Origin of the sequence: Sporanaerobacter acetigenes DSM 13106, assembly GCF_900130025.1 — a bacterium.
In the GTDB taxonomy this organism is placed as follows: Bacteria; Bacillota; Clostridia; order Tissierellales; family Sporanaerobacteraceae; genus Sporanaerobacter; species Sporanaerobacter acetigenes.
This window is the reverse complement of sequence record NZ_FQXR01000019.1, coordinates 1-49106: the sequence shown is the minus strand read 5'-3', so window position 1 is coordinate 49106 and position 49106 is coordinate 1. Positions and strand designations below refer to the sequence as shown.

At 31.4% G+C, this 49106-nt stretch carries 43 protein-coding genes and 1 riboswitch; of the genes, 12 read left to right on the top strand and 31 right to left on the bottom strand.

Annotated features, from left to right (window positions below):
* Nucleotides 1–251 precede the first annotated feature (251 nt).
* Nucleotides 252–1502, bottom strand: coding sequence for a DUF4830 domain-containing protein (locus BUA21_RS13130; RefSeq protein WP_072745294.1), 1251 nt, complete (start codon nt 1500–1502; stop codon nt 252–254).
* 199 nt (nt 1503–1701) lie between these two features.
* Between BUA21_RS13130 and BUA21_RS13125 the strand changes: the two genes are divergently transcribed.
* Together BUA21_RS13125 and BUA21_RS13120 are read left to right on the top strand one after the other, a co-directional pair.
* Nucleotides 1702–1881 carry an H-type small acid-soluble spore protein gene (locus BUA21_RS13125; RefSeq protein WP_072745293.1) on the top strand — a complete coding sequence of 60 codons (180 nt, stop codon included), beginning with the start codon at nt 1702–1704 and terminating at the stop codon, nt 1879–1881.
* A 75-nt stretch (nt 1882–1956) separates the two neighbouring features.
* A riboswitch (THF riboswitch) is annotated at nt 1957–2050 on the top strand.
* Between the two features lie 66 nt (nt 2051–2116).
* Nucleotides 2117–2635, top strand: coding sequence for a folate family ECF transporter S component (locus BUA21_RS13120; RefSeq protein ID WP_072745292.1), 519 nt, complete (start codon nt 2117–2119; stop codon nt 2633–2635).
* A gap of 68 nt (nt 2636–2703) precedes the next feature.
* Here the strand turns inward: BUA21_RS13120 and BUA21_RS13115 are convergent, their stop codons facing one another.
* The 11 genes from BUA21_RS13115 to whiA form a co-directional block, all read right to left on the bottom strand.
* Nucleotides 2704–4125: an IS1182 family transposase gene (locus tag BUA21_RS13115; RefSeq protein WP_072745291.1), complete on the bottom strand. Its 1422-nt coding sequence runs from the start codon at nt 4123–4125 to the stop codon at nt 2704–2706.
* Nucleotides 4126–4238: 113 nt separating this feature from the next.
* On the bottom strand, nt 4239–5600 hold the full coding sequence (gene rlmD / locus BUA21_RS13110) for a 23S rRNA (uracil(1939)-C(5))-methyltransferase RlmD (RefSeq protein WP_072745290.1): 1362 nt from the start codon (nt 5598–5600) through the stop codon (nt 4239–4241).
* Between the two features lie 138 nt (nt 5601–5738).
* On the bottom strand, nt 5739–6131 hold the full coding sequence (locus BUA21_RS13105; RefSeq protein WP_072745289.1) for an FxsA family protein: 393 nt from the start codon (nt 6129–6131) through the stop codon (nt 5739–5741).
* A gap of 2 nt (nt 6132–6133) precedes the next feature.
* Nucleotides 6134–6556, bottom strand: a complete 423-nt coding sequence (locus BUA21_RS13100) for an acyl-CoA thioesterase (RefSeq protein ID WP_072745288.1) — start codon at nt 6554–6556, stop codon at nt 6134–6136.
* Nucleotides 6557–6567: 11 nt separating this feature from the next.
* Entirely contained in the window at nt 6568–8325 is a 1758-nt protein-coding gene (gene pyk / locus BUA21_RS13095) for a pyruvate kinase (RefSeq protein WP_072745287.1), read from the bottom strand.
* A 17-nt stretch (nt 8326–8342) separates the two neighbouring features.
* Nucleotides 8343–9302, bottom strand: a complete 960-nt coding sequence (pfkA, locus tag BUA21_RS13090; RefSeq protein WP_072745286.1) for a 6-phosphofructokinase — start codon at nt 9300–9302, stop codon at nt 8343–8345.
* Between the two features lie 23 nt (nt 9303–9325).
* Nucleotides 9326–9520, bottom strand: a complete 195-nt coding sequence (locus BUA21_RS13085) for a hypothetical protein (RefSeq protein WP_072745285.1) — start codon at nt 9518–9520, stop codon at nt 9326–9328.
* Nucleotides 9521–9601: 81 nt separating this feature from the next.
* A complete protein-coding gene (locus BUA21_RS13080; protein ID WP_072745284.1) occupies nt 9602–13081 on the bottom strand; it encodes a DNA polymerase III subunit alpha in 3480 nt (1159 codons plus the stop codon).
* Nucleotides 13082–13160: 79 nt separating this feature from the next.
* Nucleotides 13161–14219: an HD-GYP domain-containing protein gene (locus BUA21_RS13075; RefSeq protein ID WP_084604306.1), complete on the bottom strand. Its 1059-nt coding sequence runs from the start codon at nt 14217–14219 to the stop codon at nt 13161–13163.
* A 137-nt stretch (nt 14220–14356) separates the two neighbouring features.
* Nucleotides 14357–14623 carry an HPr family phosphocarrier protein gene (locus BUA21_RS13070; RefSeq protein ID WP_072745283.1) on the bottom strand — a complete coding sequence of 89 codons (267 nt, stop codon included), beginning with the start codon at nt 14621–14623 and terminating at the stop codon, nt 14357–14359.
* Nucleotide 14624: 1 nt separating this feature from the next.
* Nucleotides 14625–15584 (bottom strand): DNA-binding protein WhiA, encoded by a 960-nt coding sequence (whiA, locus tag BUA21_RS13065; protein ID WP_072745282.1) that lies wholly within the window; start codon nt 15582–15584, stop codon nt 14625–14627.
* A 139-nt stretch (nt 15585–15723) separates the two neighbouring features.
* Between whiA and BUA21_RS13060 the strand changes: the two genes are divergently transcribed.
* Entirely contained in the window at nt 15724–16761 is a 1038-nt protein-coding gene (locus BUA21_RS13060) for a M42 family metallopeptidase (RefSeq protein WP_072745281.1), read from the top strand.
* Between the two features lie 25 nt (nt 16762–16786).
* Here BUA21_RS13060 and BUA21_RS13055 read toward each other — a convergent pair whose 3' ends face one another.
* A complete protein-coding gene (locus BUA21_RS13055) occupies nt 16787–17332 on the bottom strand; it encodes a DUF2284 domain-containing protein (protein ID WP_072745280.1) in 546 nt (181 codons plus the stop codon).
* A 74-nt stretch (nt 17333–17406) separates the two neighbouring features.
* On the opposite strand from BUA21_RS13055, the gene BUA21_RS13050 reads away from it, so the two are divergent.
* Nucleotides 17407–17934, top strand: coding sequence for a hypothetical protein (locus BUA21_RS13050; RefSeq protein ID WP_072745279.1), 528 nt, complete (start codon nt 17407–17409; stop codon nt 17932–17934).
* An 11-nt stretch (nt 17935–17945) separates the two neighbouring features.
* Here BUA21_RS13050 and BUA21_RS13045 read toward each other — a convergent pair whose 3' ends face one another.
* The 5 genes from BUA21_RS13045 to BUA21_RS13025 are packed head-to-tail and all read right to left on the bottom strand — an operon-like array spanning nt 17946 to nt 23137.
* Nucleotides 17946–19223: a gluconeogenesis factor YvcK family protein gene (locus tag BUA21_RS13045; protein WP_072745278.1), complete on the bottom strand. Its 1278-nt coding sequence runs from the start codon at nt 19221–19223 to the stop codon at nt 17946–17948.
* A gap of 13 nt (nt 19224–19236) precedes the next feature.
* On the bottom strand, nt 19237–20094 hold the full coding sequence (gene rapZ, locus BUA21_RS13040; RefSeq protein ID WP_072745296.1) for an RNase adapter RapZ: 858 nt from the start codon (nt 20092–20094) through the stop codon (nt 19237–19239).
* Nucleotides 20095–20117: 23 nt separating this feature from the next.
* Nucleotides 20118–20855, bottom strand: coding sequence for a PHP domain-containing protein (locus BUA21_RS13035; RefSeq protein WP_072745277.1), 738 nt, complete (start codon nt 20853–20855; stop codon nt 20118–20120).
* 12 nt (nt 20856–20867) lie between these two features.
* The gene (gene murB, locus BUA21_RS13030) at nt 20868–21779 is read right to left on the bottom strand and encodes a UDP-N-acetylmuramate dehydrogenase (RefSeq protein WP_268801919.1); all 912 of its coding nucleotides are present in this window, start codon (nt 21777–21779) and stop codon (nt 20868–20870) included.
* A 41-nt stretch (nt 21780–21820) separates the two neighbouring features.
* Nucleotides 21821–23137: an ABC transporter substrate-binding protein gene (locus BUA21_RS13025; RefSeq protein WP_072745275.1), complete on the bottom strand. Its 1317-nt coding sequence runs from the start codon at nt 23135–23137 to the stop codon at nt 21821–21823.
* Between the two features lie 185 nt (nt 23138–23322).
* On the opposite strand from BUA21_RS13025, the gene prxU reads away from it, so the two are divergent.
* A complete protein-coding gene (gene prxU / locus BUA21_RS14985; RefSeq protein ID WP_084604305.1) occupies nt 23323–24042 on the top strand; it encodes a thioredoxin-dependent peroxiredoxin in 720 nt (239 codons plus the stop codon).
* Between the two features lie 43 nt (nt 24043–24085).
* On the opposite strand, the gene BUA21_RS13015 is transcribed toward prxU, so the two are convergent.
* The 6 genes from BUA21_RS13015 to uvrC form a co-directional block, all read right to left on the bottom strand.
* Nucleotides 24086–24991 (bottom strand): D-alanyl-D-alanine carboxypeptidase family protein, encoded by a 906-nt coding sequence (locus BUA21_RS13015; RefSeq protein ID WP_233242553.1) that lies wholly within the window; start codon nt 24989–24991, stop codon nt 24086–24088.
* Nucleotides 24992–25122: 131 nt separating this feature from the next.
* On the bottom strand, nt 25123–25944 hold the full coding sequence (locus tag BUA21_RS13010) for a sensor histidine kinase (protein WP_159429112.1): 822 nt from the start codon (nt 25942–25944) through the stop codon (nt 25123–25125).
* Between the two features lie 250 nt (nt 25945–26194).
* Nucleotides 26195–26875, bottom strand: coding sequence for a VanR-ABDEGLN family response regulator transcription factor (vanR, locus tag BUA21_RS13005; RefSeq protein ID WP_072745272.1), 681 nt, complete (start codon nt 26873–26875; stop codon nt 26195–26197).
* A 154-nt stretch (nt 26876–27029) separates the two neighbouring features.
* Nucleotides 27030–30554 carry a pyruvate:ferredoxin (flavodoxin) oxidoreductase gene (gene nifJ / locus BUA21_RS13000; protein ID WP_072745271.1) on the bottom strand — a complete coding sequence of 1175 codons (3525 nt, stop codon included), beginning with the start codon at nt 30552–30554 and terminating at the stop codon, nt 27030–27032.
* 203 nt (nt 30555–30757) lie between these two features.
* Nucleotides 30758–31702: an HPr(Ser) kinase/phosphatase gene (gene hprK, locus BUA21_RS12995; protein ID WP_072745270.1), complete on the bottom strand. Its 945-nt coding sequence runs from the start codon at nt 31700–31702 to the stop codon at nt 30758–30760.
* An 18-nt stretch (nt 31703–31720) separates the two neighbouring features.
* Nucleotides 31721–33553, bottom strand: a complete 1833-nt coding sequence (gene uvrC, locus BUA21_RS12990) for an excinuclease ABC subunit UvrC (protein ID WP_072745269.1) — start codon at nt 33551–33553, stop codon at nt 31721–31723.
* Nucleotides 33554–33662: 109 nt separating this feature from the next.
* Between uvrC and BUA21_RS12985 the strand changes: the two genes are divergently transcribed.
* The gene (locus BUA21_RS12985) at nt 33663–34340 is read left to right on the top strand and encodes a hypothetical protein (RefSeq protein WP_072745268.1); all 678 of its coding nucleotides are present in this window, start codon (nt 33663–33665) and stop codon (nt 34338–34340) included.
* Nucleotides 34341–34361: 21 nt separating this feature from the next.
* Here BUA21_RS12985 and BUA21_RS12980 read toward each other — a convergent pair whose 3' ends face one another.
* The gene (locus BUA21_RS12980; RefSeq protein WP_234973721.1) at nt 34362–34976 is read right to left on the bottom strand and encodes a DUF881 domain-containing protein; all 615 of its coding nucleotides are present in this window, start codon (nt 34974–34976) and stop codon (nt 34362–34364) included.
* A 308-nt stretch (nt 34977–35284) separates the two neighbouring features.
* On the opposite strand from BUA21_RS12980, the gene BUA21_RS12975 reads away from it, so the two are divergent.
* The 5 genes from BUA21_RS12975 to BUA21_RS12955 all read left to right on the top strand — a co-directional run bounded on the left by BUA21_RS12975 (nt 35285) and on the right by BUA21_RS12955 (nt 38697).
* The gene (locus tag BUA21_RS12975; RefSeq protein ID WP_072745267.1) at nt 35285–35533 is read left to right on the top strand and encodes a hypothetical protein; all 249 of its coding nucleotides are present in this window, start codon (nt 35285–35287) and stop codon (nt 35531–35533) included.
* Nucleotides 35534–35624: 91 nt separating this feature from the next.
* Nucleotides 35625–36239 carry a RecX family transcriptional regulator gene (locus tag BUA21_RS12970; RefSeq protein WP_072745266.1) on the top strand — a complete coding sequence of 205 codons (615 nt, stop codon included), beginning with the start codon at nt 35625–35627 and terminating at the stop codon, nt 36237–36239.
* A 250-nt stretch (nt 36240–36489) separates the two neighbouring features.
* Nucleotides 36490–37317: an ABC transporter substrate-binding protein gene (locus BUA21_RS12965; protein ID WP_072745265.1), complete on the top strand. Its 828-nt coding sequence runs from the start codon at nt 36490–36492 to the stop codon at nt 37315–37317.
* Nucleotides 37318–37328: 11 nt separating this feature from the next.
* A complete protein-coding gene (locus BUA21_RS12960) occupies nt 37329–37979 on the top strand; it encodes an amino acid ABC transporter permease (protein WP_072745264.1) in 651 nt (216 codons plus the stop codon).
* A complete protein-coding gene (locus BUA21_RS12955; protein WP_072745263.1) occupies nt 37972–38697 on the top strand; it encodes an amino acid ABC transporter ATP-binding protein in 726 nt (241 codons plus the stop codon). Before BUA21_RS12960 ends, BUA21_RS12955 begins: the two co-directional genes overlap by 8 nt.
* Before the next feature lie 32 nt (nt 38698–38729).
* On the opposite strand, the gene BUA21_RS12950 is transcribed toward BUA21_RS12955, so the two are convergent.
* The 5 genes from BUA21_RS12950 to uvrB all read right to left on the bottom strand — a co-directional run bounded on the left by BUA21_RS12950 (nt 38730) and on the right by uvrB (nt 47127).
* Nucleotides 38730–40511 (bottom strand): aminopeptidase P family protein, encoded by a 1782-nt coding sequence (locus BUA21_RS12950; protein ID WP_072745262.1) that lies wholly within the window; start codon nt 40509–40511, stop codon nt 38730–38732.
* A 36-nt stretch (nt 40512–40547) separates the two neighbouring features.
* Complete coding sequence (gene eutH, locus BUA21_RS12945) at nt 40548–41639, bottom strand: ethanolamine utilization protein EutH (RefSeq protein ID WP_072745261.1); 1092 nt, start codon at nt 41637–41639, stop codon at nt 40548–40550.
* 84 nt (nt 41640–41723) lie between these two features.
* Complete coding sequence (locus BUA21_RS12940; RefSeq protein WP_072745260.1) at nt 41724–42272, bottom strand: hypothetical protein; 549 nt, start codon at nt 42270–42272, stop codon at nt 41724–41726.
* Nucleotides 42273–42326: 54 nt separating this feature from the next.
* The gene (gene uvrA / locus BUA21_RS12935; RefSeq protein WP_072745259.1) at nt 42327–45146 is read right to left on the bottom strand and encodes an excinuclease ABC subunit UvrA; all 2820 of its coding nucleotides are present in this window, start codon (nt 45144–45146) and stop codon (nt 42327–42329) included.
* A 16-nt stretch (nt 45147–45162) separates the two neighbouring features.
* Nucleotides 45163–47127 (bottom strand): excinuclease ABC subunit UvrB, encoded by a 1965-nt coding sequence (gene uvrB, locus BUA21_RS12930; RefSeq protein ID WP_072745258.1) that lies wholly within the window; start codon nt 47125–47127, stop codon nt 45163–45165.
* Nucleotides 47128–47301: 174 nt separating this feature from the next.
* On the opposite strand from uvrB, the gene BUA21_RS12925 reads away from it, so the two are divergent.
* Nucleotides 47302–48882 (top strand): TolB family protein, encoded by a 1581-nt coding sequence (locus tag BUA21_RS12925; RefSeq protein ID WP_072745257.1) that lies wholly within the window; start codon nt 47302–47304, stop codon nt 48880–48882.
* Between the two features lie 5 nt (nt 48883–48887).
* Here the strand turns inward: BUA21_RS12925 and BUA21_RS14775 are convergent.
* On the bottom strand, nt 48888–49106 hold a 219-nt coding region (locus BUA21_RS14775; RefSeq protein ID WP_200796565.1), incomplete at its 5' end, for a hypothetical protein.

The following is a 49106-nucleotide window of genomic DNA, read 5'->3' as shown; positions in this document are numbered from 1 at the left end:
TGAGTTTCAATTCCTTATAGGTAGTCTAGAATCCAATTACACACCTTGATATTACTATATTCTTTCATTTTTGTCAATGTCATAAAATCAGTCTTGTTTGTTACATAGTTTTAATGTTTTTCACTATAACCATTGCAATTCCTAGATTTAAACAAAAAATAATTTGTCGTCGATCTCCAGAGGTTTTTGCACTACTATAGGTCGACGACAAATATCTTCACATGAGCTTAGGTAAAATTAAGGGAAAATTTTTAAGGTCCAGTACCTATATCATCAATTCTCCAACCGCTCTTTTCAGTTTCTTTTCTCATAATAACAAATCTAGGAAAAACTCCATTCTCTGATGTAATAGGTTCAATAAATTTAAAATCAGCTAAGACTTCGTATTCCAGTGCTTCTCCACCATTATCCATATCTCCAAATTCATTTATCTCTAACAACTCTGCACTTCTTATATTTTGATTAGCTACATCTTTTTCCTTATTAAATAGATATTGATTGTTCATATTAGATGACAAATATCTGCATAAATTCTTTCTTGTTATAGTTGCCCAAGCCATTTTAATATCATGATTATTCAATGCTTTGAAATGTTCTTTGATTATATCTTCTGGTTTCATTTTAGATAACTTTATCTCTAATTCATCATCATAATCAATATAATCTTCAATCCATTGATCCCAATCCTTGCTTGTAATGTTTTCTAATTTTTTCCTATTGAGAGAACAAGCAAAGGACTCATGTCTCCCAGCATCTATATATGCACCAATAATTTCATTATTATATTTCAAAATAATACCTCTTGCATCTCTCCTTGGTTCCATAAAATCTGGCAAAGGTTCTCTCAATCTATAAATTTCCACCACTATATTCTTTCCGAGATAGTCAGTAAAATCAGATCCAATTTCTTTAGAAAGTTCATTGTTATAGGCCCAATATATCTTAATTGGATATTCCCCAGCCTTATGTTTAAGATTGTCTGGCAATTTCTCTTTTAGAGTATTTATCCTGTAGTCAACAGTCCAGTTATATTTGTTAAATAAGTCTACCACTTGACTTTCCACATTTGTATCATACTTTGTGTATTCTTCCAAATCTTCTACATATCTAAAAAAATCATAATTAGGTACTAAGATTTTTCCTTCTACTTCTATGTATCCAAACTCATAAAGGCTGTCATATGAAAATGTAATCTCTTCTTTATTGCCATTTGCTTTAGTCAAAATCAGTTTATTATCTTTACGAGCCATTCCACTCATATCATTTGTATTTGCTCCATTTCCCAAAAACTCACTATTTTCCAACATAGATACAATATCATTGATTATCTTTTCATCTTTAATTGATACTTTATTTACTTCGCCAAAATTAGTGTTAAAAATAAGTTCAAGAGAAACTTTTCCCTTACTTTCTTTGCTGGGTAAAGTTATCAACATTATCAGAGCTATTAATACCATGCTAAATAATATAATCCAGATATTTTTGACTCTTGAAATTTTCATCACCTCCATTTTAATTTAGTAAAAATAATTAGTTATTATCCTACTTCTAATTATACCAAAAACACCCGCATTTTTTATACTATTCAGCATATCTAAGTTCTATTAATTTTTCTTATAATCTATTCTTTTTGAAAAAAGAATAAATCTTGATTTAAATACGTACAATAGAATTGTTTATATTACTAAGGAGGTATTTAGAATGGATAATCAACGTGCAAAAGATATTGTTTCTTGTCCAGTTATGGTTGATGTAACTTACAATGATATGCCAATTTATATTGAATCTGTTAACGAAAATAACAATACAGCAAAAATCCACTTTCTAGACCAGCCAGAAAATAAACAAGAAATATCTTTAAATAACTTAGTAGAACATTAAAATTAATTGAATTAGCAAATGAAATTTGATATACTATTTCTGCAAGTACAAATATGTTTTTTAAAAATTTAAAATGACAGAGTAGATAATATGCGTTAAGTGTCAAGGGATGGGACGTAGCCTTTGAACGAAAAGCAAATGCTTGCGGTATATTATCGCGTTCGCTGACACTATCAGTAATATCTTCTTTCTGATGTGGCGGACTGTCATATCTTATATGAAAGGAGGTATTTTTTTGAAAAAATTAAGTACAAGACTTATCACTATTTCAGGTTTTTTGATTGCACTCAATGTGGTATTGTCTAGATTCATCACTATTCCTGGCATTATCAATTTTGGAGGATTTCCAATTATCTTTGCCGGTATAGTATTTGGACCTATTGTTGGTGGAATTGTAGGAGCAGTAGGAGATGTAGTTAGTTTTCTAGTCAGACCAACAGGACCATTTATGCCACATTTTGTTTTGACTTCAGCGCTTACTGGGATTATCCCTGGAATACTTATGAAAGTTCTAAAAGGTGATGTAGATGAACTTCCATTTTGGAAAATATTTTTGTCCATACTTGTTGGACAAGTAATTACGTCCGTTTTGATGGTTCCTTACTTTAGAAATATTCTATTTGGACATCCACTAATTGTAACTATGACAAAAGCAGCAACTAAACAAGCTATAAACATTCCTGTTTATTCTGTATTGATAAAAGGATTAGTGGAATCACTAGCTAAAGCAGGAGTTATTAAAAAAGAATACTAAAAATATGAACACAGTGGGACGGCAGACTGCGTAGAAATGGATAACCATTCCAAGTCAATCTTTTAGTCCTATGCCGCATATAGTATAATATTGCCAAGTTGCATGGCATATTTAGGAAGTGAGGAGGTTAAATATACTCTTTTTGCTTTAAGCCTCCTCATTATTTCTTTAATTCCTAGTATATTTATTGCCCTTTTTACTGTCCCGAAGGGATGTTCTACAATCATTTGCCTTTGTTTATATAATTCTTTATTTTCTGTAGTTCTTTTATCGACCTTATCTAAAAAGTCTTGATGGATTGACCTCCTTATTCGTCTTCCCTTCTTATTTTTGGTACATTTATCTTTAAATTCACACTTGCCGCAGGCTTCAAAATTTCTGTATACTATTTCCTTTGTATTTTCATCTATAGGTTTTTGTCTTCTAGAATAGAGTTTTTGTCCTTTAGGACATATATACACGTTTTGTTCTTTATCATATTTAAATTTGTCTATATAAAATTCTGCTTCACCCGTAGCGTTTGAAAATGCCTGTTTTGAAACATATGTTATAATATTTTTCTTTTCACATTCTATTAAATCATCTACATTGTAATATCCTTTATCAGCTAAAGCTTTAAGTTCTTCTACTTCAAATGTTTCTTTTGCACTTTTTGCCATCTTGCTTAGCATTCCATGATCAGTTGGATTATTTATTACATCACAATCTACGATTAGCTTATGTTTACTATCAACTACAGTTTGGACATTGTAACATACGTTAATTCCATTATTGTTTGTAGCCATTAATCTTGTATCAGGATCGGTTGTTGATATTTCTGTTGTTTCCCCTTTTTCTATTTTCTCTTTATATCTCTCATACTTTTCTTTTCGTTCTTCAAGTTCTTTTATTCTAGATTTGATTTCTTCTTTACTTGGCTCACGATCAATAGATTCTTCAATATCATTTTCTTCAATTTCCTGCATGTATTTTTCTACCTTTTCTTCTAAATATTCAATTTTACGATCTAAACTTTTGTCATTAAAGTTATTTTTCTTAGAGTTAGAGGCTCTAAATTTAGAACCATCAACCGCTACTATTTCTTTGCCAAAAAGGTCCCACCCTTTGCAAAGGGCAACAAATTCCTTAAACACTGTGTTTATAGCATCCTTATTATCTTTTCTAAAGTCAGATATTGATTTATTATATGGTGTTAATCTTCTTAATAGCCACATTACCTCTATATTTGTTTTGGTAGCTTTTTCTAATTTTCTTGATGATGTAATTTTATTCATGTATCCATAAATATATAGTTTAAGCAAATCCTTAGGATTGTATGGAGGCCTTCCCTTATCATTTGGTTTGGAATTTTTAAATCCTAATTCATCCATATCTAACGATTTCACGAAAACATCTATTACCCTTACGGGATTATCTTCTTCAATATAATCATCTATATATTCTGGGAATGCAATTTTGCTTTTTCTATTGATACCTTCTATATATTGCATGCTACCATATCACCACTCTTTCTAATTGTATAGGTGAATTATAGCATAATTTATCAATGTTATGTCAACCAATTGTTGGATTTTCTACGCAACCTGCCGTCCCCAATGCATCGTTATGCACGTTCAATCCTCACAACACATTCTGTATGAATACTGCCAGGAAACATGTCTAGTAGTTGAATTTCTTTGACTTTGTATACACTTTCTGAAAGGTGTTTTAAATCTCTCGCTAAGGTTGATGGATTGCAAGATACATATACTATCCTTTCTGGATTCATTTCTATTATGGTATCTAGTACTTGTTTTTCACAGCCTTTTCTTGGGGGATCCACTACTATTTTATCTACCTTGATACCTTTTTCTTTTAATTCAGGCAATATTTTTTCACTGCTTCCACAGATAAATTCTACATTTTCTATATTGTTTAAATGGGCATTTTCTCTTGCATCTTTTATAGCTTCCTCTACTATTTCAACTCCATATACCTTTTTAGCTTGTCTTGCCATATAAAGGGATATGGTTCCGATACCACAGTATAAATCAAATATTATGTCCTCACTTTTCAAATCCATATATTCTTTAACTTTGTCATAAAGTATCTTTGTCTGTACTCTATTTACTTGAAAAAAGGAATTTGGAGAGATGCTAAATTTTAAATCTCCTATACAATCTACTATCTTATCTTCTCCATATAGTTTTTTGAACTTTTTCCCATATACTACTGGCCCATTTCCACTATTTATATTTTGGTATATGCTTATTATATCTTTGAAGTTTTCAGTTAGTATTCTTATGAGTTCTTTAGAATATGGAAGATTCCTTGAACCAGTGACTATTATCACCATGGCCTTGTTGTTCTCATTTGTCCTAATCCCAATATGGCGTATATTCCCAGTTTTATTTTTCCTGTCATAAGGTTTTAAATTGTATTCTTTCATGAAATTTTTTATTGTTTTTATTATTTCATTTGAGATTTCTGTTTGAATAACACAATTGCTCATGTTTGCAATATTGTAGCTTCCACTTTCATAAAATCCTATAGCAATTTCTCCATCCTTAAAACCAACAGGAATTTGAACATTGTTTCTATATCTATAGGGCTCTTCCATGCCTATGATATGTTTGACTATATTTGCATCTAATCTCCCAATTTTTTCTATATCTTTTTTTACTTTTTCTTCTTTCCATTTCAACTGATTTGTATATTTGAAAAATTGAAATGGACATCCTCCACATTCCTCTGATGTATTGCAAATAGAAGGAATTCTATGATCTGAAGGTTTTATGATATCCAATAGTTTTCCTATTCCATAGGTCTTTTTGACTTTGACTACTCTATATTTTACTATATCTCCGATTAGACCTTTATCTAAAAATATGGTGAAATTGTCTTTCTTAACTACTCCTCCGCCTTCATAATTTATATCTATCACTTCTCCTTCTAATATATCTCCAATTTTAACTGAAATATCCATAAAAAGTCCTCCTATATTTAAATATAGTATAAGTGCAAAGCGAGCCAAAGGACCATCCCTTGACTCACTTCACTAGAATCAGTATGCCTGTATTATTTATTTTATTTTGATTATTGACTAAAAAAAACTTTTTATACATTACCATTTTAAAAACAAGCTGGCACTTCCCCTTCGAATTTTATCTTCTAATCTTTTCTTTATATAATTTTTATATATTTCTCTAGTTCCAGGAAGTATCATTGTGATTCCAATTATATCTGTAACGATTCCTGGTACTATTAAAAATATTCCACCTATTATGATACTTAAACCTGTCAGCAAATCATCACCAGGTATTCTGCCTTGAGACAATTCTCTATTTATACTTGATATGACAACTTTTCCTTCACTTCTTGCCAAATAATATCCAGCTATGCCTGTAGCTATTATGAGCATAACAGTAGTCCAAAATCCCATGTTTTGAGATGCTTTAATTAAAATATATAAATCTATTATTGGCATGGCTATTATGAATGTCAATATCTTCCACATATTTATTCTCCTTTTCCCAATAAATCTTCTAATACTCTCCATTCGTCTTTGAATCTTCTTCTGAAATTTATGGGTTTCATTTCTTTATCTACAAAAGCATGTTTAGTAAAGCCTTCTACAAGTAAAGTATTGTCGATCTTTCTAAAAATTTTATAGTCCAGTTTAAGTCTTACACCTTTTAGCTCTGACAATTTCGTCTTTATAATGACCTCATCATCAAATTTTGCTGAATCTATATATTTGCAACCAGTTTCTATAACTGGAAGTAATACTCCCCTTTCTTCTAATTCTCCGCAGGGAAATCCTAATTTTCTAAAAAATTCATTTCTCCCAACTTCAAACCAAGTGAAGTAATTTCCATAATATACTACACCCATTTGATCTGTTTCTTTGTATCTAACTCTGATAGTAGTTTCATATTCCATGTTCTAACCCCCTATAATACTTTAGCTTCTCCTCTATATATAGAACCAGTGATACTGTCCACGGTTATAATATCTCCATCTTTTAAAATTTCAGTAGCTTCAGATACACCTACAATAGTTGGTATATTTAAATTGAGTCCTATTATTGCCGCATGAGAAGTAAGTCCTCCTTGTTCAGTTATGAGTGCAGAAGCTGTTCCTATATAATCCATCATATCTCTGTCTGTAGATGTACATACCAATATATCCTTTTCTTCAAACTTTTCCTTTAATTCATCTTTTGTATTTCCTACAACTACTTTTCCAGTAATAGCTTTGTTTCCTATTCCTGTACCTTTAAGCACTACTTCACTTACAGTGTGAACTTTAATTAAGTTTGTAGTGCCAGATACTCCCACTGGTATCCCTGCTGTGATGACTATTAAATCTCCTTGTTTTATGTATCCTTTTTCCAATGCACTGTGAATAGATAATTCTATTACCTCATCAGTTGAAGTACTCTTTGCTGAAAGTACTGGATAAACTCCCCATACTATAGATAATCTTCTCATTACATATGGAGATGTAGTAGCAGCTATAATAGGTGATTTTGGTCTGAATTTTGATACTGCATTTGCAGTATAGCCTGATGATGTAGCAGTGATTATAGCACTAACACCTAAATCTTGAGCCGTAGTACAAGTTGCCTTGCTTATGGCATTGGTTGTTGAAATTCCATTGGACTTAGATTTCATTTGAAGAATTTGTTTATAATCAAGAGCTTCTTCTGCTTTTATTGCTATATTGTACATAGTTTTAACCGCTTCTACAGGATATTTACCTGCTGCAGTTTCTCCTGAAAGCATGATAGCATCTGCACCATCAAATATTGCATTCGCCACATCTGTAGCTTCTGCTCTTGTAGGTCTAGGATTTCTTATCATAGAATCAAGCATTTGAGTTGCAATAATTACAGGTTTTCCTGCTTCATTGCATTTTTTAATAATTTGCTTTTGAATGATTGGAATTTCTTCAGTTTGTATTTCTACTCCTAAATCTCCCCTTGCCACCATGATGGCATCAGATACATTCAATATCTCATCTAAATTTTCTACTCCTTCTTGATTTTCAATCTTTGATATTATTTGAATATAGTCTCCATTGTTTTCTTCCAATATCCTTCTTATTTCTAATACATCCTCTGCTTTTCTTATAAAAGAAGCAGCAATAAAATCTATACCATTTTCTATCCCAAACAATATATCATTTACATCCTTTTGAGTGACAGCTGGTAGATTGATTTTTACACCTGGTACATTTATACCCTTATGGTCGCTTAATGACCCACCATTTTTAACGATACATTCAATATCAGTATCATTAGCAATCTCCTTTACTTCTAGTGCTATAAGTCCATCATCAATCAGTACTCTATCTCCTACTTTTAAATCTTTTGGTAGATTCTTATAACTCACTCCTACTATAGTAGAATCTCCAATTATGTCTCTTGTAGTCAATGTAAATATTTGACCATCTTCTAATATTACATCACTATCTTTAAACTTGCCAGTTCTTATCTCTGGCCCTTTTGTGTCAAGTATTATACCAATAGGTAAATCCATTTCAGTTCTAACTTTTTTTATAGTATCTATTCTCTTTTTGTGTTCTTTATAATCTCCATGAGAAAAATTAAGTCTTGTGACATTAAGTCCAGATGATATAAGTTGTCTTAAAATTTTTTCATCTTCTGAAGTAGGCCCTATTGTACAAATTATTTTTGTCTTCTTCATATTTTCACCTCACTATATTATATAGATAGTATTCTTGCTATCTCATACATATCCTTTCTAAAAACTCTTTTTTGAGAAAGAGCCTCATCAAAATCTAAATCTATTATTTGATTTTGTCTTACACCTACTGCTCTTCCCGCTTTACCTTCTAGCAGCAATTCTACAGCTCTGTATCCCATTTGACTGGCCATGATTCTATCAAATGATGTAGGTGTTCCTCCTCTTTGTATATGTCCAAGTATTGTAACTCTCGTTTCTGCACTAGTTTTTTCTTCTATTTCTTTTGCCATTTCATATGCATTTCCTACACCTTCAGAAAGAACTATTATACTATGAAGCTTACCTCTGTTTCTGCCCTGAATAAGTTTTCTACAAACTGCATCTATATCTGTATTTTCTTCTGGAACAATTATACTTTCTGCACCACCAGCAAGTCCTGCATAAAGGGCTATATCTCCACAGTGTCTTCCCATTACTTCTACAATATTTGCCCTACCATGGGAACTAGAAGTATCCCTAATTTTGCTTATAGCATCTACCACAGTTTCAACAGCAGTATAAAATCCTATAGTATAATCCGTATATCCCATATCGTTATCTATAGTACAAGGAATTCCAATAGTTGGGATACCCTTGTCACTTAAAGTTTTTGCTCCCTTAAAGGAACCATCTCCACCTAATACTATTAACCCATCAATATTGAATACTTCTATAATATTTAATGCCTTATTTAGTCCATCATCTGTGGCAAATTCATCACATCTAGCAGTTCTAAGTATAGTTCCTCCTCTATGAATAATATCTGCCACACTTGAAAGATTCATTTCTTCAATATTTCCATTTATAAGTCCATTATACCCTTGTTTAATACCCAATATTCTTACTTGATTATAAATACCAGTTCTTACTACAGCTCTTATTGCTGCATTCATTCCTGGAGCATCTCCGCCACTAGTTAATACACCAATAGTTTTCATGTTTTTCCTCCTCTAATACTGTATTAAATTATTCCTAAATCTATTAAAAAAGATTGTACTTCTTCTGCTTCAAATTCAGGAGCAAGTATTTCATATAAAGTACTATCTCCCTCTTTTGAGAATGTGTTCATTTTAACTAAAAACCCCTCCTCTTTCAGTAAGTCCTCTATTTTTTTTGCTCTATCATATCCTTCTGCTACATATATTGCAGTCCACATTTTCTCGCACTCCTTAAACAATTATATTGTAAAATCATTATAGCATAATTTACAATATTTTTTTATCTTATTTGATTTTTCTTAACAAATTTTTACACAATTTTCTCCCAATATACCGTTCAATTCTTTTATTAATTTTTCATTTGCCCCATCAACCCAATAATTTCTATCAGCCATTATTACTTTTTTCTCATATTCTAAATAAACATATACAGGCATATCTCCACTGTATTTCACAAATATGTTTTTAAGATATTCAAAAGTTTTGAGTCCATCATCCTTTTCAAGCTTTATATACAATTTTTCCTTTTTATATTTATTTAGAGGAACAATAGATTCACAAATAATTTTAGGTTCGTCTTCCTCATTCAAACTAATTCTACCTTCTACTACAACTATATTATCTTCATCTAAATATTTTAAATATCTATCATATATCTTTGGAAATACTATCACTTCTATAGCTCCATAGAGATCTTCCAATGTAATAAAAGCCATCATATTGTTGTTTTTGGTTATTTTATTCTTTTTATTGTTTATGATTCCTCCCAAAATTACCTTTTCCCCATCTTGAAGTTCTGTATTCACCAATTCTCCATTTATATCTTCTTCTATTTGAAATAGTTCTGCAGTAGTGACTGTGGATATTTTCTTTAATTCACTTTCATAAGGAGCCAATGGATGACCACTTATATATATGCCTAGCATCTCTTTTTCCATAGTGAGAAGATTTTTTTGAGGAAACTCGCTTAATTTTGGCAAATTGTCCTCTTCTATTTCTCCACTCATAGATTCAAACAGAGAACATTGACCCTCGATATTTCTTTTCTTATCTTCATGAACACTGTCAATTATTTTTTCAAATACTGCTAATGCTTGAGCCCTATTAGCTCCTAGAGATTCTGTAGCTCCACATTTTATCAAGCTTTCAATTGCCCTCTTGTTTATGGCTTGGAAATCCACCTCTTCTACTCTCTGACAAAATTCAGTGAAACTTCTGAAAGGTCCGTCTTCTCTAGCTTTGACTATAGCTTTTATAAGACCTTCTCCCACATTTTTTACTGCACGAAGACCAAATCTTATCTTGCCATTAGATACAGTGAACTTCCCATAGCTTTCATTTATATCAGGAGGAAGTATATCTATCTTAAGTCTCTTACATTCTTGAATATAAAGAGACACTGAGTTTGTATTCCCCATGACACTAGAAATCAGTGCTGCCATAAATTCTACTGGATAATAATATTTTAACCAAGCTGTCCTATAAGCTACCATAGCATAAGCTGCTGAGTGAGATTTGTTAAATGCATATTTAGCAAAATCTATCATCTCATCATAAATTTTATTTGCAGATACTTCATCTACACCATTTCTTATGGCTCCAGCTATTTCTATTTCTCCATCCTCTCCTATTTTGCCGTAGATAAAATTTTTTCTTTCTTCTTCCATCACGTCCATTTTCTTTTTACTCATAGCACGTCTTACTAAATCTGCTCTTCCCATGGAAAATCCGCCAATATCTCTTACTATTTGCATTACCTGTTCTTGATAAACTATACAACCATAAGTTACTTTTAGTATGGGTTCCAATTTAGAATGGAGATATTTAATTTTTGAGGGATCATTTTTGCTTTCAATATATTTAGGTATTTGATTCATAGGTCCTGGTCTAAATAGTGAATTGGCTGCAACAATATTTTCAAATCCTGTTGGCTTAAGTTCCTTTAAAAACTGTCTCATTCCAGCACTTTCAAATTGAAATACCCCTAGAGTTTCAGCATTACTAAACATTTTATACACATTCTCGTCATCATAAGTAAAATTGGAAAAATCTATTTTAACTCCATGATTTTCTTCAATCAAGTTTACCGCATCTCTTATAACTGTAAGAGTCCGTAGTCCTAAAAAGTCCATTTTAAGTAAACCCAATTCTTCCAATTCTGTCATAGTAAATTGTGTGGTTATAGAATCATTGTTTCTTGACAATGGTACATATTCTCTAATTGGATCTTTAGATATAACTACCCCTGCAGCATGAGTAGATGTATGACGAGGCAATCCTTCTACTGCCATTGCCAAATCAATGAGTTCTTCTACTTCTTCTTTTTCATGATACATAGTATTTAGATTTTTATTAACTTCTAATGCTTTTTCAATAGTCATACCCAATTCCATAGGTATTTGTTTTGCAATAAAATCTACTTCCCCATAAGGCATATTTATGGCTCTACCTACATCCCTAATAGCACCTCTTGCCGCCATAGTACCAAATGTAACTATTTGAGCTACCCTATCTTCTCCATATTTTTTCACTACATATTCAATAACTTCTTCTCTTCTTTCATAGCAAAAATCCACGTCTATATCAGGCATAGTCACTCTTTCAGGATTTAAAAATCTTTCAAATATAAGTCCATATTTTAGTGGATCAATATCTATAATGCCTAGTGCATATGAAACTATGCTTCCGGCCGCAGAGCCTCTCCCAGGCCCTACCATTATTCCATTATCCTTTGAAAATTTAATGAAATCCCATACAATGAGAAAATAATCTGTATATCCCATGGTGACAATAGTATTAAATTCAAAATTAAATCTATCCATTATTTCATCAGTTATTTTGTCATATCTCTTGTTGAGACCCTCTATACATAATTTCTCCAAATACTCTACATTTGTATATCCATCTGGAACTTCATATTTAGGTAAATGCAGTGTTCCAAAATCTATATTTACATTGCATCTTTCGCCTATCAAAACAGTATTGTCTATAGCTTCTTCTACACCTTTAAATAGTTCTGACATTTCTTCATAGGATTTTAAATAAAATTCATCTGTAGGAAATTTCATTCTGTCTTCTTCATCAACAGTCTTACCTGTTTGTATACATAAGAGCACATCATGAACCTTTGCATCTTCTCTGGTCAAATAATGGACATCATTGGTAGCAATCAATGGTATACTCGTTTCCTTGCTCAATTTTATCAATTCTTCATTGACAAGTTTTTGCTCTCTAATTCCATGATCTTGAAGTTCCAAAAAGAAATTATTTTCTCCAAATATATTCCTATATATTAAGGCAGTTTTCTTGGCGCCTTCAAAATCCCCATTTAATATTTTGTTTTGTACCTCTCCACCTAAACAAGCACTGGTAGCTATCAAGCCTTCGCTATATTTTTTCAAAACTTCATGGTCTACTCTAGGTTTATAATAAAATCCATTTACATATCCTTCAGAAACTATCTTCATCAAATTGGAATAACCTTTATTGTTTTCTGCCAATAAAACTAAATGATAGGGACTTTTTTCTTTTGGATCTTTATCTGTATATCTGCCCTTGGAAATATATACTTCACACCCTAATATAGGTTTTATTCCTCTCTTTTTTGCTTCTTTATAAAAGTCAATTACTCCAAACATAGCGCCATGATCTGTAATGGCAATAGAGTCCATATCAAGCTCCACAGCTTTATCCAACAATTTCCCTATTCTATTGGCACCATCAAGTAAACTGTATTCAGTATGAACATGAAGATGTGTAAACTTACCTTTATTATCCATATAAATATCCTTTCTATTGTTTTCTTATATTATTTTATCACATATGAAATAAAACTCCTATATTTTCTAGGAGTTTTCACTAATTTAGTGTATCATCTATTAGTATAGAATTGTTCTCGAGAAGATTCAAATGATATGGTCTTAAGAGTTTTTGACCACTCTCATCATATCGAACTTCTACTACAGGTCTTAAAGGAAAGTTTTTATTTATATCTACCACAACACCTTTCACTCCTGTATTTAATACCACATTCCTATTCAATGAATACATAGCTATCTTTTCAATGAATACATCTACTATATGAGAATCAAACTGACTTTCTTTCATGGTAGTTAAATATTCAATAACTTCTTGATTTTTACCTTTTTTTCTATATACTCTCTCACTTGTCAAGGCATTATAGACATCGGCCACTGACACAATTCTAGAATATTCAGGTATATTTTCTCCTTTTAATCCATTGGGGTATCCTTTTCCATCATATCTTTCATGATGAAAAAGAGATATACTGATAGAATTTTCACTCATTTCAGGCACCTTTTGAAGAATTTTATAGCCATAAACAGTATGGTTTTTCATTTCCTGGAATTCACCATATGTAAGTTTATCAGGTTTTTTCAGTATTTCTTGAGGAACAAGTATTTTGCCTATATCATGTAAAATTGCTCCTTTTCCTAATTCAACCAACTCATCTCTACTATAATTTAAATTTTTGCCAAGTATTATAGAAAGTACACATACATCGACACAATGATCAAAAGTATAATCATCTACTGCTTTTATATCAAGTAAATTCATAAATATATCTTCACCATCTAACAACTCATCTACTATCTTTTCAACAACATACGTAATTTGTTTAATGTTTTTATCTTGGGAAAATGGGAGTCTTCTAATTGTCTCTTCAACTATATTTAGTGCTTCTTTCCGAGTCTTTTCTTTTACTATTTTTTGTATGTTATTGTCTTGAAGGCTCTCATCTTTTATGTAAATTGTCTTAATACCTTTTTCTTTTAAATTTTCTATATAGTTTTTTTTAAGATGGGCCCCTTTTCTTAAAAGAATTACACCACTAGTATTATATATATCTTTGGCTAATATCATTTCATCTACTGCATTATCCACTGAAATAAGCACCCTAAATCCCACCTTTATCTTTTGTTTATATACACCTCAGTTTATATTATACATCAAAAAAAATAAATATTTTGTAGAAATATAGGAATGGAACATATTTACTAATTTTTTTGCATAAAGAGTAAAAAATCTACTCTTTATGCATTAAATATTCTGTTTTCGATTAAATCCATAAGATCTTCCATAGCTTCTTTTTCATCTTCCCCTTTGGTAATAATGGATATTTCCTCACCTTGAAATACACCAAGACTCATCACCCCCATAATGCTCTTGCCATTTACCCTTTTATTATCTAGCTCTATATAAACATCACATAAGTATTTATTTGCAGTTTGAACAAAAATCGCTGCTGGTCGTGCATGAAGGCCTGCTTCATTTTTTAATACTACTTTTCTTTTTTCCAACTTATTTCCTCCCTCCATCTCTCAAATTTTCTGCAATTTCCTCGATTCTTCTAAATCTATGATTTACGCCTGATTTACCTACAGGTGGGTCAAGCATAGTCCCTAGTTCTTTTAAACTAGAATCCCTATGTTTTAATCTCAAATATGCTAATTCTAATAAATTTTTTGGTAGCTTCTCTAAACCTATAGTTGCATCTATATATTCTATATTTTCTATTTGCCTTAATGAAGCATCTATAGTCTTATCTAAATTTGCAGTTTCACAATTGACAATTCGGTTTATATTGTTTCTCACTTCTTTTAAAACCCTTATATCCTCCAATTTTAGCAATGCTTGATGAGCTCCCATTACATTCAAAAGATCCACTATTTGCTCTCCCTCTTTTAAATAAACTACATAGCTTTCTTTTCTAAACACTATCTTTGAATTCAAACCAAAACTATTGATTAAAGTGGAAAGGTTTTCTGCATGCTCCTCACTATTGGTAACAAATTCCAAGTGGTAGGTTTTTTCTGGGTTAGTTATAGAACCTCCTCCCAAAAAAGCGCCCCTTATATATGCCCTCTTGCAACATCTTTTTTTTATTATATTGCTGGGAATTTTGTAATTTAACTGAAACAAAGCATTTTCCCCATCCTGTATGAATCCAACATCCTCTAAAATTTTTTTTGTAATTTCTGTATTTGGAACAACTATTAAGTAATTGTTGTTTTTTTTCAATTGTTTATTTCTTCTAACCATGACTTCTACATTTGTATCGTATATGGTTTTCAATAAGGAAAAGGTTCTCCTAGCTATAGCAGCATTTTCAGTAGTAAATTTAAGAGTCACTTTATTTTGCCCACTTATTTGTATAAGGCCATTTATTCTCACAAGAGCTGCCAATTCTGCTTTGGCACAGCACATATCTTCTATAGGAATTCTAGAAAGTTCATTTTTTGTAAATGAAGAAAATGACATATTTATCTCTCCTAAATCTTTATCACTTTAATATAATATACTTCATAAAAGCTTTGTTGTAAAGAGTATTCATTTAATAAAGGATTTTTTGTTTTTTTATAGAATATTATGAGAGACTAAATTTTAAGGAGGTTTTTTTATGAATATTGCAATTGATAATATTACCAGCACACTTGTAGACCTTTTAAATATACCAAGCCCTACTGGTAATACAAAAAATGCCATAGATTTTGTGGAAAATCAATTTACATTTTTAGGCATTAAAACTTATAGAACCAACAAGGGCGCTCTTATAGGAACTATTGAAGGAAAAAACACTGACAAAGAGGTCACTCTTTCAGGTCATGTTGATACTCTTGGCGGAATGATAAAAGAAATAAAATCTAATGGTAGAGTTAAAATAACTCAAATAGGCGGGTATATGTGGAACTCAATTGAAGGTGAACATTGCACAATAGAAGCAAGCAATGGGAAACTATATACTGGTACTATTTTGACTACCAAAGCTTCAACTCATGTTCATGGCGGAGAAGCAAGTAGTCTTGAGAGAAATGCAAATAATATGGAAATCAGAATAGATGAAAAAGTTAAAAATAGTGAAGATGTTGAAAAACTTGGAATATCTGTTGGAGATTATGTATTCTTTGACCCAAGAGCTGCAGTCACTGATAGTGGTTTCATAAAATCCAGACATTTAGATGATAAAGCTGGAGTTGCTTCTATATTGGGAATTGCTAAATATTTAGTTGAAAATAAAATCACTCCTAATTATACTACAAATTTCTTCATTAGCAATTATGAAGAAGTAGGTCATGGTGCTAGTGCAGCTATTCCTCCTAAAACTTTTGAATTTATTGCTATAGATATGGCAGCTCCTGGAGAAGGCCAAACTTCTGATGAATACAGTGTGACCATATGTGCAAAAGATTCAAGTGGCCCATATGATTTAGAACTTAAAAAACATTTGGTGAATTTAGCAAAAGAAAATAATCTTAACTATAAAGTTGATATATATCCATTCTACGGTTCAGATGGAAGTGCTACATTGAGAGCTGGCAATGATTTCAAAGTAGGACTTATAGGACCAGGAGTTGATGCTTCTCATTCTCATGAAAGAACTCACAAAGAAGCAATAGAAAACACAATTAAATTAGGAATATTGTATTTGACTAAATAAGCAAAACCGCGGAAAATCCGCGGTTTTATTTAAGCATCATCCCTACCCATGTGACTTCATCATCCCTAAATTCGAGTTTTACTCCCAATTTATTTAATGTCTCAATAACATCTATTCCTAAAGACTCTGATGAAGGTCTTGCCCTTTCAGGATAAGGGCAAAATTTCTCTCCTAATACTTTTTTGCATGGTTTGCATAACCTACAATTTCCTGCTATAAGGGCCAAGGCCTTTTCATAGCCTAGACTTTTAGCTTTATATTCTATGTTTAGAAGTATTTGATGAAGTTCTTCCGAAGCTTCATAGTATTCTTCTCTATTGATTTTGTTTGTAATTTTTTTATTTTTCAAAACCACTATACAACTATCATAATTTTTCAATTTCTCTTTAAAATCTTCTACACTTCCTACACACGGCGGACACATAAAATTGTTTCCGTACTGTCCACATTTATTCTCCATACAATACTTTCTGACACTTCTATTTATGACTATATCTTTAACATCTATTGTACCTATAAATATGATATTTTGATTTTTTATATATTCTATAAACTTTTCTTTTAAAACCATGTTTTTTCTACCCTTCTATTTTTTTATAGTTTAAATATATAAAATAAACTAAAACTAATTTTAGAGGTGATTTAATGAATATAAATGAAAAATTTATTATAAGTCTTCAAGGAAAAAATTTTGTCACTTATGAAGGACTGCTGGACTTAGCACATCAAAAAAACTTAAAATCCATAGATGTAGAACTCATTCAAATTCCAAGCAAAGAAAACAATATGACTGCCATATGTAAAGCTACGGCAATTACAGACAATGAAAAATTTTCCGATATAGGTGATGCCAGTCCTCAATCAGTAAATACAAATATAGTCCCTCATTTAATCAGAATGGCTTCTACCAGGGCAAAAGCAAGAGTCTTGAGAGATTTAACCAATGTAGGAATGACATCTATAGAAGAAATATCTCTAAATGAAGAAATAGAAGAAATTCCAAAGATAAATCCTCATACTTTTCTTGAAGAACCTCCTACAAAAAGACAAATAGATACTATAAAAAAATTGTCCAATGAGTTAAATACAACTATTTCTTATGACAATCTAACTAAAAAAACAGCTGGAACACTAATTTCAAAGATGTTAGAAGAAAAAACTAAAATACATTGACAAAGAAAGCTTTAATAGTAAGCTTTCTTTGTTTTCCCATCTTTAGACAATCCTACAATTATGCTACTGAGTTTTAATGTATCATGTCGTATATAATCTTTTTTCACGTCAATTAAATTATCTTTTATGACAGTTATACCCATATCTTTCAATTTCTTTTCATCTTCATTTGTTAAAATTACTGGTCTAGCTCCATCTTCTTTATATTTTTCTAAAACTTCTTCAGGAATTTCTTCTATATTTGCAATTATATAGTCAAGTAAATCTGGTCTACTATGATCTAATATAGCTTCTACATGATTAGCTACAGTATAACCATCTGTCTCCCCAGGTTGAGTCATGACATTGGGAACATAAACCTTTACAGCTTTTGAATCACATATATGACCTACAATATTGTTAACAAGCAAATTAGGTATAACACTGGTATACAAACTGCCAGGGCCTAATACTATTATATCTGCATCTTTTATTGACTCTATGGCCTCTACCAAAGGATAACTGATTTGAGGTTCCGTATATATTCTTTTTATTTTGCTTTTACATTCATTGTTTCTAATTGGAATATTTGATTCTCCTTCAACTATTTCTCCATTTTCTAATACTGCACACAATTTTACATCTTCTAGAGTCATGGGAAGTACCTTTCCAGTCACTGCAAGAATATTTGAAGTTTCTCTCACTGCTACTTCAAAACTCCCATATATTTCATTCATAGCAGCTAAAAATAAATTTCCAAAACTCTGTCCTTTAAGTGAACCTTCTTTGAATCTATATTGAAGTACTTTTTCCATTTCAGGTTCTGTATTGGCAAGGGCTAAAATACAGTTTCTAATATCTCCAGGTGGAAGCATCCCCAAATCCTCCCTAAGAACTCCAGAACCACCACCATCATCTGCTACAGTGACTATAGCAGTAATATTTGAAGTGTATTCTTTAAGACCTCTTAAAAGGATGGACAGACCTGTCCCTCCTCCTATAGCTACAATTTTAGGTCCTTTAGATAATACTTTTTCCTTGTATATCATTTCATTTAAATCTTCCTTACTAATATCTCCGTTGATTTTCCCATTTTTCATTGCATTTATTATTAATTTTATAGCTCTTCTTGCGGAAAAAATTATCAAAAATACTCCCAATAAAGTAAATATTATTTTTACATTCGTCTTATTGCTAGCAAATGCATTGTACATAAAACCAGACAATCCTAGGGTCACCAAAAATATTCCTATCACACCCAACAATATCCATCCTGTTATAATCATTTTAGACTTGATTTTTCTACTCATGGCAATTTCCCCTTTAATTTATTCTGCATTCTCTATGATTTAATATGACTCTATTGCCTTTCTCCAAAAGCCTTTCATAAAGAACATCAGCTATAGCAACAGATCTGTGCTTTCCTCCGGTACAACCTATACCAATAACCAATTGAGTCTTCCCCTCTTTTATATAATAAGGAATGAGAAAGTCCAGCATATCTATTAATTTGTTGATAAATATTTTAGTTTGTTCCCACTTGAGTACATAATCTCGTACATTCTTATCATTTCCTGTGTATTCTTTTAATTCTTCTATGTAATAGGGATTTGGCAAAAATCTCACATCAAATACCAAATCAGCATCTAAAAGTATTCCATATTTAAAACCAAAAGAAACTACAGATATAGTCAATTTCTTTGATTCTTCCCCTTCAACAAATATTTTCCTTATTTCTTCTTTAAGCATTCCAATAGTTAAATTAGAAGTGTCTATGATATAATCAGATTTTCCCTTGACTTCTTCAAGAAGTTTTCTTTCTTTTGTGATACCATCAATTATTCTTCCGTTTACACTCAAAGGATGAGGTCTTCTAAGCTCCTTATATCTTTTAATTAAAACAGTATCGGATGCATCTAAAAAAAGAATCCTATATTTAAGTCCTTTATTTTTAAGTTTATCTAGGCTATTGAATAATGCATCAAAAAATTTACCTCCTCTTATATCTACAACAACTGCTACTTTCTTTATATTCCTCTTTGATTCATAACACAATTCAGCAAAACCCGGCAATAGCTGTGGTGGAAGGTTGTCCATGCAATAAAAGTCTATATCTTCCATTGCCTTCATTGCTTGGCTTTTCCCTGCTCCAGACAATCCTGTGATTATTACAAATTCCATATCCATATCATCACCTCCAATAATTAATCTATAGCATTTACTATTCTTTCTACTGGTACTTTTGCCTTTTCTGCTCTTTCTAATCCTTTTTTTAAATTTCCAACATTTTCAGGAGTATGAGCGTCACTATTTATATAGAATTTGACATCTTCTTTTAGTGCTATTTCTATTTCATCTACAGTTAAATGACTATGACTTGAATTTATCTCAAGGGCAGTACCCACTCTAGCAGCTTTCTTTGCAATTCTAGCTATATCCACATAGACTTTAGAACCAGGATGGGTTATTAAGTCTATAGGATATCTATCCATAGCTTTTATAAGAGCCATGGTATTCATTTCAGTCATTGTCTTTTTCATTCCTGGCACAAATTTAGATAAAAAGTTTAGTATATACAATTTAGACCAATCTACAGGGTTCCTAGGCATAGCACCAAAATGAAAGCCTAGAAGAAGTACATCAAGAAGTTCTATTTCTTCTCTACTTAAATCTATAGTACCATCATATCCTATAATATTGGCTTCCATACCAAAGAGAATTTTGATTTCTCTAGATTCATACTCCTTATTTAATTCATCAATTTCTCTTCTCATGAGTTCTATATTTTTTCTCTTCACTCCGTAACTCACATGTCCAGGGCCATGATCACATATAGCAATTTCTTTAAGACCCTTTTTTAGAGCCTCTTCTACATTATCTCTTATAGTTCCCTTTCCATGACTGTATATAGTATGTGTATGATAATCTCCTATTAATATCATATCTTTTCCTTTCTATTTTTCTCCAATAATTTTTATTTCTGGTTCCAAACACACATCAAAATTGTCTTTTACAACTTTTTGCACTAATTGTATCAGTGTTGTAACATCTTTGCAACGTGCATTTCCTAAATTAACTATAAATCCACAATGTTTATCTGAAATCTGTGCATCTTTATATCTAACTCCCCTGAGACCTGAATCATCTATAAGCTTCCCCGCAAAATGGCCTTCTGGTCTTTTAAAAGTACTTCCCCCACTAGGAAGATGTAATGGCTGCTTTGAATTTCTCTTTTCAGTAAGTTCTCTCATGGTTTTTTCTATTTTCTCAAAATTTCCTTTGCGAAGTTCCATTTCAACTTCAAGAGCTATTAAATTTTCATCTTCTATTCTACTTCCTCTATATCTGAAATTCATCTCATCTCTGGTATATTCAACTATATTTCCATTCCCATCAAGACATTTAACTTTAGCCACTATATCCTTCATTTCACCACCATAAGCTCCTGCATTCATAGTTACAGCTCCACCAATACTACCTGGTATGCCACTAGCAAATTCTAAGCCTGTAAGAGAATTCTTTAAGGCAATTTTGCTTACAACTGTGACCAAGGCTCCAGCTTGAGCTTTAATAGTATTGCCTTCAACTGAAATATTTCCCAATCCTTCTGAATTTTTTATGACAACTCCTCTAATACCCTTGTCACTAACCAACAAATTGGTTCCATTTCCCATTACATAATAATCTATATCATTTTTTTTGCAAATATTTATGGCTTCAACAAGTTCTTCTTCACATGTAGGTATGACCATTACATCTACTGGTCCACCTATTTTAAATGAAGTATGATTTTTCATAGGTTCATCTATGAGTATTTTTGCAAATTTCAATTGTTCACTTAGCAATCTATTTAAATTATTTTCCAAAAAAACCACTCCTGTCATTTATTCATAATCAATATTATACATTATCTCGTCAACTCTTCTACCCTCTTCTTTGCATCCTCTATTGCCTCTTTTGAGGATTTTTCTTTTAGTATTGCCTTTTTTAATTCTTCTTGCAATATAACATCTATCTTTTCCCAATTTTTTTCTTTAGGCAAAACTACTACATGGTCAAGAGAAGACTCAATTTTTTTCATTCTAAAATTGTCCATATACATATTATCTATACCCTTTTTCACTGAAAAAAGTCCAAGCTTTTCAAGAGTCCTTTGATTAGATTCTCCCATTAAGAATTTGAGAAATTTTACGCACATTTCTGTTTTCTTTATATCTTCATCTTTGACAATTCCAAAGGATGCTATACTACTTGTCAATACTCTCGGAGTTTTCTCATCTCCACTAGGATAATTCGCCACATCAAAATTAAACCCTTCCCCATTATTTTGAAGATCAAACAATGCTTTTACTGCCCAAGAGCCTGTAGGATATACCGCTACATTTTTATCAATGCTAAACATTTCCCAACATTCCTCTTCTCCTATTATACCAAAAAATTCAGGAGTTACTTCATATTTATATTTCAAATCCAAAACCCTATCTATTCCTTTAACTGCTTCTTCTCCATAAAAAGAATAATTTTCTCTTTTACAATCTAAAATATCAGCCCCATCCCCAAGTATTAGTCCCCAAATATTATAATAATTGGGTTCTACAAAAGAAACAAATCCATAGTGATCAATTAGTCCATCTCCATCAAAATCAAAGGTAAGAGACTTAAGAGTCTCTACAAATTCTTCATAAGTCCAATTCCCATCATGAGGTGAAGATACTCCTCTTTCATTAAACAAATCTAAATTTAAATACATAACATAAGTATTCATGGCAAAAGGTATTCCAATCAATTTGTCATCATATGTAGTAGCTTTTAACGCTTCATCTCTAAATTCATCTAGTTCTTCTTTGGAAAAATATTTATCTAGTACTTCAAGCTTTTCGAAATCATCAAATTTATAACTTATGGGGATTATATCTGGACCGTCAGCACCTTTCATACTTTCACTTATGAGTTGTGGGCCGCTTTTCCAATCCAGTGGTGTAAATTCAATATATACGCCAGGATTTTTCCTTTCAAAAGCTTTTATTTTCCCTTGAATCCAGCTATATCTACTTCCACTTTCTAAATCTAGTCTTGGATAATCATAAATTTTTATCATTCCAGTATAACTTTCTTCTTCTACATCAGTAAGAGATTCCACATCATTAAAATGTGTATATATAGACCAAAATATAATAAAAGCAATTAAAATAATACCAGCTAATTTCTGTTTTTTGCCTTTCAAAGAAAACACCTCCCGAATATAAAATATTCAAAAGAGATGCAATTTATGTATAAGACAGCGAGTATAGAAGCCACGCTATGGCAAAAATCTGATTTTATTGTTTAAATCAATTTTTGTGGGTATAACTATAGATAGAAACTATAGCTTGTATAATTATTATAATAATTATCAATAGGAGTGATTTTATGGAAAATGAAATTAAAGCAAGCTGTACTAGACCTACAATAGAAAAGAATTCAGAAAATAAAACTACTAATGTAGTTGAAACAATTAAAAAGGAGGATGAATATAAAATGATAAAAGTCGGAAAACCTGCACCAAACTTTACTGCGCCAGCCTTTCATGATGGCAAATTTACGAAAGTTAGTCTAGAGGATTATAAGGGAAAATGGGTACTATTGTGTTTCTATCCAGGAGATTTCACCTTTGTCTGAGCTACTGAAGTTTCAGCAGTTGCTGAAAAATATCCTGAATTGCAAGGCTTAGATGTGCAAGTTCTTTCAATAAGTGTAGACTCAATATTTGTTCATAAAATGTGGAATGAACATGAATTATCTAAAATGATTGGTAAAAACATTCCATTTCCAATGCTAGCAGACCAAGATGGAAGTATTGGAAAAATGTATGGTATTTATGATGAAGATAGCGGAGTTGAAACAAGAGGAAGATTCATTATCGATCCAGATGGCATCATTCAGGGTTTTGAAGTACTTACACCACCAGTTGGAAGAAATGTAGGAGAAACTATAAGACAAATAAAAGCTTTCCAATTGGTAAGAGAAACAAAAGGCAGAGAAGTTACTCCTTCAGGTTGGAAACCAGGAAAAACTACTCTAAAACCTGGCCCAGAACTTGTAGGCAACGTTTGGAAACATTGGAAAGTTAACGAAGCTTTTGATGACTAATGATTTTTTGTGGCAGTGAGACTATAGTCTCACTGCCTTATTATTAATTGGTTTTAATTCTCTCATAAAGTTTAACAGTATCTTCTCTCTGTGCCATATCTGGGTTACTAATATCTTCTAGAGTTGCTCCCATAACTATGCAAATATATTCATGACCATCCTTTACACCAAGTGTTGCCCAACATTCTCCAGCTTCATATGTTGTCCCCGATTTGCCCCCAACAATCTCAAAACCTTCTTCTGATATCCCATCAAGTTTTGAAAGAACCGTTGATTCTAACACAATTCCATCAGGATGATCCATAGTAGATGTAGTCTTGAAAGTCTTCTTAGTAAAAATTGCTCTAAAATCACCATTGTCCAAAGCATAATCCAAAAGCTTGGCCATGTCATAAGCTGAGGTATATTGATCCTTATTGTGAAGACCTTCCGGACTGGTAAAATGAGTATCTTCAAGTCCAAGTTCAGAAGCCTTTTCATTCATAAGTTGCACAAAATCTTGGGTACTCCCTGCCACATTTATAGCAAGAGAATTAGCAGCTTCACCACCGGAGCTTAAAATTGTTCCATAAAGAAGATCCCTGTATGTTACTGCTTCTCTACCATAAAATCCAGCCATAGAAGCATTATTCTCTACCATTTTTCTATATGTCTCTACATCTATAGGGGCAACTGCTGATAGATCATCAATATGTTCAAGTGCTACAATAGTTGTCATAATCTTTGCAAGCGATGCAGGATATGCCCTTTTCCTTGAATTCTTTTCATATTCTACACTTTTATTTTCTCGGTCCAATACATAAATATATCTACTAGAATAATCATCAGAATTAAATACATTTGAAAATTTCGCTAAATTAAGATCAAAAAAACTAGATTTGTTTTTTAATGTAGCAATTAAAAATAAGAGTATTATTATAATCATCAAACGTTTAAAAATTTTTTTCATCATATGTACCTCCCGCTTAGTCATTAATCATTTCATAAAAATACACCTTAGTTTCTGATACAATGTTATCAAAAATCAAGGTGTATTTCTTTCGTTTTGTATTACTAAATACTTACGATTTTCTTACAAAATTAAATTGGAAGTTTTACACTCATTTCTATAATATCATCTTGGCTCTTAGCCGCAATAGTACCACCATGAGCTGTTACGATTGATTTTGCAATAGCCAGTCCAAGTCCAGCATTTCCAGTCTCGGAACTTCTAGAAGAATCAAGTCTAAAAAACTCATCAAAAATATGATCAAGTTTTGCACTGGGGATTGTTGCCCCTCTATTTGCAATAACTATATTTACAAAATTTTCATTTTTATTTACACAAACATCAATTTTACTATCAGCATAAGAATAATTGATAGCATTTCTAATGATATTGTCAACAACCCTTTCAATCTTATTTGTATCAATATTTATATTAATTCCAGATTCAATATTGCTATTAATGCTAAGATTTTTTTCTCTTAACAACGGCTTGAACTCATAAATGATTTGCTCCATCATAAAACTAAAATCAACTGTAGACTTTTCAAGTACAATATCATTTAAATTATAACGTGTTATATCGAAAAATTCATTGATTAAATCTTCAAGCCTTAATGCTTTGTCATAGACAATTCCAAGATATTTCTTGCGAAATCTTTCACTAATATCATTTTCTTCTTTGAGAATAGTTAAATACCCTATAATTGAAGTCAATGGTGTTTTTAAATCATGGGCGAGATATATAATTAAATCATTTTTCCTATTTTCAGAATCCCTAGCTATTTTCTCGTTTTCCCTCAATTTAAACTTAATTTTATTCATCTTGTCATTTACTTCTTTCAAATCTCCCGAAAGAATAATCATTTCATCATCTTTTTTATATACCTCTTCCATTGCACTAATAATCTCATCCATATATTTTAATGATTTTTTAAAACACCTTAATATTATAATAGCGTATCCAAATGTTAATACTAAAAAAATTAAAAAAGCTTTATTGTTATTTGCCCAATGAAAAAAAGGATACATAAATTCATACCCAAAATATGTTTTTCTACTTAAGATTACCTTAAATACAAAAAATAACAACAAAATAATTACAGTATATAAAATAGCCCAAAAGACAAATTTCAGTTGGAATTTTTTCTTAAAATAATTATAATAATCATTCAATTATATATCCTACCCCCCAAACAGTTTTAATAAATTTGGGCTTTCTAGTATTCTCGCCCATCTTTTCTCTCAATCTTGCAATATGAGCCATAACAGTATTGTTGTTATTTATATATTTATCTCCCCAAACATTAGTAAACAGCTCTTCTGAAGAAATAACCCTTCCCCTGTTTTTAGCTAGATACAATAAAATGTCATATTCCAAAGGCGTAAGATCTATAACTTTTTCATTAAGATAAACTTTATGTGAATTCATATTTATATGTAAGCCATTAATGTCAATAAAATCTGATTCAATCTCTTTATTGTACAATTTAGTCCTTCTAATCTGAGTCTTGACCCTTGCAATAAGTTCAAGAGGATTAAAAGGCTTCGTGATATAATCATCAGCACCAATAGTCAAACCCATTATCTTATCAATATCTTCAACTTTAGCAGTAAGCATAATGACGGGATAAAAATATTTTTCTCTAATCTTCTTTAAAATAGTAAAACCATCAATGTCTAGAAGCATAATATCCAAAATAGCTAAGTCAATATCTTGACTTTCAATAACACTTAAGGCTCCCTTGCCAGTATTAACTTTTATTACTTCATATCCCTCATTTTGAAGATAAAATTCTAACAAATCAGCTATTTCCTTTTCATCATCAACCACAAGAATTCTAGTCATCTTACCCTCCAAATAAAATAATCTTCGATTTATTTCCACTCTTACACAAATTGATTATATCACTTTTATTTTATCCTTGCCATAAAAAACCGCTTCACAGATAGTATTCTGTGAAGCGGTTTTGAGACAGTGAGAACCGTCCCTGCTGTCTCATTTATTCAGCCATTTTTTTGTATTTGTCGTATCTAGCCTTTGCGTCTTGTTCTGCTTTCTTAAACAATTCTTCTGCTATTTCTGGGAAAGTTCGTTTTAGTGAAGTATATCTAACTTCTGTATTCAAGAAATCAATGAAGCTAGCAGTTGGTTCTTTAGAATCTAGAGTAAATGGATTCTTTCCTTCTTCCTCTAGCACTGGATTGTACCTATATAGATGCCAATATCCAGATTCTACTGCTTTCTTTTCTTGATTTTGGCTAGTTCCCATTCCAGTCTTAATTCCATGATTGATACATGGTGCATAAGCTATAATAAGTGATGGTCCATTGTAACTTTCTGCTTCTGTTAAAGCTTTTATCAATTGATTTTTATCTGCTCCCATAGCTACTTGAGCTACATATACATAGCCATAAGAAGCTGCTATCATACCTAAATCTTTTTTTCTAACTCTCTTTCCAGATGCAGCAAATTTAGCAACAGCTGCTGTTGGAGTAGCCTTTGATGATTGTCCACCAGTATTTGAATAAACCTCTGTATCAAATACCAATACATTTACATCTTCTCCTGAAGCAAGTACATGATCTAGACCACCAAATCCTATATCATATGACCAACCATCTCCACCAAATATCCAAAGAGATTTCTTAATTAGATAATCTCTAAGTTCATCTATTCGACTTAATACTTCTTTTCCTCTTTCATTGGCAATATCTTTCTTTAGCAATGGAAGAATCTTAAGTGTTGCAGCTTTTGAAGCCTTTGCTTCATCTTTTCCTTCAACCCATTCACTGAAAGCAGCATTTAGTTCACTGTCAACATCTAATTCAATGAATTCTTTCATAAGTCCTTCTAATTTATTTCTTAATTGTTTGATAGCTACTGACATACCATATCCGTATTCAGCATTGTCTTCAAACAATGAATTCGCCCAAGCTGGTCCTTTGCCTTCTTTGTTTGTACAATATGGAGTAGCAGGTGCACTAGCTCCCCAAATTGATGAACATCCTGTAGCGTTGGCAATTACCATTCTATCTCCAAACAATTGAGTAACTAATTTGGCATATGGAGTTTCTCCACATCCAGCACAAGCTCCTGAGAACTCTAGCAATGGTTGAGCAAATTGACTTCCCTTGATATTGTTTCTAGCCATAAGTTCTTCTTTTGGTTCAACTGTCATAGCAAAATCCCAGTTTTTAGATTGAACTTCTACTAGATTTTCTAATGGTTTCATAACCAATGCCTTTTCCTTTGCAGGACATATATTAGCACAGTTTCCACAGCCTGTACAATCAAGTGGACTTACTTGTATACGGTATTCAAGGCCTTCAAGTCCTTTACCCATAGCTTTCTTAGTTTCAAATGATTCTGGTTTGTTTTTAGCTTCCTCTGCATTTACCAATATTGGTCTAATTGCTGCATGAGGACATACAAATGAACATTGATTACATTGGATACAATTGTCTATTTGCCATTCTGGAATATTTACAGCAATACCACGTTTTTCATAAGCTGCAGTTCCATGTGGGAATGATCCGTCTTCTCTCCCTACAAAAGTACTTACAGGAAGTTTATCTCCTTCTTGTCTATTCATTGGAATTAGAACATTCTTAATGAAATCTGGCACTTCTTTGTCACAAGCTGCTTCTTCGTCTTCAGCATCTTTCCAACTTGCTGGAACTTCAACTTTAACTAAGGATTCAATTCCTCTGTCAACCGCCTTGAAGTTCATGTCAACAACTTCTTGACCTTTCTTTCCATAAGTCTTAACTATAGAATCTTTCAAATATTTAACAGCTTCTTCTATTGGTATAACTTTTGCAAGTTCAAAGAAAGCTGATTGCATAATCATATTTGTTCTATTTCCAAGTCCTATTTCGCTTGCAATACTTGTAGCATTTATAATATAGAAGTTTATATTGTGTTCAGCTAAATATCTCTTAACATTTCCTGGCAATCTTTCTTCTAATTCATCAACTGACCAAGTAGTATTTAGAAGGAATGTACCACCATCTTTTAATCCATCTAATACACTATATTGGTGAACATAAGATTGTTTTGAACAAGAAATAAAATCAGCCTCATCAATTAAATAAGTAGATCTTATAGGTTGTTTTCCAAATCTCAAATGCGATATAGTAACTCCACCTGATTTCTTACTGTCATATGCAAAATATCCTTGAGCATACATATCTGTATTGTCTCCAATGATCTTTATTGCACTCTTGTTTGCACCAACAGTTCCATCAGAACCTAGTCCCCAGAATTTACATCTTATTGTTCCTTCTTGGGCAGTTTTTATTTCTTCTTTTATATCTAGTGATGTATGAGTTACATCATCTACTATACCTATTGTGAATCCATCTTTTGGATTGTCTTGTTTCAAGTTTTCAAATACAGCATAAATTTGTGATGGAGTAGTATCTTTTGAACCTAATCCATATCTTCCGCCAACAATTATAGGAGCATCTTCTTTTCTATAGTATAGAGAACGAACATCTAAGTATAGTGGTTCTCCCAATGCACCTGGTTCTTTAGTCCTATCAAGAACTGCTATTTTCTTAACTGTCTTTGGCATTACATCAAAGAAATATTTTTCTGAGAATGGTCTATATAGATGAACTTTAAGTACTCCGACCTTTTCTCCTTTATCTCTTAAGTAATCAACCGTTTCTTCAATAGCCTCTGTCACTGAACCCATAGCCACTATAACATTTTCAGCTTCTGGATCTCCATAATAGTTGAATGGTTTATATTCCCTACCTGTAATCTCTGAAATTTCCTTCATATAATCGTTAACTATGTCCGGAATTCTTTCATAGAATATATTTGATGCTTCTTTAGCTTGGAAGAATATATCTGGGTTTTGTGCTGTACCTTTTGTATATGGATGCTCTGGATTTAACGCTCTATTTCTAAATTCATTTACTGCGTCCATATCAACTAATCTTTCATATTCTTTATAATCAATTAATTCAATCTTTTGAATTTCATGACTTGTTCTAAAACCATCAAAGAAATGTACAAAAGGTACTCTACCTTTTATAGCACTTAGATGAGCTACTCCAGCTAAGTCCATTACTTCTTGAACACTACCTGAAGCTAAAAGAGCAAATCCTGTTTGTCTAGCAGCCATAACATCTGAATGGTCTCCAAATATTGATAGTGCATGACCTGCAATTGCTCTAGCAGTTACATGAAATACACCTGGCATCAATTCTCCTGCTATCTTATACATATTAGGAATCATAAGTAATAATCCTTGAGAAGCAGTAAATGTACTTGTCAAAGCTCCTGCTGACAATGACCCATGAACAGCTCCTGCTGCTCCTGCTTCTGATTGCATTTCAGTAACTCGTACTTCTTGACCAAAAATATTCTTTTTCCCATGGGCAGCCCAATCATCAATTAACTCTGCCATTGGTGAAGATGGTGTTATTGGGTAAATTGCTGCTACATCAGTAAAAGCGTATGCAACATAGGCTGCAGCAGTATTGCCGTCCATGGTCTTCATAACTTTTGTCATTTATAGACCCCCTTTATAATAATTTTCAATTTGTTTAACACTTTATAGTACTAAATATTTTTATGCCCACAAGGCACATTCTATTTTCAGTATATTAAACATGAGTTATAAAGTCAACCAACAAAATATTAATAAATTTGTAGTTGTTTTTCAAACCCTCATATTTGCTAGTTCTAAGGTTCTAATTGTTTGTTATGATTTTATCAATCTACTTTATGATAGTCTTTTTTTCTCTTATCAATTTCATTTTTAACTCTTTCTCCAAGTTCTTTTGCAGCATTATATCCTAAAATTTTTTGTCTATTGTTCCTAGCTGCAACTTCTACTATCATGGCAGTGTTTCTTCCTGGTCTTACTGGTATAACTAATTTAGGTATCTTTATACCTAAAATTTCTGTATATTCTTCATCTAAACCTATTCTGTCATATTCTTTGTTTTCGTCCCAGAATTCTAATTCTATAACCATATCTATGAATTCCCATTTTTTAACGGCTCCTACACCATAAAGCCTTTCTATATCAAGTATTCCTATGCCTCTTATTTCCATAAAATGTCTTATTATTTCTGGTGCAGTTCCTCTAATATCATCTTCTACTCTTTTTATCTCTACAGCATCATCTGCTATAAGCCTGTGACCTCGTTTGATGAGTTCAAGAGCTGTTTCACTTTTTCCTACACCGCTTTTACCAGTCAACAATATACCCATACCATATACTTCTACCAATACTCCATGAACTGTAATTTCAGGAGCCAATACATCGTCCAAATAGTTTATGAGCAAATTTACAAATTTGGTAGTGGAATATTCAGTTCTTAAAATTGTCCTGTTTTTTTCCTTTGCAAATTGAATCATTTCAGGAAATGCTTCTAAATCCCTAGCTATAACAACAGCAGGTATTGGATAAGAAAACATTTTTTCTATTCTTTCAAGTTTTACTTGTTCATCTAAGCTGTCAAAATAATACCACTCCACATTTCCTATTATCTGTAGTCTTTCATAGGCAAAATAATCAAAATATCCTGCCAGCTGAAGTCCTGGTCTATTTACATCACTTTTATTTATCTTCACCTTATTTATATTGTCTGCACAATATATAGTTTCTAAATTTAAATCTTCTATCAATTTGTCCAATGTAACATAATCCATACCATCACTTCCCCATTTTTATTCTTCACTTTTTTTATTGTCTTTTCTAAAAAAATTGTACACTTCTACTGCCACAGTTTTGTTCATTCCTTCAACATCTACGAGTTCTTCCAAGGAAGCTTTTTTTATTCCATCTACACTTCCAAAAGCCTTTAAGAGTGCTCTTTTTCTTTTATCACCTACACCATTTATGTCATCTAATACAGATTTGAACATCTTTTTACTTCTCAAACTTCTGTGATAACTTATAGCAAATCTATGAGCTTCATCTTGAATTCTAGTTATTAATTTAAAAGTTCCTTCGCTTTCCTCTAAATTTATTTCATTGTTTTTATATATAATACCCCTAGTTCTGTGAAATTCATCTTTTACAAGTCCACATACAGCTATATCTATGACTAAATCTTTGAGTACCCTTTCTACTATATTTACCTGTCCCTTTCCTCCATCTATCATGATGAGATCTGGTAGACAAGAAGGCCATCTTTCAAATCTCCTCTTTATAATCTCTGCCATACTAGCATAGTCATTTGGACCTATAACTGTCTTTATCTTAAATCTTCTATAATCACTTTTTTTAGGTACTCCATTTTCAAATACTACCATACTCCCTACAGGTTCTACTCCTTGAATATTGGATATATCAAAAGCCTCTATCCTAAATGGTATTTTATCTAATTCCATGATACTTGCCAATTCTTCCAAAGCTTTTTCTCTTTCTTTTGTTTTCCTCTTTATATCTTCTCCATATTGATTTAGAGTATTTAGAGCATTGCTTCTGACCATTTCCATCAACTGGCTCTTCTCGCCTCGTTTTGGAATCCTTATATCTACTTTGGTTCCTCTCTTCTCGCTCAGCCATTTTGATACTACCTCTATATCTTCAAATTCTTCTTCTACAAATATTTCCTTTGGTACATAAGCTGTTCCAAGATAAAACTGTTTTATAAACGAACTCAATATTTCACTTCTATCTAGATGCTCCACATCAGACAAAATAAAATGCTCTCTTCCCATAATCTTACCTGCTCTTATAAAAAAGACTTGCACGCATACATCTTCAACACCTCTAGCCATACCTATAATATCTTGATCTATTATATTGCTAGCAGAAACAATCTTCTGCTTTTCAAGAATTAATTTCAGTGAATTTACCTGATCCCTATATTTTGCTGCATTTTCAAAGTCTAAATTTCTAGAAGCCTCATTCATTTTCTCAACTATCATCTCTACAAGTTTCTCTTCTCTACCATTTAGAAACATAAGTATTTCATCTATCATTTCCAAATACGTCTTCTCATCTACATTTCCTTGGCATGGTGCTAGACATCTGCCTATATAATAGTTAAGACAAGGTCTATCTAATACTTTTTCTCCATTAAGCTTTAATTTGCAAGTTCTAATAGGATATAAATTCCTGATTATTTCAAGAGCATCATTGACTGCATATCCACTTGGATAGGGTCCAAAATACTTTGCTCCATCCTTCAATACTTTTCTGGTCTTTATAACTCTAGGATATTTTTCGTTTGTAGTTACTTTTATATAGGGATATTGTTTATCATCTCTTAGAAGTACATTGTACTTAGGCTTATGCTTTTTTATCAAATTTGATTCAAGTATTAAAGCTTCTACTTCATTGTCTACTATTATGTACTCAAATTCACTTATATTTTTAACCATGGCATTTACTTTAACTGTATTATTTCTTGAAGATTGAAAGTATTGTCTTACTCTTCTTTTTAAAGATATTGCTTTACCTACATAAATTATTTCTCCACTTTCATTCTTCATTATATATACTCCTGGTTTATCAGGCAGTTTTTTTAGCTCTTCCTCTATATTAAACATAAAATCACCTTTCTATTTAAATATATCATTATATTATTATAAGTAAATTGAATAAGATTTTTCAATAATATATAATATATATCATAACAATATTTTAGGAGGCTTGTTTATGGTGAAAATGAAAAAATCTATAGCATTTTTTATATCCTTTATGGTGACAATTGCATTTATATCTATTTTGCCCCTCATATTAAATCCAATGTTAAAAAATTCATCTAGGGCAAAAGATAGTATACTTCCCATAATACTTTCTATAGGTCTTATATTTTTTATGTTTTTTCAAGGATTTTTAAAATTTAAATGGAACAAAAAATTATTATCCCAAAGCAAAGTTTTTTTAGAAATAGATGGGGACAATTTCACCAAAACGGAAAAATCATGGATTTATCTATTTTTAGTTCTAATATATTTTGCCTCAGTTATAGCCAATGTCTCTTTTAAATCTATATCTATAATCAATATAGTCCTTTTTGTTGTTTTTTTGATTATCTCAATATTTTTACTCAAATATTCTGAAAAAACCATGAAAATAATATTTACACAAGAAGGAATTGTTGTGACGGGAATGGATTTGAGAATAGATATCCCTCTTGGTCAACCTCTCCATAATACTACAGGTTTTTATCCATATACTATGATTGACGGATATCTGCCATTACAAGATGGAATAGAATTGTTTATCGAATATGAACAAGGAAAAATAACATTAAATACAAGGGGAGAAGAAAAAAATCAAATTCTATATATACTCAAGCAAAATGAAATAGAAATGAGAAAATATTTATAAAAGCATCCAAAAAAGGATGCTTTATCTTTTGCTATTTAAGACTGGTTCTGCATATTTATATTCAATAGTTTTGTTAGCCTTTGGAATAACGATATCTTCTTCTTTGGTGATTTTTATATCAAACATTGAATCATCAACTAAATTTTTGACTACTTCATATAAATTGTCTTGATTACCAATAGCTTTTATGGCAAAAGGTGTATTGGTAGAAGTTCCATTTATCTCAAAGTGATTCCCTGCCACTTCTATTTCTGTATGATTGGTAAATCTCAAATCATTTATTGCAATGGCATCTGCTCCACCAAGTTTTAATGAATTAATTATAAACATCAACAATTCTTTTTTTTCAAATAAAACTTGTTCATCAGTAAAATAAAAAAAGTCATCATAAAGATCATTTATTTCTATTAAAATACCAGACCCATGCACATCTTCATATCCTATCATAATCTTGTATTTTTGGATATCATCAAATACCTCTTTTACTTCATCATCTTCTTCCACAACACCTTTTTCATAATTGTTTACAATTTTATTTGCACTTTTTATTTCATCTTCTAACAATTTGTTAGCTTCTCTTTCTTTTTTGATTTGATTAACTAATTGATTGTTGCTTCTATTGATTGGCAATTTCACATTCAATATATTGTTTACTGTCTTAGTTTGAAAAGCAATCAATATACCTAAAAAAATACTTACGAAAAATATAAGAAGATTTTCCTTTTTAATTTTTATACCCCCCTTTGCAAAAATGAGGATTTTATATATTATTACTCTATAATTATAACACAAACTATTCAATATTTATATATATTCTAATTTCAAATACGAATTGTAGAAATTTTCTTGATATTTTCTCCCAAAATGTGGTATGATATATGTGTATCATATTAAATAAATGTAATAAATATATTTTAACAGATATCAAACAGGGGGTGAATGTTTTGGCTGTATCTAACAAGATCTTAAAGACGTTGGGAATTGAAGTTAAAGATTTAAAAGATGATGCAATTTATCGTTGTTCAGTAAAAGACAAAAAAGGGGAAAAAACAAGAGAAGAACTAATTGAGATAACAGGAATCGAACTAAAAACACTTGCAGAAATGCAAGGTTACAAAAAAGGTATGATTAGATACAACAAAAATTTATACTATGATGTCGTAGAAGAAAAAGAAAAGCTTTTGGTTCACTAATTCAATCAAAATTTCTATAGGAAGACATAAATGTCTTCCTATATTTTTTGTGATATAATACTGGATATAAACTCAAGCAAGGATGGATAAAATGAAAATAACAAAAATAGAATCTCAAAAAAATAAGAATAGAGTAAATGTATATATAGATGAAAATTTTGCCTTTGGCATAGATATAGAAATACTCTACAAATATAGTTTAGAAGTAGATATGGAAATAGATGAAAGTTTTATAAAAGATGTACTTCAAGGTGAAGAACAAAATAGAGCTAACAATTACGCCTTAAATCTTCTCTCGTATAGATGGAGATCAGAATGTGAAATAAGAAATAGCATGAACACTAAAGGATATAGTCAAGATACCATAGATAATACTATCAAATTTCTAAAAGAACAAGAACTAATAGATGATAGAAGATTTGCCGAAAGTTTCATAAAAGATAAAATAAATTTCAGAGATTGGGGAAGTTATAGACTCAAACAAGAGCTTTTCTCAAAAGGCGTATCTAAAAATATAGTAGATGAAGTAATAGAAAAATATTGCGATGACGAATTTGAAAGAGCCATGAACTTAGCAAGTAAAAAAATCAAGTCTTATAAAAATGACGATAAAAATGCCATCTATCGCAAATTAGGTGGATATCTTCAAAGAAAAGGCTATTCTTATGATGTAATTTCCAGTGTATTGAAAGAGTTGTTAAAATAGCAAATGCATATTTATACATCGATGCATAATCTTTCACTTTCCATAATATTTTGAATATATCATTTTTAAATATCATTCTTTTCTATTAAGTAGTATGCTTTCATCGGTTTTTCTTTCTTTAAGCTTTCGAGTTTTTCTTTCTATAATCCTCTAAATAAATATTTATGCATTTTTATTATTTATATTGCAAATTTATACTTTTTGTTTTATAATACTAACTTATAATAATTATTTTAAGGGGGAATATGAAATGACAAAAAAATTCAATGCTTACATAATACTAGTAGCAATTATAATTTTAACCTTCACATCCTTATCAGGATGTAGAAATTCTAAAAATATTTCAAAAGAAACTGAAAATAAATCATCAATCGAAAAAATTAAGGATTCTGGCAAGATAGTTATTGGAACTTGTGCAGACTATCCTCCTTATGAATTTCACAAACAGATACATGGCAAAGATGAAATCGTAGGATTTGATATTGAAATTGCTAAAGAAATTGCTAAAGATTTAGATGTGGAACTTGAAATAAAAGATATGGATTTTAAGGGATTGTTGGGATCTCTGCAAACTGGTAATGTGGATTTTATAATAGCAGGTATGACTCCAACTACCGAAAGAGCTAAGAGTGTTGATTTCACTAAAAAATATTATGAAGCTGATCAAGGATTTTTGATTAGAACTGAAGATAAGGAAAAATACAAGTCAATTGAAGAATTAAAAGGAATGAAAGTTGGTGCTCAAAAAGGAACAATTCAAGAAGAAGTAGCACTAAATAAAATCGAAAATGCACAGCTTAAATCTTTAGGTAAAATCACAGATTTAGTATTGGAATTGAAAAACAAAAAGATAGAAGGAATAGTTTTAGTAAAACCTGTTGCTGAAGCCTATGTCAATGCAAATCCCGACTTATGCCTTTCATACATATCTTTTGGGAAAGAAGATGGAGTGGCAATAGCTGTTAAAAAAGGAAACAAAGAACTTGTAGATACTATGAACAAGACCATTGATAGATTAGTTGAAAATAAGTTTCTAGACAATTTCATAAAGAATGCAACAATGCTTTCAGAAGAGTAGGAGGGAATATTTTGAATTTTAGTTTCTTGAAAGATTATTACGGATTTTTTTTAGAAGGAACAAAGATAACTTTGTTTTTGTCCCTATTCACTATAATTTTTGGAATAATTTTTGGAATGATTTTTGCTTTAATGAGGATATCACACAATGTGGTTTTAAAATCTATAGCCTCTATTTATATAGAATTTATAAGAGGAACTCCTGTATTAGTTCAGTTATGTATAGTTTATTATGGTCTTCCTATTTTAGGTATAAATTTTCCTGAAATCATGGCAGGAATCATAGCTTTGTCCATAAATAGCAGTGCCTATGTAGCTGAAATAATAAGAGCTGGTATTCAAGCTGTAGATAAAGGACAAATGGAAGCTGCCAAATCCTTGGGTTTGACATATTCAATGGCAATGAAAAACATCATACTTCCACAGGCTATAAAAAATATATTACCTGCTCTTGGAAATGAATTTATAACAATCATTAAAGAATCTTCCATAGTTTCAATCATCGGAATACATGAACTAATGTACAATACTGATACAGTAAGAGGAAATACATTTAAACCTTTTGAACCTTTGATTATATCTGCAACGATATATTTCATACTTACTTTTTCACTATCTAAAATTCTAAGTGTCTTTGAAAGGAGATTGAGGACAAGTGATTGATGTTGTTAACTTGCATAAAAAATTTAAAAATCTTCATGTACTAAAAGGCATAAATTTGCAAGTAAAAAAAGGAGAAGTAGTTGTTATAATTGGACCAAGTGGATCGGGAAAAAGCACTCTTCTAAGATGTTTAAACAGGCTAGAAGAACCCACAAGTGGCGAAATATTCTTTAAAGATCTTTCAATTACAAATAATAAAAATGACATAAATAAAATAAGACAAGGGATGGGAATGGTCTTCCAAAATTTTAATTTGTTTCCCCATATAACAGTAATAGATAATATCACCCTTGCTCCTATAAAACTAAAGAAATTAAAAAAAGAAGACGCTGAAAGCATCGCATTTGAGTTACTTAATCAAGTGGGATTACAAGATAAAACATCTAGTTATCCAACCGAACTTTCTGGAGGCCAAAAACAAAGAGTTGCAATAGCTAGAGCTCTAGCTATGTCCCCAGACTTAATATTGTTTGACGAACCTACTTCAGCACTTGATCCAGAAATGGTCGGAGAAGTTTTAGAAGTCATAAAACAACTTGCAGCTGAAGGAATGACGATGATTATAGTTACTCATGAAATGAGTTTTGCCAAACAAGTTGCAGATAGAATTGTATTCATGGATGAAGGTATTGTCCTTGAAGAAGGAACCCCAGAAATATTTTTTAAAAATCCTCAAAATCAAAGGGCCCAAGACTTTCTCAAGAGAGTCTTATGTTAAAATAGAAAAAGCTCCTTGCGGAGCTTTTCTACTTATATATTTCTAGTTTCTCTTCTCAACCATTCTTTTTCTTCTCCTTCTAGATATGGAGATAATCTTTTGTAAACTTCTTCATGATAGTTATTTAACCATTGTTTTTCACTTTCATTTAATAGTTCTACATCTACCCCTTCCAAATCTATTGGACAATAAGATATAGTTTCAAATTTCATAAATTGACCTGAATCTGTTTCAATGTCTTTTTTAACTACTACGTCATTTTCAATTCTTATACCATGTTTCCCTTCTTTATATACACCTGGTTCTATAGTTACAACCATTCCTTCTTCCAATCTAACTGTATTTGGTGCTGGTGAAATTCTATGTGGCCCTTCATGAACATTTAAGAAATATCCTACTCCATGACCTGTACCACATTTGTAGTCAAGACCTTCTTGCCACAATGGAAATCTTGAAAGCACATCTAAATTTGAACCTGTTGCTCCATATAGGAATCTAGCCTTTATTAGATTTATATGGCCTTTCAATGTCAAAGTAAAGTCTTTCTTTTCTTCTTCTGAAATAGGACCTAATACTATAGTTCTTGTTATATCTGTAGTTCCATCTAAATATTGTCCACCTGAATCAATTAGAAGCATTCCTTCTTTTTCAAGACTATAATCAGATTCTTTTGTAGCACTATAGTGCATCATAGCAGCATGCTCTTTGTATCCAGCTATGGTATCAAAACTAGGTTCCACAAAATCTTTTTGTTCTCTTCTGAAATCCTCCAATTTTTCAGTAACAGATATTTCTGACATTGGAATTTTGCCTATATTTTGGTCTAACCAATACAAAAATTTAACCAATGCCACTCCGTCTTTTATATAAGAATTCTTTAAATTTCCTATTTCTACTGAGTTTTTAACTGCTTTTAAATCTGTAGTGATATTTCTTCCTTCAACTATCTTGCAACTACTTGGTATGCCATTATATAACCATTTGTTTATTCTACTTGGATCTATAAACACTCTAGAATTTTCTTTTATATTTTCAGCATACTTTCTCACTTCATCATATTCAACTACTTCTATACCATTGTCATTTAAGTACTTTTCAACTTCTGTAGGAACTTTTGATTTATGAACAAATAGATAAGCTTTATCCATAGAAATAAGTCCATAAGAAGTAACTACTGGGTTGCACTCAACATCATTTCCTCTTATATTGTAGACCCAAGCTATATCATCTAAGCTCCCCAATACATAATAGGAAGCGTCTACTTTTTTCATTTTTTCTCTTACTTCATTTATCTTTTCCTTTGGATTCTTTCCTGTATACTTTACATCATAAATAAATATTTTATCCATTGGAAGCTCTGGTCTATCTCCCCATATTTCTCCTACAAGATCATAATCTTCAACTAATTTTATATTTTTGCTTGAAAGTTTATCTTCTATTTGTTTTACATCTGAAACTGGGAATACTTTTCCATCATATCCTAGACTAGAACCTTCAGTTGAATTTTCTTTAAGCCATTCCATGTAGGATGGAACTCCTGGGATACCCATTTTAAAAAGCTTTATTTCACTATCTTTGATTTGATTTGCTGCTTGTATAAAATATCTACCATCTGTCCACAATCCTGCTTCCTTCATTGTTATGACAACAGTCCCTGCTGAGCCTGTAAATCCAGATATCCAAACTCTTGTCTTCCAATGATCTCCTACATATTCACTTTGATGAGGGTCATAGGTCGGTATTATATAGGCATCTATCCCTCTTTCTTTCATTAAACTTCTTAGAGACGCTATTCTTTCATTTATGGTACTCATTTTTTTAACCCCCTTATATTTAGATTCTCAAAATAATTATATCACACTTTTTCTGTTTTTCTCTTCTAACTTTATAAAGAACATAGCAACAAGTATTCCACTGAATCCTGCTGCAAGTTTAGCAAATATAAAAGGTATTACCATGTCTTCAGAAACACCTGAAACAAACCCCAATTGGCCTCCAAAAGTAAAAGCACCACTTACTACAAAAGCCGAGTTTATTATCTTGCCTTTCCAATCCATGTTCCTTAAAATTCCAAGAGTTGGTACATTGTTGGCCAAAGAAGTTATAAGACCTAGTATAGAAATATCGTTTACCCCTAACTTATCACTTAAACTCGACAATCCTTTTGCCAATACCTTCGATAGAAAATAAATCAAAGGATAAGCTCCCGACAATATAACTGCTATTTTCCCCACTACTACAACTCCCTCTTCAAAAGGTATCATTCCAGGCACTATATTTATGCCAATTACAAATTCCAATATACTCAATATAAGTCCAACGATACTTATAAAAAATATTACTTTACCTATATTTATAAATAATTTCACGATTTTTTCTTTGATCTTTACAAGACATATAGCTATAACTACAGACAATACTACAATTGGAATTGTATTTATAAATATGTCTTTAATAGCTAATCCCATAGCTAGTCCACCTATAAAGCATCCAACAGGTATAGTAACTATTCCAGACAATACACCTTTTGCAAAATAATCAAAATCCTCCTCGGACAATATATTTGTAGCAACAGGTATAGTAAAAGATATAGTAGCTCCCATCATAGAAGCTAGAATGATTCCAGAAAACTTTGCCATTTCCTCATTGGCTGCAATCTCTACAGCTGCCGTATATCCTCCCATGTCACAAGCTAAAATACTGCCTATAAAAATAGAAGGATCTGCTCCTGTTGCCCTTGATAGAGGCAACAAAAAAGACAAAAAATAATGAGCTATGACAGGCGAAAGACAATATATACCTATCATAGTCATTGCAAGACTCCCCATGCCTTTAAAGCCTTCCTCAAACTTTATACCAAGTCCCAGCTTGTTCCCCAGCAATTTGTCTATAGCTCCTAATATTGAAAAAAATATTATTATATAAAATACAACTTGGCTCATAAAATACCTCTTTCTGTCCATAATAAATATTGCAATGATATTGTATCAGAAAGTAGATGATTTTGCTATACTTTTTATGAAACTCTATTTAGACAAAATGATTGCTCTTACATTTTTTTCTTTATCTAAAATAAGGCCTATTCTATCTCCAGCTTTCAAATCGGCAAAATCCAAATTCATCTTCTTGTCATTTCTCTCCAATATTATATTCACATCTTTTTTAACTTCTAGTTTAGAAGGTAATTCTATGCTATTATCATCTAAATACTGTTCTATTTCTAGTTTTCTAGATTGATAATCAATACTCATTATCATACCGTAGGCAAACACTTCTCCCTTTAAACTATTGCATTCAGGAAAATCCTTATAATTTCTTATAGTTATCTCATTTTCTTCTTTATTTAATATTCCTTCTCCTCCTAGAGCTTTTATCACATTTGAAACTGGAGCATAAAGTTTATTGTTATAATAAAAAGTTTCTCCATGTAAATTATATATTCCTCCTTGACCCTTTAAAACAATATCTTTAAAAGAAACATCTATTTTATTGTAATTATTTTGAGAAAAAACCATAGTGTACAATGCAAATATTAAATAAAAAAGCATTATAAAACAAAGAATCCTCTTTTTCATCCATATCCCTCCCAATAGAGAGTATGGACAAAAATAGAGGATTTAAACATGAATTTATTTTAAAACTTCTTTCAAAAATTGTCCAGTATATGAAGCATCCACTTTAGTTACTTCCTCTGGGGTTCCTGTTGCAACAATAGTTCCTCCTTCATCCCCGCCTTCTGGACCTAAATCTATAATATAATCTGCAGTCTTTATCACATCTAAATTGTGTTCAATGACTACTACTGAATTTCCGTTTTCCACCAATCTGTCTAGCACTTGAATGAGCTTGTGAATATCAGCCATATGAAGTCCTGTTGTAGGTTCATCTAGTATATAGAGGGTCTTTCCAGTACTTCTCTTGCTTAGTTCTGTGGCAAGTTTCACTCTTTGGGCCTCTCCTCCAGAAAGCTGTGTAGAAGGTTGACCAAGTTTTATATATCCTAGCCCTACATCATATAAAGTTTGAAGTTTTCTATTTATATTTGGGATATTTTCAAAAAACTCCAATGCCTCCTCCACAGTCATATCCAATACATCAGATATAGTTTTTCCCTTGTACTTGACTTGAAGAGTCTCTCTATTGTATCTTTTCCCTTTACATACTTCACATGGAACATATACATCAGGCAAAAAATGCATCTCTATTTTTATGATTCCATCTCCATTGCAGGCTTCACATCTTCCTCCCTTTACATTGAAGCTGAATCTGCCTTTGTTGTACCCTCTCATCTTTGCTTCTGTAGTCATGGCAAATACATCTCTTATATAGTCAAATACCCCTGTATAAGTAGCAGGATTAGATCTTGGAGTTCTTCCTATAGGAGACTGGTCTATTTCTATTACCTTGTCAAGATTTTTAAGGCCTTTTATTTTCTTATGTTTCCCTGGTTTTACCTTTGCTCCATTTAATTGTCCTGCAAGACTTTTATATAATATCTCATTTATAAGGGTACTTTTACCAGAGCCAGAAACTCCAGTGATACAAGTGAAAACCCCTAAAGGTATTTTTACATCAATATTTTTTAAATTGTTTTCATTAGCACCTATTATTTCAACCCATTTTCCATTAGGTTTTCTTCTATTTGCAGGTACTTCAATTTTCTTTCTTCCTGAAAGATATTGACCTGTAATGGATTCTTCTGATTTCTTTATATCTTCAACAGTTCCCTCAGCTACTATATATCCCCCATGTGTACCAGCTCCAGGACCTACATCCACGATATAATCTGCACTATACATAGTTTCTTCATCATGTTCTACAACAATAAGGGTATTCCCTAAATCCGTTAAATTTCTAAGAGTTTTAAGAAGTTTTGCATTATCTCTTTGATGAAGTCCAATACTAGGTTCATCAAGAACATATACTACTCCTACAAGGCTAGAACCTATCTGAGTTGCTAATCTTATTCTTTGAGATTCTCCTCCCGAAAGAGTACCAGCACTTCTAGAAAGGGTCAAATAATTTAGACCAACATCTTGCAAAAATTTAAGTCTCTCTACTATTTCTTTAAGTATCTGATGGGCTATAAGCTCTTGTCTTTCAGTGAGTTTCAAATTTTCAAAGAATTTTAGTGATTCTCTAATAGATAAATCCGTCACTTCTGCTATATTCAATCCATTTATCCTAACTGCTAAAACTTCTTCTTTAAGTCTTTTCCCATGACAATGAGGGCATGGATTTTCAGCCATAAATTCATCTATTCTATCCCTCATGTAATCAGAATTAGTTTCTCTATATCTTCTCTCTAAATTTGGTATGATTCCTTCAAAAGTTCCCTTATAAGATCTAGGACCAGTAAAATGACTCTCAAAATTAAAACTTATAACTCTATCTGTACCATACAATAGTTCATCTAAAAATTCACTTGGTGCATCCTTTAAAGGCGCATCCATACTGAAACTATGAATTTCTCCCAAGGTTTTAAATATTTGATAATAATAAGTATTTTCTCCCGAATTGCTATATGGAGCAAGACCACCTTCATTTATACTCAAAGAAGGATTGGGGATGACAAGATCTTTATCTATTTTTTTGTAATACCCTATGCCATTGCAAGTTGGGCACATTCCAAAAGGGCTGTTAAAAGAAAACATCCTTGGAGAAAGTTCTTCAATGACTACTCCACAATCAGGGCAAGCCAATTTTTGACTAAACAACATCTTATCTCCATCTATGATATCCACTATAACTAGTCCATCAGAAAGTTTAAGTGCTGTCTCTATAGAATCAGCAACTCTGCCTTCAATACCTTCCTTCACAACAATTCTATCAATGACTATCTCTATATTATGCTTTTTATTTTTTTCTAACGATATCTCATCAGTAATTTCATGCATTTCTCCATCTACTACTACTCTTATAAATCCTTCTTTTTTTATAGACTCTAATACCTTTTGATGTTCTCCTTTTTTCCCTCTAATTACAGGAGCAAGTATTTGAATCTTTGTCCTATCTTCCAATTCCATTATCTTGTCTACCATTTGATCTACTGTTTGACTGGTTATTTCTTTTCCACATTTATAGCAATAAGGTGTCCCAATTCTTGCAAAGAGAAGTCTCAAATAATCATAAATCTCCGTCACAGTTCCTACAGTAGATCTGGGATTTTTGCTTGTTGTCTTCTGATCTATAGATATGGCTGGAGAAAGCCCCTCAATATAATCCAAATCAGGCTTTTCCATCTGACCTAAAAACTGTCTTGCATAGGCAGAAAGACTTTCTACATATCTTCTTTGACCTTCTGCATAAATAGTATCAAAAGCCAAAGATGACTTTCCAGAACCGCTAAGCCCTGTTATGACTATGAATTCATCTCGTGGAAGTTCCAAATTCACATTTTTCAAATTATGTTCTCTTGCTCCTTTTATAATTATCTTATCTTTTGACATTTAATCACCCCTTCAACTAGAGCATCTTCTTTAACTCCATTATCTTGTCTCTTATTTCGGCAGCTCTTTCAAAATTTAAAGATTCTGCTTCTTTAAGCATTTCATCTTTAAGCCCTTCAATGATATTTTCTATTTCTTCTTTGGACATCTTCACATCTTCATATTTTTCATCTTCTTCTACAACTTTAGTAGCTTCAATCACATCTCTTACAGCCTTAACTATTGTCTTTGGTGTGATACTATGCTCTTTGTTGTACTCATCTTGAATTTTTCTTCTTCTATTGGTTTCATCTATGGCTTTTTTCATAGACCTTGTGATAGTATCTCCATACATGATTACTTTTCCAGAAGAATTTCTTGCAGTTCTCCCTATAGTTTGAATCAAAGAAGTCTCTGATCTTAAAAATCCCTCTTTATCTGCATCAAGTATTGCTACAAGTGAAACTTCTGGCAAATCAAGTCCTTCTCTCAAAAGATTTATTCCTACCAATACATCATACTTTCCAAGTCTCAAATCCCTTATGATTTCCATTCTTTCAATAGTATCTATATCCGAATGAAGATACGTGACCTTTATACCTATTTCTTTAAAATAGTTTGTAAGATCTTCTGACATTTTTTTAGTCAAAGTAGTCACAAGTACTCTTTCTTTTTTCTTTTCTCTCTTCCTTATTTCTGCAACTAAATCATCAATTTGATTTTCTGTAGGTCGTACTTCAATTTCTGGATCAAGTAGACCTGTAGGCCTTATGATTTGCTCTACTACACTTTCAGAATGTTCCAATTCATAGGGCCCTGGAGTTGCACTGACAAATACTATTTGATTTATATGTTCTTCAAATTCATTAAATTTCAAAGGTCTATTATCCAACGCTGATGGAAGTCTAAATCCATACTCTACAAGAGTAGTCTTTCTGGATTTGTCCCCTTCATACATACCCCTGATTTGGGGAATAGTCACATGAGATTCATCTACTATTATCAAAAAATCTTTTGGAAAATAATCAATAAGTGTATATGGTCTACTACCCTCTGACCTTCCACTTATATGTCTAGAGTAGTTTTCTATTCCTTGACAGTATCCCATTTCCTTGAGCATTTCAATATCATATCTAGTTCTCTGTTCTAATCTTTGAGCCTCCAAAAGCTTATCTTGACTTTTAAGTTCTCTCAACCTTTCTTCTAACTCTTCCTCAATTGTCACTATTGCCCTTTCAACTTTTTCTTCGGAAGTAGCAAAGTGAGAAGCAGGAAAAATAGAGACATGACTTCTAAGTCCTATAATTTCTCCTGTAAGATAATTTACTTCTACAATTCTGTCTATTTCATCCCCAAAAAATTCAACTCTAATGGTATTTTCACTAGATGAAGCTGGAAATATTTCCAGTACATCTCCTCGAACTCTAAAAGTTCCCCTTGTAAAATTGATATCATTTCTTACATATTGAATATCTACAAGTTTTCTTATGATTTCATCTCTATCCTTTATCATCCCTGGCCTTATGGAAATCACTAAATTTTCATAGTCAATAGGATCCCCTAATCCATATATACAAGACACACTAGAAACTATAATCACATCTTTTCTCTCAAAAAGAGCAGCTGTAGCAGAGTGTCTTAATTTATCTATTTCATCATTTATGGAGGCATCTTTTTCAATATAGGTATCTGTCTGAGGTACATAGGCTTCTGGTTGATAATAGTCATAGTAGCTGACAAAATACTCTACTGCACTGTCAGGAAAAAATTCTCTAAACTCACTGGCCAATTGATAAGCCAATGTCTTGTTATGAGCTATAACCAATGTAGGTTTTTGTGCATTTTCAATGATATTTGCCATAGTAAAAGTTTTCCCAGAACCCGTCACTCCTAAAAGAGTCTGATATTTTTCCCCATTTAATATTCCTTGAGAAAGTTTTTCTATAGCCTTTGGCTGATCACCAGTAGGTTTAAAGTCCGATTTTATCTTAAATTTATTCAAAACATTCACCTCTTTTGTTTGAACGTGCGTTCGTTCCTATTATTAAATTATAATCTATTTATCTTTAATGTCAAAGGGATTTTAAAATAATTCTCCCAATAAAAATTTCAATAAAAAAGGTAATTGAACTTCTTTGTTGAATAGTATAAACTATTAGAGAAGGAGGCGGCTTAAATGAAAAAAATACTTCTACTAATATTTATCACATTATTAATTTTATTACTAGTTTCATGTAACAACACTACTCACAAACTTGAATCTAGCGAGAAACTTGAAGAAAAACCCATTGGGTACAAAATAGAAAAAATTGTCTTATCTAAAGGATATCAGACAATAGAACCAAATGTAGAACTGAACACTAAAGATGGCAAAACCAAATTGCTAGCTTCTCTGGGCCTTGTAGAATGCTCTGGAGTCACCATAGATAAAATAACTAAATCAGACAATGAAATAAATATTTATACTAATAGACTGTTGGAAGATGATAAAACTCAACTTGTAATACCTCAAGCAAATATTGTTCTATATGATTTGGACAATGAAAGTTTGAAAAATTTTAAATTCAATATAATCAACCAAAATTATAAACCTATAGAATTGAAATTTGGAAAAACTCAAACTCTTAACAAAATATATTCTCATTTTAAAATATCACCAAACACTATACCAGAAGTAAATCTAGTTCGCAATAAAGACAGTTTTGTTTGGAATATTTCTTTCAACAATATCTTTGATAAAGAAAATTTAAAAGCACCATTGGTAAACTTATCTGTAAAAGCAGATGCCCTTACAGGAGAAATTCTGTCCTCTAACAGAAATATTGTTTCCGACTATATAGATGATGGGCTAATTATAGATTATGTACCTAAAAAATACTTGCTATACAAACAAGAGCATTCTAATGACTCAACAACTAGCAATGTACTTTGGCTCTACAATTTAGAGACTAAAGAAAAAGAAAAGATTTATGAAACAAATGATTCTATCTATTCAGCAATATTTAATCCAGATAACAATTATATCTCTTTGATTGAAAATGACGAAAATGAAACTGATATTTATTTAATAAATATGAAAGATAAAATAACAAATAAAATAACACCTATTGGATACAATCATACTTGGAATATAAGTTGGAAAGACAATTCCACACTATGTTTTATGGACAATAATGCAAAGGATAAATCCACAATGTTTTCATACAATATCAAAGACAACAGTTTAGAAAATATTTTTACTACTCCTAAAAATATATCTAATTTTGATATAAATGGTGATTTAATTGTATTCACAGAATTTGATGAAGGTGAGCTAAATCAAAACATTTATTTGACAAAAGACGGAACTACGCTAAAAAAATTAGATGAAGGATATAGTGCAAACTTCTTAAATGATGATAAAATACTTTATCTGAAAAATATTCATGATAAAAACGAAGATAACCTATATAGTTATGATTTAAAAGAGGCATTGGTACAAAAAGAAACAGATTTAAATGTCAAAAACTATGTAAAACTTAATTCGGAAAATTTGATTATAATTGCAAAGAACTCTTGCAACAATGATTATACCCTTGTGAAATACAATATTAAAGACAATTCATTTAAAGAATTTGCAAATATAACTGGTGACAAATTGTTTTACGATGAAGAATTAAATAAGGGATATATAAGTTTATCCCCTCCTATAGAAAATAGCAAAAGACATATTATATATTCTATAGATTTAAGCAAATTAAAATTGAACACAAATTAAGGGACTTATTTAAATAGTCCCTTTATTTTTATCCTTTTCAAAAGTCTTGACAATGGGCTCTTTACTTCCTCAACAACAAATGAGTAATCTGACTCTTTAGGAATAAACAATACATCTAAACTTTGTATACCCTCTCTATAGTCTTTATAATCTAAAGTAACTAATTTGCCCTTTTCATTAAGTACATCTATCCATATATATTTTGGTGAAAAATAAAGCGCATT

Excerpts from the sequence above, each read along its gene's own strand:
- BUA21_RS13130 (WP_072745294.1), bottom strand. The coding sequence starts at position 1,502 with ATGAAAATTTCAAGAGTCAAAAATATCTGGATTATATTATTTAGCATG.
- BUA21_RS13125 (WP_072745293.1), top strand. The coding sequence starts at position 1,702 with ATGGATAATCAACGTGCAAAAGATATTGTTTCTTGTCCAGTTATGGTT.
- BUA21_RS13115 (WP_072745291.1), bottom strand. The coding sequence starts at position 4,125 with ATGCAATATATAGAAGGTATCAATAGAAAAAGCAAAATTGCATTCCCA.
- rlmD (WP_072745290.1), bottom strand. The coding sequence starts at position 5,600 with ATGGATATTTCAGTTAAAATTGGAGATATATTAGAAGGAGAAGTGATA.
- BUA21_RS13105 (WP_072745289.1), bottom strand. The coding sequence starts at position 6,131 with ATGTGGAAGATATTGACATTCATAATAGCCATGCCAATAATAGATTTA.
- BUA21_RS13100 (WP_072745288.1), bottom strand. The coding sequence starts at position 6,556 with ATGGAATATGAAACTACTATCAGAGTTAGATACAAAGAAACAGATCAA.
- pyk (WP_072745287.1), bottom strand. The coding sequence starts at position 8,325 with ATGAAGAAGACAAAAATAATTTGTACAATAGGGCCTACTTCAGAAGAT.
- pfkA (WP_072745286.1), bottom strand. The coding sequence starts at position 9,302 with ATGAAAACTATTGGTGTATTAACTAGTGGCGGAGATGCTCCAGGAATG.
- BUA21_RS13085 (WP_072745285.1), bottom strand. The coding sequence starts at position 9,520 with ATGTGGACTGCAATATATGTAGCAGAAGGATATGATAGAGCAAAAAAA.
- BUA21_RS13080 (WP_072745284.1), bottom strand. The coding sequence starts at position 13,081 with ATGGATAATAAAGGTAAGTTTACACATCTTCATGTTCATACTGAATAC.
- whiA (WP_072745282.1), bottom strand. The coding sequence starts at position 15,584 with ATGTCATTTTCTTCATTTACAAAAAATGAACTTTCTAGAATTCCTATA.
- BUA21_RS13060 (WP_072745281.1), top strand. The coding sequence starts at position 15,724 with ATGAATATTGCAATTGATAATATTACCAGCACACTTGTAGACCTTTTA.
- BUA21_RS13055 (WP_072745280.1), bottom strand. The coding sequence starts at position 17,332 with ATGGTTTTAAAAGAAAAGTTTATAGAATATATAAAAAATCAAAATATC.
- BUA21_RS13050 (WP_072745279.1), top strand. The coding sequence starts at position 17,407 with ATGAATATAAATGAAAAATTTATTATAAGTCTTCAAGGAAAAAATTTT.
- BUA21_RS13045 (WP_072745278.1), bottom strand. The coding sequence starts at position 19,223 with ATGAGTAGAAAAATCAAGTCTAAAATGATTATAACAGGATGGATATTG.
- rapZ (WP_072745296.1), bottom strand. The coding sequence starts at position 20,094 with ATGGAATTTGTAATAATCACAGGATTGTCTGGAGCAGGGAAAAGCCAA.
- BUA21_RS13035 (WP_072745277.1), bottom strand. The coding sequence starts at position 20,855 with ATGATATTAATAGGAGATTATCATACACATACTATATACAGTCATGGA.
- BUA21_RS13015 (WP_233242553.1), bottom strand. The coding sequence starts at position 24,991 with ATGAAAAAAATTTTTAAACGTTTGATGATTATAATAATACTCTTATTT.
- BUA21_RS13010 (WP_159429112.1), bottom strand. The coding sequence starts at position 25,944 with ATGGATGAGATTATTAGTGCAATGGAAGAGGTATATAAAAAAGATGAT.
- vanR (WP_072745272.1), bottom strand. The coding sequence starts at position 26,875 with ATGACTAGAATTCTTGTGGTTGATGATGAAAAGGAAATAGCTGATTTG.
- nifJ (WP_072745271.1), bottom strand. The coding sequence starts at position 30,554 with ATGACAAAAGTTATGAAGACCATGGACGGCAATACTGCTGCAGCCTAT.
- hprK (WP_072745270.1), bottom strand. The coding sequence starts at position 31,702 with ATGGATTATGTTACATTGGACAAATTGATAGAAGATTTAAATTTAGAA.
- uvrC (WP_072745269.1), bottom strand. The coding sequence starts at position 33,553 with ATGTTTAATATAGAGGAAGAGCTAAAAAAACTGCCTGATAAACCAGGA.
- BUA21_RS12985 (WP_072745268.1), top strand. The coding sequence starts at position 33,663 with ATGGTGAAAATGAAAAAATCTATAGCATTTTTTATATCCTTTATGGTG.
- BUA21_RS12970 (WP_072745266.1), top strand. The coding sequence starts at position 35,625 with ATGAAAATAACAAAAATAGAATCTCAAAAAAATAAGAATAGAGTAAAT.
- BUA21_RS12965 (WP_072745265.1), top strand. The coding sequence starts at position 36,490 with ATGACAAAAAAATTCAATGCTTACATAATACTAGTAGCAATTATAATT.
- BUA21_RS12950 (WP_072745262.1), bottom strand. The coding sequence starts at position 40,511 with ATGAGTACCATAAATGAAAGAATAGCGTCTCTAAGAAGTTTAATGAAA.
- eutH (WP_072745261.1), bottom strand. The coding sequence starts at position 41,639 with ATGAGCCAAGTTGTATTTTATATAATAATATTTTTTTCAATATTAGGA.
- BUA21_RS12940 (WP_072745260.1), bottom strand. The coding sequence starts at position 42,272 with ATGAAAAAGAGGATTCTTTGTTTTATAATGCTTTTTTATTTAATATTT.
- uvrA (WP_072745259.1), bottom strand. The coding sequence starts at position 45,146 with ATGTCAAAAGATAAGATAATTATAAAAGGAGCAAGAGAACATAATTTG.
- BUA21_RS12925 (WP_072745257.1), top strand. The coding sequence starts at position 47,302 with ATGAAAAAAATACTTCTACTAATATTTATCACATTATTAATTTTATTA.